This is a genomic window from Mucilaginibacter limnophilus, assembly GCF_004005815.1.
GTDB lineage: Bacteria > Bacteroidota > Bacteroidia > Sphingobacteriales > Sphingobacteriaceae > Mucilaginibacter > Mucilaginibacter limnophilus.
Genome location: NZ_SACK01000005.1, coordinates 230,687 through 288,357, shown reverse-complemented (window position 1 = coordinate 288,357; position 57,671 = coordinate 230,687). Strand labels below are relative to the sequence as shown.

General features: G+C 42.7%; 41 protein-coding genes, 1 tRNA gene and 1 riboswitch (2 of these 43 running past the window's edge). Of the genes, 29 read left to right on the top strand and 13 right to left on the bottom strand.

Annotation, left to right across the window (positions count from 1 at the left end; all coding sequences use genetic code 11):
- Positions 1-803: the 3' end of a tetratricopeptide repeat-containing sensor histidine kinase gene (locus EOD41_RS13400; protein WP_127705725.1), read on the top strand. The gene continues 1,162 nt to the left of window position 1, outside the view; the window shows 803 of its 1,965 coding nt (coding positions 1,163-1,965); its start codon lies off the left edge, out of view; it ends in the stop codon at positions 801-803.
- Here the strand turns inward: EOD41_RS13400 and EOD41_RS13395 are convergent.
- Positions 760-1,218 (bottom strand): 3-oxoacyl-ACP synthase, encoded by a 459-nt coding sequence (locus EOD41_RS13395; RefSeq protein WP_127705723.1) that lies wholly within the window; start codon positions 1,216-1,218, stop codon positions 760-762. The genes EOD41_RS13400 and EOD41_RS13395 overlap by 44 nt on opposite strands.
- Before the next feature lie 294 nt (positions 1,219-1,512).
- Positions 1,513-2,535, bottom strand: coding sequence for an aldo/keto reductase (locus tag EOD41_RS13390; RefSeq protein ID WP_127705721.1), 1,023 nt, complete (start codon positions 2,533-2,535; stop codon positions 1,513-1,515).
- Between the two features lie 77 nt (positions 2,536-2,612).
- Between EOD41_RS13390 and EOD41_RS13385 the strand changes: the two genes are divergently transcribed.
- Positions 2,613-2,927: a hypothetical protein gene (locus tag EOD41_RS13385; protein ID WP_127705719.1), complete on the top strand. Its 315-nt coding sequence runs from the start codon at positions 2,613-2,615 to the stop codon at positions 2,925-2,927.
- A gap of 6 nt (positions 2,928-2,933) precedes the next feature.
- Here EOD41_RS13385 and EOD41_RS13380 read toward each other — a convergent pair whose 3' ends face one another.
- Positions 2,934-3,914, bottom strand: a complete 981-nt coding sequence (locus EOD41_RS13380; protein ID WP_127705717.1) for an acyl-ACP desaturase — start codon at positions 3,912-3,914, stop codon at positions 2,934-2,936.
- A 528-nt stretch (positions 3,915-4,442) separates the two neighbouring features.
- On the opposite strand from EOD41_RS13380, the gene EOD41_RS13375 reads away from it, so the two are divergent.
- From EOD41_RS13375 to EOD41_RS13360, 4 genes are all read left to right on the top strand, one after another.
- Positions 4,443-5,789, top strand: a complete 1,347-nt coding sequence (locus EOD41_RS13375) for a sensor histidine kinase (protein ID WP_127705715.1) — start codon at positions 4,443-4,445, stop codon at positions 5,787-5,789.
- A gap of 15 nt (positions 5,790-5,804) precedes the next feature.
- Complete coding sequence (locus EOD41_RS13370; protein WP_127705713.1) at positions 5,805-7,889, top strand: cellulose biosynthesis cyclic di-GMP-binding regulatory protein BcsB; 2,085 nt, start codon at positions 5,805-5,807, stop codon at positions 7,887-7,889.
- A gap of 65 nt (positions 7,890-7,954) precedes the next feature.
- Positions 7,955-9,799 (top strand): glycosyltransferase, encoded by a 1,845-nt coding sequence (locus EOD41_RS13365; RefSeq protein ID WP_127705711.1) that lies wholly within the window; start codon positions 7,955-7,957, stop codon positions 9,797-9,799.
- Positions 9,796-11,349, top strand: coding sequence for a hypothetical protein (locus EOD41_RS13360; protein WP_127705709.1), 1,554 nt, complete (start codon positions 9,796-9,798; stop codon positions 11,347-11,349). The genes EOD41_RS13365 and EOD41_RS13360 overlap by 4 nt, the downstream gene beginning before the upstream one ends.
- Positions 11,350-11,361: 12 nt before the next feature.
- Here EOD41_RS13360 and EOD41_RS13355 read toward each other — a convergent pair whose 3' ends face one another.
- Positions 11,362-12,246 (bottom strand): AraC family transcriptional regulator, encoded by an 885-nt coding sequence (locus EOD41_RS13355; protein ID WP_127705707.1) that lies wholly within the window; start codon positions 12,244-12,246, stop codon positions 11,362-11,364.
- 242 nt (positions 12,247-12,488) lie between these two features.
- Between EOD41_RS13355 and EOD41_RS13350 the strand changes: the two genes are divergently transcribed.
- The 3 genes from EOD41_RS13350 to EOD41_RS13340 are packed head-to-tail and all read left to right on the top strand — an operon-like array spanning position 12,489 to position 15,778.
- Positions 12,489-14,147: a UxaA family hydrolase gene (locus tag EOD41_RS13350; RefSeq protein WP_127705705.1), complete on the top strand. Its 1,659-nt coding sequence runs from the start codon at positions 12,489-12,491 to the stop codon at positions 14,145-14,147.
- Between the two features lie 9 nt (positions 14,148-14,156).
- A complete protein-coding gene (locus EOD41_RS13345) occupies positions 14,157-14,993 on the top strand; it encodes an amidohydrolase family protein (RefSeq protein ID WP_127705703.1) in 837 nt (278 codons plus the stop codon).
- 2 nt (positions 14,994-14,995) lie between these two features.
- Positions 14,996-15,778 (top strand): L-fucose dehydrogenase, encoded by a 783-nt coding sequence (locus EOD41_RS13340; RefSeq protein WP_127705701.1) that lies wholly within the window; start codon positions 14,996-14,998, stop codon positions 15,776-15,778.
- 11 nt (positions 15,779-15,789) lie between these two features.
- On the opposite strand, the gene EOD41_RS13335 is transcribed toward EOD41_RS13340, so the two are convergent.
- Positions 15,790-16,122 carry an L-rhamnose mutarotase gene (locus EOD41_RS13335; RefSeq protein ID WP_127705699.1) on the bottom strand — a complete coding sequence of 111 codons (333 nt, stop codon included), beginning with the start codon at positions 16,120-16,122 and terminating at the stop codon, positions 15,790-15,792.
- A gap of 198 nt (positions 16,123-16,320) precedes the next feature.
- On the opposite strand from EOD41_RS13335, the gene EOD41_RS13330 reads away from it, so the two are divergent.
- Genes EOD41_RS13330 through EOD41_RS13320 form a run of 3 tightly spaced genes read left to right on the top strand, consistent with a single transcriptional unit; the run spans position 16,321 to position 27,202 of the window.
- Entirely contained in the window at positions 16,321-24,225 is a 7,905-nt protein-coding gene (locus EOD41_RS13330; protein ID WP_127705697.1) for a gliding motility-associated C-terminal domain-containing protein, read from the top strand.
- Positions 24,222-25,220 carry a PorP/SprF family type IX secretion system membrane protein gene (locus EOD41_RS13325; RefSeq protein ID WP_127705695.1) on the top strand — a complete coding sequence of 333 codons (999 nt, stop codon included), beginning with the start codon at positions 24,222-24,224 and terminating at the stop codon, positions 25,218-25,220. The genes EOD41_RS13330 and EOD41_RS13325 overlap by 4 nt, the downstream gene beginning before the upstream one ends.
- An 11-nt stretch (positions 25,221-25,231) precedes the next feature.
- On the top strand, positions 25,232-27,202 hold the full coding sequence (locus EOD41_RS13320) for an OmpA family protein (RefSeq protein WP_127705693.1): 1,971 nt from the start codon (positions 25,232-25,234) through the stop codon (positions 27,200-27,202).
- A 90-nt stretch (positions 27,203-27,292) separates the two neighbouring features.
- On the opposite strand, the gene arsB is transcribed toward EOD41_RS13320, so the two are convergent.
- Genes arsB through EOD41_RS13300 form a run of 4 tightly spaced genes read right to left on the bottom strand, consistent with a single transcriptional unit; the run spans position 27,293 to position 29,675 of the window.
- Complete coding sequence (gene arsB / locus EOD41_RS13315; protein ID WP_127705691.1) at positions 27,293-28,360, bottom strand: ACR3 family arsenite efflux transporter; 1,068 nt, start codon at positions 28,358-28,360, stop codon at positions 27,293-27,295.
- Positions 28,360-28,773, bottom strand: coding sequence for an arsenate reductase ArsC (locus EOD41_RS13310; protein ID WP_127705689.1), 414 nt, complete (start codon positions 28,771-28,773; stop codon positions 28,360-28,362). The genes arsB and EOD41_RS13310 overlap by 1 nt, the downstream gene beginning before the upstream one ends.
- A 1-nt stretch (position 28,774) precedes the next feature.
- Positions 28,775-29,299 carry a DUF6428 family protein gene (locus EOD41_RS13305; protein WP_127705687.1) on the bottom strand — a complete coding sequence of 175 codons (525 nt, stop codon included), beginning with the start codon at positions 29,297-29,299 and terminating at the stop codon, positions 28,775-28,777.
- Positions 29,300-29,342: 43 nt separating this feature from the next.
- Positions 29,343-29,675 carry an ArsR/SmtB family transcription factor gene (locus EOD41_RS13300; RefSeq protein ID WP_127705685.1) on the bottom strand — a complete coding sequence of 111 codons (333 nt, stop codon included), beginning with the start codon at positions 29,673-29,675 and terminating at the stop codon, positions 29,343-29,345.
- Between the two features lie 115 nt (positions 29,676-29,790).
- A riboswitch (SAM riboswitch) is annotated at positions 29,791-29,901 on the top strand.
- Between the two features lie 127 nt (positions 29,902-30,028).
- Here EOD41_RS13300 and metH point away from each other — a divergent pair.
- From metH to EOD41_RS13285, 3 genes are all read left to right on the top strand, one after another.
- Positions 30,029-33,703, top strand: coding sequence for a methionine synthase (metH, locus tag EOD41_RS13295; protein ID WP_127705683.1), 3,675 nt, complete (start codon positions 30,029-30,031; stop codon positions 33,701-33,703).
- A gap of 87 nt (positions 33,704-33,790) precedes the next feature.
- Complete coding sequence (gene metF, locus EOD41_RS13290; RefSeq protein ID WP_127705681.1) at positions 33,791-34,747, top strand: methylenetetrahydrofolate reductase [NAD(P)H]; 957 nt, start codon at positions 33,791-33,793, stop codon at positions 34,745-34,747.
- Positions 34,748-34,770: 23 nt separating this feature from the next.
- Positions 34,771-36,045, top strand: a complete 1,275-nt coding sequence (locus EOD41_RS13285; protein WP_127705679.1) for a hypothetical protein — start codon at positions 34,771-34,773, stop codon at positions 36,043-36,045.
- Between the two features lie 235 nt (positions 36,046-36,280).
- Here the strand turns inward: EOD41_RS13285 and EOD41_RS13280 are convergent, their stop codons facing one another.
- The 3 genes from EOD41_RS13280 to era form a co-directional block, all read right to left on the bottom strand.
- On the bottom strand, positions 36,281-36,889 hold the full coding sequence (locus EOD41_RS13280) for an HAD family hydrolase (RefSeq protein ID WP_127705677.1): 609 nt from the start codon (positions 36,887-36,889) through the stop codon (positions 36,281-36,283).
- A gap of 94 nt (positions 36,890-36,983) precedes the next feature.
- Positions 36,984-38,285, bottom strand: a complete 1,302-nt coding sequence (gene der / locus EOD41_RS13275; protein ID WP_127705675.1) for a ribosome biogenesis GTPase Der — start codon at positions 38,283-38,285, stop codon at positions 36,984-36,986.
- A 130-nt stretch (positions 38,286-38,415) separates the two neighbouring features.
- Positions 38,416-39,291 (bottom strand): GTPase Era, encoded by an 876-nt coding sequence (gene era / locus EOD41_RS13270; protein WP_127705673.1) that lies wholly within the window; start codon positions 39,289-39,291, stop codon positions 38,416-38,418.
- Positions 39,292-39,437: 146 nt separating this feature from the next.
- On the opposite strand from era, the gene EOD41_RS13265 reads away from it, so the two are divergent.
- The 14 genes from EOD41_RS13265 to EOD41_RS13200 all read left to right on the top strand — a co-directional run bounded on the left by EOD41_RS13265 (position 39,438) and on the right by EOD41_RS13200 (position 56,705).
- Positions 39,438-39,510: transfer RNA gene (locus tag EOD41_RS13265), tRNA-Met, on the top strand.
- A gap of 391 nt (positions 39,511-39,901) precedes the next feature.
- The gene (porV, locus tag EOD41_RS13260; protein ID WP_127705671.1) at positions 39,902-41,044 is read left to right on the top strand and encodes a type IX secretion system outer membrane channel protein PorV; all 1,143 of its coding nucleotides are present in this window, start codon (positions 39,902-39,904) and stop codon (positions 41,042-41,044) included.
- A 90-nt stretch (positions 41,045-41,134) separates the two neighbouring features.
- Complete coding sequence (locus EOD41_RS13255) at positions 41,135-45,382, top strand: Ig-like domain-containing protein (RefSeq protein ID WP_164849937.1); 4,248 nt, start codon at positions 41,135-41,137, stop codon at positions 45,380-45,382.
- 262 nt (positions 45,383-45,644) lie between these two features.
- Positions 45,645-47,216: a vitamin K epoxide reductase family protein gene (locus EOD41_RS13250; RefSeq protein ID WP_127705667.1), complete on the top strand. Its 1,572-nt coding sequence runs from the start codon at positions 45,645-45,647 to the stop codon at positions 47,214-47,216.
- A 109-nt stretch (positions 47,217-47,325) separates the two neighbouring features.
- The gene (locus EOD41_RS13245) at positions 47,326-47,574 is read left to right on the top strand and encodes a hypothetical protein (RefSeq protein WP_127705665.1); all 249 of its coding nucleotides are present in this window, start codon (positions 47,326-47,328) and stop codon (positions 47,572-47,574) included.
- 140 nt (positions 47,575-47,714) lie between these two features.
- On the top strand, positions 47,715-49,892 hold the full coding sequence (locus EOD41_RS13240; protein WP_127705663.1) for a peptidase domain-containing ABC transporter: 2,178 nt from the start codon (positions 47,715-47,717) through the stop codon (positions 49,890-49,892).
- The gene (locus tag EOD41_RS13235) at positions 49,889-50,647 is read left to right on the top strand and encodes an HlyD family efflux transporter periplasmic adaptor subunit (RefSeq protein WP_127705661.1); all 759 of its coding nucleotides are present in this window, start codon (positions 49,889-49,891) and stop codon (positions 50,645-50,647) included. The genes EOD41_RS13240 and EOD41_RS13235 overlap by 4 nt, the downstream gene beginning before the upstream one ends.
- 3 nt (positions 50,648-50,650) lie before the next feature.
- Entirely contained in the window at positions 50,651-51,757 is a 1,107-nt protein-coding gene (locus EOD41_RS13230; protein ID WP_127705659.1) for a glycosyltransferase family 2 protein, read from the top strand.
- 4 nt (positions 51,758-51,761) lie between these two features.
- Positions 51,762-52,109 (top strand): hypothetical protein, encoded by a 348-nt coding sequence (locus tag EOD41_RS13225; protein WP_127705657.1) that lies wholly within the window; start codon positions 51,762-51,764, stop codon positions 52,107-52,109.
- Positions 52,110-52,140: 31 nt separating this feature from the next.
- The gene (locus EOD41_RS13220) at positions 52,141-52,998 is read left to right on the top strand and encodes a hypothetical protein (RefSeq protein WP_127705655.1); all 858 of its coding nucleotides are present in this window, start codon (positions 52,141-52,143) and stop codon (positions 52,996-52,998) included.
- 3 nt (positions 52,999-53,001) lie between these two features.
- The gene (locus EOD41_RS13215) at positions 53,002-53,700 is read left to right on the top strand and encodes a glycosyltransferase family 32 protein (protein WP_127705653.1); all 699 of its coding nucleotides are present in this window, start codon (positions 53,002-53,004) and stop codon (positions 53,698-53,700) included.
- Positions 53,701-53,740: 40 nt separating this feature from the next.
- On the top strand, positions 53,741-54,964 hold the full coding sequence (locus EOD41_RS13210) for a glycosyltransferase family 4 protein (protein WP_127705650.1): 1,224 nt from the start codon (positions 53,741-53,743) through the stop codon (positions 54,962-54,964).
- A 9-nt stretch (positions 54,965-54,973) separates the two neighbouring features.
- Positions 54,974-56,032 (top strand): hypothetical protein, encoded by a 1,059-nt coding sequence (locus EOD41_RS13205; protein ID WP_127705648.1) that lies wholly within the window; start codon positions 54,974-54,976, stop codon positions 56,030-56,032.
- A gap of 4 nt (positions 56,033-56,036) precedes the next feature.
- A complete protein-coding gene (locus EOD41_RS13200; protein ID WP_127705646.1) occupies positions 56,037-56,705 on the top strand; it encodes a class I SAM-dependent methyltransferase in 669 nt (222 codons plus the stop codon).
- A gap of 492 nt (positions 56,706-57,197) precedes the next feature.
- Here EOD41_RS13200 and EOD41_RS13195 read toward each other — a convergent pair whose 3' ends face one another.
- Positions 57,198-57,671, bottom strand: partial view of a LytR/AlgR family response regulator transcription factor gene (locus EOD41_RS13195; protein ID WP_127705644.1) — the 3' portion only. Its footprint extends 201 nt past the window's final position; the window shows 474 of its 675 coding nt (coding positions 202-675); the start codon falls outside the window, past its right edge; its stop codon occupies positions 57,198-57,200.

Sequence of the window (57,671 nt, the reverse complement as noted above, 5' to 3'; positions counted from 1 at the left end):
AACTTGAGCGGCGCAATAAGGCCATAGCGCTGCAAAAGGATGAAATATATCATCAAAACGAAAGGCTTGATCAGCTTAATCAAACCAAAAACCAGTTGTTTTCAGTAATCAGTCATGATTTACGAGGGCCTTTTGCTTCGATGATACAAACTATAGAGTTTATACGCTCGGGTGATGTAGAGGATGATGAAAAGGAACTTATACTCGAAAGGTTTTATCAGCAGGTCGGCCATATTGCGGGGATGGTTAACAATCTGCTGCTTTGGGCAAACAGTCAGCTAACAGGTATAAAAAGTGAGGCGACCAAGATAGATGTTAAGACTCTGGTACAGGAAACTATAGCTGTTTCTGAATTTCTTGCAACAGATAAAAATATCAATTTAATACACGATAACGACGCTGTAACGCCTGCCTTTGCAGATCCTGATCACGTGCGGATCATTGTGCAGAATATTATCGGAAACGCCATTAAGTTCACCCCCAAAGGAGGAACCATAACTATAGATTATCCTTCAAATGAAAAATACTGCGTAATCCGCATTAAGGATACCGGTGTTGGTATAACACCTGAGAAAATGCATAAACTGTTTAAAATTGTAGGTAAGGGCATAAGCGGATACGGCACTAATAACGAGGTTGGCGCGGGCATAGGCTTGCTTCTTATTAAACAATTTGTTGACGTAAATAAGGGTGAGATTAAAATACACAGTGAACCGGGTGCAGGCACCGAAGTGCTTGTTTGCCTGCCTAAGTTTGAAGTCAATAAACAGCCTGAATCAAATAATTTCGCCCATTCAGCATAAAGCTGTCTCCCGCTTTTTTCCCTTTTAATTGTAAACCTACCGGAGATGCCAATGAAACTGCAAAATATGCTTCATTATTAATGCTAAGTGTTCCGGCGCTTATGGAGATGTAAAACTTTCCGTTGCTGGTAATTACTACACTTCCTGCGTCGGCTGCCTCTTTTGTTTGTGAAAGTGGGATATTGTTTAAAGCTACCTTTAACTTATTAGCCTCGTTTAGTTGGGCTTTGTTCCGATCGCTTTCTAATTGTGCCATGGCGCGGCCGGTTTCATATTTATCGCCGGCGCTGCTTTTGGTTTCTTCATTAGCGGCCTGCTGTGCGGCGTCAATAGCCTCCTGCGCGGCGGTTAGGCGGCTTTGTACATACTGCTGGCAGGCATTATAAAGCTGCTGCTTTAATTCATCAATATTCATGTTGGCAATAGTACAAAAAAATAAGAGCCCCCTTGCACTCGCTGCCCGGGGACTCTCAACCTAAACCTTATCACATATGTAAGAATTAAACTTACATAGCATTATAACGCACGTAGATGCGAAATAATATGCTAACGTAATCAAAACATTTTAATGCACTGCATTACAGCAAATTATTTTTAAAAATTCTACTGTGCTGAAAGTTTTTTAACGTTTTTTTTACTCAGTTTACCCTTATGTTAACAGCTTGTGTAAACAACTTTTTAGCTTACAACTGCTGTGTTTAAACTTGTATTAATTACGCTTTTCAACCCGATCATAAAACCCGCCAAATGAGTTAATGCGTACTGCCTCTTCTTTAAAAAAGTCGCCGGGAAAACCAAGCGGAATAACGCTTGTTTCATCAAGCCTGCGAAGATGTTCTTCATTTAATACCAAATCAACTGACTGCAGATTGTCTTCCAGCTGACTAAGTTTTGTAGCGCCTACAATTGGTATGGATGAAAAGCCCTGCTGACGCGTCCACTGGAGGGCAACGTGTCCTGGTGAAACGCCAAGTTCATCAGCAATGGCTACCACTTCTTTAGTGATGCGCATACTGTTATCGTTAAGGCGGTTGCTTTCCGGTTTTATGCGCCCTTTATCGCCGCGAAGGTACTTGCCGGTAAGCGCTCCGCCCGCCAGAGGCGCCCACGGCGTAACCGTCATACCAAAATGCTTAGCCATCGGTATGAGCTCACGCTCGGGTGTGCGCTGTAAAAGGCTGTATTCAACTTGTAAAGCAATAAACTGGCTCCAGCCCATCAGTTCGGCAAGGGTGTTGCCTTTGGCTACTACCCATGCAGGTGTGTCGCTTATTGCGGCATAGTTTACTTTACCCTGGCGTATCAAATCGTCGAGCCCGCGCAGTACTTCGTCAATAGGGGTGATATCATCCCAAATGTGCAGATACAGCACGTCAATAAAATCAGTTTGCAGGCGCTTAAGGCTTTCTTCAACACTGCGCATCATATTTTTGCGGTTATTACCCGATGCGTTAGGGTTTGTACGGTTGTCAAGCAGTGTGTATTTTGTAGCCAGTACGAAAAAGTCACGGTCGTCATTACTGATGTATTCGCCAATAATCTTCTCGCTGGTACCAAGCTTATAAATGTTGGCTGTGTCAATAAAATTGCCACCAGCATTAGCAAAGGCATCCATTATTTCAAAGCTTGTCCGTTTGTCGGCCCCCCAGTTGGCTTCGGTGCCAAAGCCCATGGTTCCCAAGCACAGTTCAGATACTTTCAGGCCCGACCGCCCTAATAGTTTATATTTCATAGTGTAGCATTTGTTAAGGTAAAACATATAAACGGCGATGCCGTTTTACCAATGTACTCAAAGTTATAAATGCCGTTATGAAAATTGTACCTGTAATAAAAAATATCACCTTTGATGACCTTTATAATGTGCTGCGAAGCGAGCTGAACCCCATATTTCAACAGCGCAGGCTGCAGGATATCATCTTAGATGTTATAAAAGAAGGGGATACTATAAAAATACTACAGCCGAAACTATATGAAGATTACTTATATAAGCTGATATGGAAAGGCAATACCCTTGAAGTACACGAAAGTGAGCATTATGTCGACGACATCAACGCGCTTACCATTGGCGGTATTTTAGATGAATTGTTTATAGAGCACCTGGGCGCTACCGCGCCGCAGATATAAGAGAATTTAACCGTTTATCCAGCTGAATTTATACTCCAGCATCGGGTTTTTCATCCTATCGGCTACACGAAGTAAGCGCTCAGGAAGTTTCATAATATAATCACGGGCTTTTTCAGCTTCCTCGTTAAGGCCTGATACGCTTTCAATATGCCAATCTTCTATAAGTTCTTTCAGAATGTCGACGTAGTCAACAGCGGTATAAATGCCTAACCTTTGCGCTGCATCAGTAAAGTGACCAAAGGTTTGACCAATTTTAAGGCCTACTTCGCGCAGAAAATGAGCCGGCATCACGATCTTCTTACGCATCATATCTTCAAAGGCAAGCATGGCTTCGCTGGCGTCAACTTCAAAAATCTTTTCAATAAAGTATTTGTAAGCTTTAGCATGACGAGCCTCGTCAGACGCAATTACACCGCACATTTTTGATAACAGGGTATCGCCGTATTTTTTTGCCTGTGATGCTACCCTGCGGTGCGATACGTTGGTTGCCAGTTCCTGGAAGGATGTGTAAATAAAGTTACGGTATGGATCAGTTCCGGTGCCAATATCAAAACCATCAGCAATTAAATACTGCGTTGATATTTCCATCATACGCATATTCACCCGGCCTGACAGATACAAGTATTTGTTAAGCAGGTCGCCATGGCGGTTTTCTTCGGCAGTCCAATAGCGGGTCCATTTCATCCAGCCACCTTCTTCGTCTTTTGAAACGCCTTCAACCATGGTTAGCCATGATTCGTAAGTAGGCAGGGCTTCCTCAGTAATGGTATCCCCAATCAGTACAGCAATCAAATCGTATGATAAACCTTCAGCGCTTTCCTGTAATTCTTTTATCTCATTAAAGAAAGTATCTCTTGAAGAGTCCGGCAAAAAATCAGCCGGCTGCCAGATGGTGTCAATCGGCTTCAAAAAATCATGCATCTTTTCAAGCATGTATTTTTCAATATGCGTCATAACTTCCCGTCTTTTTTCTTCAAAGAATTTCATAGTATTTTTTAAAATGCAAAGGTAATCATTTGTGCTTTACTTATAATATCAAATTAAGGGTTTATGACCAATGTCACCTTTAGGCTTTTTCAATTTAACCCCTATATATAATAATTGTTCACATAAAAATTCCACATTATAGTTTATGCGCAGGAAAAATATTCCGCACAATATGGAAATGGCACCCCACTTAAATTTAGAAGGGTTTGGTTCATAAAAAATATTTACAAACAGTTTTTAAGTGTTTTGCTTGTGTAATTATTCGTAATGCCAGCCGAAAGCTTATTTATAAAAGCTTATTTAATCACTAAAAACATTGTAAGCATTAAACTTCATGGAAGTTATGATCATGCTTTTAGCATAACTTAACATTTGGTTTACTTTTTGCAAATGAGGATGTGAAATCAGCAGTGTTAATAAAATTAGCTTACCCTTTGTTTTAAAAAAATTAATTTTATTGCACCACTCTGTCGTTTGTACTATATAATTTAAACTAAACCGATTACTTCATAACCCAACATACGAAGAATGTTTATTCAAATTAGTAAGGAAGAATTTCTTAAAGAAACTTTAAAAAAAGGGTGGTACCAAACCAATAACATCATATGGACAACCATTTTCCTTTATCCTTTGTTTAGTATTATTGATTTTATTTATGCAAACGAGATATGGGTGAATTTCCTTATCGTGCGTATTACTTCGGCCTTTGTTATTTATATATTATATACCTACTTCCAAAAGCATAAACAAAACTACCGCCTGCTGCTGCATGCCAGCATGTTAATTTTATCGGTAACTATGGCTGTTTTGTGCAATCTGGTACCGGTTGAGGCATTGAACATATATTTCGTGCTTTATGGTATGGTGATCCTGTTTTTTAACCTGCAGGTATTTTGGGAAGCTATCAACTCTATTCTACAATCGTTACTGGCTATTTTGCTGCTGGCAATATTTTTCAATGCTTTAAGCGAAAATAGCCTTGATATTGTAATTGCCAATGGTGGTACGCTTTTTTTCATCATTCTGTTTATTTCGTGCCTTATACCGCATGCTCGTTATAAGGTAATGACACGTGAAGTACGTTCACAGATACTGATCGAGAAATCAAACGAGCAGCTTAAAGATCAGTACCGCGACATCAATGAAAAAAACAACATCATTGATATGCAGTATGAGCAGTTACGCAAGCTTGACGAGCAGAAGAACAGCTTCATTAATATTGCCGGCCACGATTTGAAAAACCTTATCGGCTCAATTATCATGAGCAATAACATGGTGAAGGATGAAGATTACCGCTTGAGTAACGATCAGAAAGAATTTGTGGGCTACATAACTGAATCGGCCGAGAAAATGCAGTATCTGCTTAACAAGCTGATGGATGTTAAGGAGATCTCATCGCCCGAGATCAAATTTAACATGGAAATATTTGACGCCAATGCCGAAGTTCAGTATGTGTTTAAAGGCTTGGTTGAAGTAGCTCAAATGAAGAATATTCATTTAATTGACAATATTTTAAAGCTTCCGTTGAATGTTAAGCTCGATAAAGTATTCACTGGTCAGGTGTTCCAGAACCTGTTATCAAATGCTATTAAATTTTCACAAACCAATAACAATATAAAAGTAGTTACCAGCCTTCAGCGCCAGCGTTTTGTGCTGGAGATTATTGATGAAGGTATTGCCATTGGCCAGGAAGAGCTGGATATGATGTTCAATAAGCTGAAAACGCTTAATGATGTATCAGACGCTAAAGAAAGCCGCCTTGGTTTGGGCTTGTCTATCGCCAAACTGATGACCCAGGAAATGGGCGGCGAGCTTACCTACCGCAGCGACGAGAACGGTAATTACTTCAGAGTAGAATTTCACGTTATAAACTAATATTTACGAAACCCAATGAACAGACTGTTTACCTTATTAGTGCTTGTACTATTAACGAAGGCGTCATTTGCACAAACCAGCAGCATTGTGTCCTTCAGGTCAATGGGGCACAGCGATAATGCTATTATGGGCATGAGCGGCGCTACCTCATATTATTTGAGGATAAGCCCTTTAGTTCAGCTTAATGGCAGTAAGCTTGTACTTTATTTTGAACCTTCACAGGCCCTGATAAAAGAAAGCTCATTTATCAATATCCTGATAAATAATCAGGCTACTTATAGTGCGCGCCTAACCCGGGATTCACTGCAAAAGATCACTATTAATCTTTCGAATGCCGATTTGTCGCCTGATAAGTTTTTGAAGGTGCAGATAAAAACCTTGCTTACCATAAGCAATGATAAGTGCCGTGATTTGGATAACCCGGCTATGTGGGTTAAAATAAAAGGTAATTCATATCTGTCGTTAATAAAAACGAATAAGAATTTTTTTAATAACGTAAATATCAGCAACTCATTTGAGTCGAAACGTGCAATTGTATATCCTAAGAATCCAAGCCTGCAGGATCTTAAAGCTGTGGCCTGGGCATATGCCAGATTAAAACGTACATCGAGCCGTGAAATTTACGTGTATGAAGCAGGCACCTTGCCCGATAGTATAAAAAACTACATTGTAGTTGGTGCTATGGGGTCGTTAAGCAGTGATGAACGTAACCTTATTAAGGTTAACCCGCAAGGTAATCAGGGTTTATTATATCTGCATAAATCGATATCAACTACAGTTGATACGGTTACCAACCTGGTTGATGTGAAGGGTAAGCTTGTTCCGGTACGCTCGGTAGTAACCAATATTGATCCGAAAGAGGTGCTGTTTGTTTCAGGTGGAGATAACACGGGTTTTGATAAAGCCATCACGTCATTGGGTAATATGAATATCCTCAATTCAACGTATGGTGATTACCTGGTTATCGACAAGGCTGAAAACCACTTTTTTGCTAATCTTGACGAAAGTCGTTCAAAACTTACGCTAAAGCAAATAGGTGGCAGCAGCAGTTTCCTTTCAGGTATCGGATCATTAAAAACTTCGTATAACTTTAAAAACAGTGATTTTAGCTTTACGCCAAAAGAAGTCGAAATACGTTTTGTAGGTATTTACAGCGCGCTTAACCCTGGCGATAGAGGCTTCTTTAATATCTATTTGAATGGTTTGCTCATCAGCAGCGAAAGGCTGGGCGCATCAGGTAAGTTAAATACTGCTGTAACTATTAACCGTTATCAGCACCATAAATACAATACTTTGGAAGCCGAATTCAGGTTTTATCCAAGCAGCGGAAATTGCGCTAACAGTTTTACCAATTTCTTTTGTGAAATAGATGTTGATAAATCATACCTGGCATCAAAAAATCCGTTTATCACCAGCGACTTGAGCTTCTATCAATATCCTGAGGCATTTAACAGCGGTACTACTAAGCTTATTGTAAGTCGTGATTATGCCAAACACGCTGCAGCCGCATTAGGTGAGATTATTTATGAGCTTAACAACAACATTAACGCAAATAACTTCCCTGAAATAGTTTATTCAGACCAGATTCAGGGCGGAGATTTGAAACAGAATAACATCATTGCATTGCTGTCATACAATGATCCGTTAATGAATGAGTTTCCTGACGCACCTATAAAGTTTAATCAAAAGTTCAGGCTATACAACGCCGATAATAACAAGGTGGTTTACTCACTTTCGGATAGCGTATCAAATGGTTTGGCGCAGATATTTTACGGACGAAGCAATAATGCCACGCTGGTATTAACTGCTACCGGCGCTCATCCGGCGAAAGCGTTCCTGTCAGTATCACGCTCTATTACCGAACAGCTTTCAACATTATCAAGCAACGTTTGTATATCTGATATTAACAACAATAAATATCTGTTTAATATCAATAAATCAAGCGAGAACCTTGAGTATGTAGATACCAAGAGCGGCTTAGCCAAATTCTGGGATAACTACAATCTGTATATCTTGCTTGGTATTCTGGTGCTGATACTGGTATCGTTCCTGTATGTGCGTTCACGTGTACAAAGCTCGCAAGACCTGTTTAACGACTAATTACATTAAACTATCACCGTGTGCCGCAAGCGCATGGTGGTAGTCAATAAAATATACCGGGATAAATGAGCGTTTCCATTCCTGAACTTTTAATAAGCGACGGCTTTATTACACACGGCGACAGGCAGCGCATTGATGAGATATGCGTTAACTTAGGGCAGTCGTTTATAAAAGTGGCGCTTAACTTTGGTTTTATTTCGCGTAAAAATTACGAGCGTTCACTAACAAACGCCGGTTATGTTTTTGAGGAGATAAGGGAACAAGAGTACGATGGTGATATACTGTCACAAATAGAGCTAAAGTTTTCTAATGATCATCTTGCTTTGCCCTTAAGGGCCGAAAACGGTAAGATGGTTACGCTTATGGCCGACCCAAGCAACGAGCTGTTCAAGGATTTTATCAAGTTCACGTATGATATGGAACCCGAGATCATCCTCGCGTCCGATCTTGACATTACCTGGATGAGCCATCGCCTGCTTGGTGAGCGTTACGTTAAGTCGGCGGTATTTGAGCTGCTTAACCGCGATGCAAAAGCATCGGCACTGGTAACCTTTACTATGCCTCAACTGATCTTCATTTTTGTAATGATCGGGTTGATCACATCAGGCTTGGTGCTCGATTTTAAGAACACCTCCATCATCCTGAATGTAATTGTAAGCACCTTCTTCCTGGTGGCTATTACTTTTAAGCTGTTTTTGGCTTTGGTGGGTTCAAGGTTTGAACTGCACCAGGCGGTAACCAATCAGGATGTGCGCGAGGTTGTGGACGACGATTTGCCTGCCTATACCATTCACTTGCCGGTGTACAAGGAAGACAAGCTGATTAAAAAATTGGTTTGGAACCTGCAAAGCCTTGACTATCCACGTGAAAAACTGGATATCAAGTTACTGATAGAAGAGGACGACGACAAAACGCTGAACGCAGTGCGCAACCTTGACTTCCCTGCGGTGTTTGAGGTAATTGTGGTGCCGTTCCACATGCCTAAAACCAAGCCTAAAGCATGTAACTATGGTTTGCACTTTTCACGAGGAAAGTACCTTACCATTTATGATGCGGAAGATATTCCGGATACCGATCAGCTAAAAAAAGTAGCGGCTTTGTTTGATAAGCTGCCATCAAACTATATATGCGTACAAAGCGCGCTGAACTACTTCAACCGTAATGAGAATTTTCTTACACGTATGTTTACGCTTGAGTACTCGTACTGGTTTGATTATATGCTGCCGGGCCTTGATACCTTGGATATTCCGATCCCGCTTGGTGGTACAAGCAACCACTTTAAAACCGAGAACCTGATAGGTCTCGGCGCGTGGGATCCGTTCAATGTAACTGAAGATGCCGACCTTGGTGTTCGCGCTTATGAAAAAGGCTATAAAGTGGCCATTATCAACTCAACCACTTACGAAGAAGCCAATAACGAACCTTTTAACTGGATACGCCAGCGCTCACGATGGATAAAAGGTTATATGCAAACTTACCTTGTGCACATGCGTAACCCTGTCGATTTGTATCGCCGTATTGGTTTAAAGGGTGTGCTGGGATTCAGCTTCTTTATAGGTGCAACACCATTTACGTTTTTGGTTTACCCGTTTTTGCTGCTGGTGTTTATCTGCTACATGGTGTTTGATCTGTCAACCATACGTACGCTGTTTCCTGACTGGGTATTGTTCATGTCGATATTCAATCTGATAGTTGGTAATATCCTGATGATCTATGTAAACATGATGGCGGTATTCAAGCGCCGCTTTTATGATTTGATTTTATTCTCAATTGCCAACCCTGTGTACTGGCTAATGCATTCTATTGCATCATACAAAGCGCTGTACCAGCTGGTAGTAAAACCATTTTATTGGGAAAAAACCAATCACGGCCTTAGTAAAACGCATAACCCGGTTAATGTTGTATCATGAGGAAAAGATCAACATACATAATTCTGATAACTATTGTACTGGCTATATATTACCTGGTGTCGGGCATTTATCTGAACAGGCTTGGCTATTTCAATTCTGAAACACTTTTCTATATCGAAAAAGCGCGGATAATATTTGATGGCGTAGGCAATCGCCTTAAAGTAATGGGTCTTACCGCGCCTATTTTGCCCTTTTATGCCACGTTTATATTCACCTCTATTGATTATGTGCTGGCGCCGGTAATAGCATCGGCAATTGGTACCGCGCTATTGTTTAACCTAATGGTAAATACTTTGCTGCGCGATTCAAAAGATGATTTTTACCTGGCTATCCTGCTGGCAATCTTCCTGTTTCATCCGGGGATGTTATATACAGCCATATCAGGAAAAGGTATTTATTTGATTTTGATATTCTTTTACCTGTTCTTTTTAAACCTGTTTAAGTTTTACCGGTCGAGCACAACGTTCCATATTTCGGTTGCCAGTATATGTTTAGTAATACTTACTTTTTGCGAGTATAAGTTCATCTGGCTTACGTTATTCTTTATCCCGCTTGTGTTATCGATCACTATAAACAGTTTAAACCTGAGTGAGCGGGAATCAATATTCAGGCTGTTCCTCAGCTTTAATAGTCCTTCGCTGCGCCGTAAACTGGTTAACAAAACATTCGCATTGTACATGCTTATTTTCATATTGCCTGTTATTTCGGTAGTGTGTTACAAGCTGCTTAACCTGATACATGCCAACGATCTTAACTACTTTATTGAAAGCCCTTACGCCAGTTGGAGTGTGTTTGTTGATAATTTGAACTACAACATCTCAACTTCTACTTTCAGCCAGAAAGTGCCTGATATGTCTGTCCTGTTATCAGCAAAAATACTGTTGTATTGCCCCTTGATATTACTGGCGTTATACCTGTTCAAAGAGCATACTTATCAGATATTAACCATTTTAACGCCGTTCGCGCTGCTTGAGTTTTTAAGGGTAAAATATGAACGATCATACCTGTCTCATGAGTTTTATTTGATATTTGTGATATTGGCGTTATTATGTATCATCTTAAAGGCGCAAAATTTTTCCAATCAAAAGCTTTTCAAAATCATGTTATCTTCAGGAGTAGTTATCCAATTATTTACTGGTTACTATGCCCTTAAACATTCGCAGGTTGAGGATGAGCGCGACTTTATGAGCATATTACTAAAGCCTGAAGTTAGCACACAGCAGGATGACAACCGCGATCTGGCCAACTACATAAACAGTCTGCCTGATGATTCGCGGGTAATGATTGATGATGCCATAGCTTACCCGATAGTGGCATTTATACATAATACCAAAAAGCTTATTATGCCTTATCAGGAGAAGTATTTAACAGCCGTTGAAGCGCCACGCGATGCTGTTGATTATATGCTGGTAGCAACTACAAAAAATCCTGTTTCGGGATATACGCAGTTAAACCCACTTTACCTTGAAACTGTAAAAGCGAACGACGCGAGCGTAAGCCTTAAGCGGATATACGAGGATGATCACTGGATGCTTTACCGTATCGACTGATTAATGCATTTATTAATTCCCATGATTATTTTCCATCAAAAATTCTTTCTGGTAGCTTAACGGGCTTTTCCCGGTGATGGATTTGAAAAACTTATGAAAACTGGCGAAGTTGTTAAAGCCGCTTTCGTAGCATATCTGCTTTACGTTTATGCGATTTTCAATGAGTAGCTTACAGGCATTACCAACCCGTATTTCGTTAATGAATTGCGTGTAGGTTTTACGCGTTTTAGATTTAAAGTATCTGCAAAACGAATTCGGGCTAACGTTTGCCACTTCGGCTATTTCGTTAAGCTTGATCTGGCTTTTGTAGTTAGCTAACGAATATTCATAAATAGCGTTGATCTTATCTTTATCAGTATCTTCAAAATTGTGATGAAATACCATTGACGATAAATGATTGTACTTGCTGTGTTGTCCAATAGCTGCAAGCGCTTCCATCAAAAGAATAATCCTATTTAGTCCTTCTGCATGTAACAACGAGTTTAGTATGCCGGCAATATGGCTTTTTACTTTGCCTTTTACTTGGATGCCGCGTTTGGCATTTTCAAGCGTGCTTTTTAGCAGGGTAGTTTCAGGCAGGTTAAGAAACATATCACCCCAAAAATCAGCATTAAAATGCACCACTATCACATCAGCGGTAGCTGTTACATTGTCCTTAAAATACACATCGTCAAAACGCCAGTAATGCGGCAGGTATGAACCAACCAACACCACATCGCCTGATTGGAAGTGCTGTACACTGTCGCCTATGAACTGCGTGCCGGCTCCCTCTTTAAAATAAATCAGTTCAACTTCAGGATGATAATGCCAGTGATTATTAACATACGGAACCGTATCACGACGTACGCTGAACGACTGAGAGACATTAGGAATAACTTTTAGTAATTGGGGTTTCATCAAAAAAGTATAACCGTATTATCAAATGTAAATTAATTCAGGCTTATTTACAAGATATTTACTTTAATGGTATCAGTTGTGTCAATAGCGTTGAATTGAAGCTGTTATAGGCTAATTGCGCTGAACGATTAGTATATTCAATAAAATATAAGCCGGTGAAAATTTCTTTTTTTTGATAGTTGCTTTATCTGCCTTAGTCAACCAAATGCAGGTATAATAAGCAGTTCGTTATAAGCCACATAATGTCAAACACAAAGCATACTTTTTTACAAATACACCAGCGGGATAATGTGCTGGTAGCGCTTGATGATCTTGCAAAAGGTACAACCATTGACTTCAATGGTGCTCAGTTCAATTTGCAAACCGACGTGCCGTCAAAACACAAATTCACCATCAGTGCTTTGCGCACCGGCGAAGAAATATTTATGTATGGCGTGCTGGTAGGCGTGGCTGCGCAGGATATTGAACAGGGCAGTATGATAACCGTGGATAATGTACACCATGCGGCTGATGATTTTAAACTGGGTGAGCGCAAAACCGAATGGCACAAGCCGGATGTAACCAATTTTGCAAACAGGTCGTTTTTAGGGTACCACAGGGCGGATGGCTCAGTAGGTACAGCTAACTATTGGATAGTTGTACCGCTTGTTTTTTGCGAAAACCGAAATGTAGATGTACTAAAGGAAGCGCTGATAGGTAAGCTTGGCTTTAAAAAAGCGAAAACCTATGAAAATGAAGTTGACGAATTGATCAGCCTGTATAAAAACGGTAAATCGGTTGAAGAGATATTAAATGTGGAACTGCAGCAGTCATCGGTGGTAGCCTCAAACAAAGTATTCGAAAATGTTGATGGCATTAAATTCCTGAACCATGACATGGGCTGCGGTGGTACACGTATGGATTCGGACGCTTTATGCGGACTGATTGCGGGGTATATAACACACCCTAACGTAGGCGGTGCAACCATCCTTAGTTTAGGTTGCCAGCATGCGCAGGTTAGTATATTGGAGAACGAGATAAAAAAACGTGATCCAAATTTCAATAAGCCGCTTGTAGTACTTGAACAGCAGAAAATAGGCACCGAGAGCCGGTTGCTGCAAATGGCGCTAAAACAAACTTTCGCCGGACTAATTGATATAAACCGGAATGAACGCCGACCTGCACCGATATCAAAACTGTGTATAGGCTTGGAATGCGGTGGATCTGATGGTTTTTCGGGCATATCGGCCAACCCGGCGTTGGGCTATCTGTCGGATGTACTGGTAGCGCTTGGCGGCAGCGTAATTTTAGCTGAATTTCCGGAGCTGTGTGGCGTTGAACAGGAAATGAGCGACCGTTGTGTTGATGAGAATACAGCTTTGCGGTTTATGCAGTTGATGCGTGATTACAACGCACGCGCCGAGGCCGACGGGTCGGGCTTTTACGCAAACCCTTCGCCGGGAAACATAAGGGATGGACTAATCACCGACGCCATTAAATCAGCCGGAGCAGCTAAAAAAGGCGGCACTTCCCCGGTTACTGATGTGCTCGATTATCCCGAAAAAGTAACCAAGACCGGACTTAACCTGCTTTGTACCCCCGGCAGTGATGTAGAAAGCACTACTGCCGAGGTAGCGTCGGGTGCTAATATTGTGTTGTTTACAACAGGGCTGGGCACACCAACCGGAAATCCGGTTACTCCGGTAATAAAACTTTCAACCAATACAAGTCTTTATAACCGTATGCCTGATATCATCGATATTAACTGCGGTACCATTATAGAAGGACAGGAAACCATACAGCAAGCAGGTGAACGAATACTGAACTATGTTATCGATGTGGCAAGCGGTGTGGTGCAGCCTAAATCGGTACTGCTTGGTCAGGATGATTTTATACCGTGGAAGCGAGGCGTTTCTTTATAGATATTAACTATGTATAAAATAGATTCGCATCAGCACTTTTGGCAATACAATCCGGTAAAAGACAGTTGGATAACCGATGAGATGGCTGTCCTGAAAAATAATTTTTTACCTGCTGATCTTAAGCCTGAGCTCGAAAGTCATGGTTTTGAAGGGTGCGTTACTGTACAGGCTGGGCAAACCGAAGACGAAAGTTTATTTTTAGTTGAACTTACCGAGCAAAACTCCTTTATAAAAGGTGTAGTAGGATGGGTTGACCTGGTTGCGGAAAACGTTGAAGAGCGGCTGAATTATTTTTCACAGTATGAAAAATTAAAAGGTTTCAGGCATATATTACAAGGCGAAACAAACAGGGCGTATATGCTGCAGCCTGAGTTTAAACACGGAATTGCTAAACTCAAACAGTTTGATTTTACATATGATATTTTAATTAATAATGACCAATTAATTTATATAAGTGAATTTGTCGACTTGTTTCCTGATCAGCTTTTTGTGATTGACCACCTGGCTAAACCAAACATTAAAGCAAAGGAAATAGAAGAGTGGAAAAAGTATATCATCGAAATAGCCAAACGGCCGAATGTTTACTGTAAGGTATCGGGCATGGTAACTGAAGCCGATTGGGCTAACTGGCAGCCTGCCGACCTGCACCCTTACCTGGATGTGGTTTTTGAGGCGTTTAGTGCGAAGCGTGTAATGTACGGGTCCGACTGGCCGGTATGCCTGCTTGCGGCGACATACAGTCAGTGGTATGAAACAATAGATGACTATTGCTCACGATTGTCGGAAAGTGAACAGGAATTGTTTTGGTCGGGTAACGCTATATCATTTTATAACCTGAAAAATTAAAGATGGATCTGCATTTAAAAGATAAAGTAATAATAGTAACAGGTGGAGCCAAGGGCATTGGTGCTGCTATAGTTAAATTGCTGGCAAGCGAAGGCGCTATACCGGTTATAGTAGGCCGCAACGAAGCGGATAACATCAAGCACATGGAAACGGTTATTGCCGAAGGCGGACAATGCTTTCAGGTGGTTGCTGAGCTAAGCGACCCGGGTAGCAGTGAACAGGCGGTAAATAAGGTGATTGGTCAATACGGAAAGATAGACGGATTAGTAAACAATGCAGGGGTAAACGATGGCATTGGTTTGGAAAAAGGCAGCTACACAGGTTTTATGGAAAGCCTGCATAAAAACGTAGTGCATTATTACCTGATGGCTCAATGCGCTTTGCCTCATCTCAAAATATCAGGTGGCAGTATAGTTAACATATCATCAAAAACAGCGGTGACAGGGCAGGGAGGCACATCAGGTTATGCCGCTGCTAATGGCGCCCGCAATGCGCTCACCCGCGAATGGGCAGTGGAACTTTTACCTTATAATATACGTGTGAATGCAATAATAGTAGCAGAGTGCTGGACGCCACTGTACGAAAGTTGGATAAAAACATTGCCAAACCCTGAAGCCAAACTTGCTGATATAACTTCTAAGATTCCATTAGGCCAACGCATGACGGAAGCTGATGAGATAGCAAATACAGTAGCGTTTTTATTGTCTGATCGTTCTGCGCATACAACGGGTCAGTTACTTTATGTGGATGGCGGTTATGTGCACCTTGACAGGGCGATCTCGTAAGCCGCTTTTTTTTACTGCATATCAAATATCTTGTTCATCAATACCCACTTCACACCATCGGGCGCTGTTGGTAGCGGCTGCTGAAGTTTCAGCATTAATGTTTCCCATTCCTGCACTTTTAGATTGGCAGCATCCATAGCGGCTTTTTTATCAAAGCTGAAAGAATCATCAGTGTCCATAATCATAAACAGCCGGGTTTCCCAACGGTATATCTCCATAGAGGTTATGCCTGAACCTTTTATACTGTCAATTATTTCAGGCCATACTTTTTGATGCCAGGCTTCATATTCAGCAATTAATGCAGGATCATTCTTCAGGTCGAGGGTTAGGCAATACCGAGTCATTTGTAAATTGACGTTTTTAAAAATGAAGCCGTAAAATACAAATACTGCGGTAAAAATGTTTGAGTTGTTTAAGGTGATTTCAATACAAATATTCAACCTGAACAATGTGAATAAATGAGGAAAAGCTGCACAAAGTGAATGCAAACTATGCTATATAATGCTGCGTAGATAGGTCATAATACCTAAATACACATACTTATGAGCATTTCTACCCTTATCAAAAGGCACATCCCAATCCTGCTGTGTCTGCTCTTGTTTACATCAATCAAAAGTTATGCCCAACGTATTTATGCTAATGAACAGGACAATGGCCGTTCGGGCTTAGTATGCGTTAACTGTGTTGTAAACGACGCTTCGAATGCCGCTGACGGCAATCCGCAAACGCGTTCTCAAATAAACGTTGTTGTAGGCGTTGGTGCGCAAACGTGGCAGGAAGTAATTTTTAGTGGCCCGGTAAAACCGGCAGCTAATACACCTGTCCGTCTTAAACTTGGTACTGGCGATAACCTTGCCGACCTTACAGTTCTCGGGTCGGTTTCCATCAGGGCCTACAACGGCGATAGCCCTGTTGGCCCGTCGTACAGCTTAGGTACGTTAGTTACCGCTGCCAGCAACAACAACCAGGTTGATGTAGGCATAACGCCGGCTCAAACTTACGACCGTGTGCGGATAACCCTTAACGGCGGGCTTGTTGGCGCATTAAGCAGCCTGTATGTTTATGAAGCATATTTTAATGGCCCCGGTCCGGTGGCGTGTAATACAGCTATTGATGAGTTGCATGGTATATCGCCGGCACTGCTCAATTTAGGTGTTGACATTGGCGGCGTTCAAAACCCGCTTAATGCTATCGACGGTAACATTAATACAGCCTCAAGGCTAAATGCCGGCGTGGCAGCTGTTGGTGCATATGCGCAGCAAACAGTGATTTTCCGGTCACCATCAGTAGTTGGCGACTCAGTAAGGCTGACATTCGCTATTCCGCAGGCTTTGCTGGATGCAAATGTTACATCACGTATAGAAGTATCTACAGCCCGGGGAAATTTCAGTAATAACGACACCCGGTCTTTAACCTCATCATTATTAACGGTACGCCTGCTCGATCTTGAAGGAACAAGAAGGCGCGTTACAGTAGCATTTGCGCCTGCAAGCGTTTTCGACAGGGTGCAGGTGCGCCTTGGCGGTGGTATCGCCAATGTGCTTACATCACTTGATTTGTATGAAGTGCAGCGGCTGATAGCCCGTCCGGTGATCAGCTATAATAACGCCGCAATTACAACCGGTAATGTACAGGCCTGCGCCGGAAGCTCGGTTACGTTAACAGCTTCATCAACAGTGCCCAATACCACCTTTACCTGGTATGATGCGGCAACGGGTGGCAATGTGGTATCAACCGCGGCAACGTATACCACCCCGGTTTTAAACGCCAGTACAACATTATACGTTGCAGCGAGCCGTCCGGGTTGCACTGATCAATCAGAACGTACACCAATCACCATAACTATAAATAATGTTCCGGCGGCGCCTGCGGTAAGCAACCCGACAGTTTCGGTTTGTCCGGGGCAGCAGGCCACATTTACAGTTCAAAATACTCCTGGTATAACCATTCGCTGGTACACTGCCGCAACAGGCGGTACACCGGTATTTACAGGAAATACTTTTACAACCGGCGCCCTGACAGCAAATACAAATTATTATGCCGAAGCAGTGGCCGGTGGTACTTGCGTAAGCACTACACGCACAGAGGTGACAGCTCAGGTTAGTCCACTTCCGGCAACGCCATCATTAACCGACGCTTCGGTAACCATTTGCGAAGGTGAAGTAGCTTCACTTTCGGTAGCATCACCTGTTGCTGGTGTTGTGTACAGATGGTACACTGCCCCTACAGGCGGTACACCGGTGTTTACGGGCAGCACTTTTACAACTCCCATATTAACGGCTAACAGAACCTATTATGTTGAAGCTGAAAACACTACCGGCTGTACCAGTGCTGCGCGTGCTACTGCTACGGTAACGGTAAATCCGCTGCCGGACGATCCTGAACTTGCAGCTAACAGCTTAACTGTTGATGCAGGCCAAACCGCTACCATTAACGTAAGCAATGCACAAACAGGTATCACTTACAACTGGTACACCTCGGCTAATGCCGGTACTGCGGTACACACAGGCAACAGTTATACCACACCTGCTTTATATACCAACACAACTTATTATGTTGAGGCAGTGAACGCTGCAGGTTGCGCGTCAGAAAACCGTACGGCGGTTAATATCAGCGTAACCATTAACTATAATTCGCCGTGTACTTTTGCCAACGAGCAATCAAGCAATATTAACGGCTTATGTATAGGTTGCGGCGTAACCAACCGTAACCTGGCCATTGACGCCGACACCACAACCTCATCACGCATAACAGTTGTGGCAGGATTACTTGGCGGCTTTGCTGAGCAGGAACTTCGCTTCCAGCAGCCGGGCTTGGCAGGTGATACTGTAAGGTTTGTGATACAAACGCCTGTTGGTTTGGCAGATGCCAATATTGCCGGAAGAATTGAGATCGCCTTATATAATGGTGCTACCGAAGTAGTACGTTATTCAGCTGATGACGCTTTGGTAAAAGTGCGTCTGCTTGGCGGAAATAACCGCTATGCCATAATGGTACCTGCAACTGGTAACTACGACAGGGCTACCATCAGGTTAAACTCCGGCGTGGCAAGCCTGCTATCCTCAGTAAACGTATATTATGCTGTACAGCAATTCCCTGCACCGGTGTTCAACAATGCCTCGCCTGAAATTTGCGAAGGCAGCACCGCGCAGATCAACATTACATCACCTTCAACAGGAAGTACATTTACCTGGTACGATGCACCAACCGGCGGTAATGTAGTTTATACCGGTACAAACTTTACCACTCCTGCGCTTACCGAAACTACTACTTATTATGTAGAAAACAGCCGTAACGGTTGTTCGGGAAGTCAGCGTTTCCCTATTCAGGTATTGGTAAATGATCCGCCTGCCGCGCCTGTAGTTACACCGGCAAGCGCTGCTATTTTCAGCGGGCAGACAGCCACCTTTACCGCATCGGCAGGAAACAAAACAACCATACGCTGGTATGACGCCGCTACAGGCGGTACGTTAGTACATACAGGCAACAGCTTTACTACTCCGGCGCTTTCGGCCAATAAAACTTATTATGCCGAATCGTCAATAGGCGATTGCATTAACCCAACCCGTACACCTGCTCCTGTAACTGTTACCGCGGTAACCATACCTGATGTGGCCGTAACTCCGGCAACTCAAGATGTAAATCCGGGCGAATCAGCTACGCTAACCGCTTCGTCAACTACTCCGGGTACTGTATTTAACTGGTACACCACTGCTACCGGCGGTACCAGCATTTTCACCGGCCCGGTATTTAATACTCCGGCTATGTTTGACGACGAAACATATTATGCCGAAGCAGTTGTAACCGCTACAGGCGCACGTTCAGCTACAAGGGCATCAGGCGCAGTAACAGTTAATGAACTTGCAGAAAACCCAGTGCCATGCGACGCTGCCATGAGCCAGACAACCGATATTAACGGATTGGTTTGCCTGGGCTGTAGTATAGCCAATGCTGGTGGCGCCATTGACGGCGACCGCAATACATTCTCAAGAATCAATGTTCCGGTAGGGCTTGCAAATGCCTATGCGCAACAAACATTACGTTTCCCGAACACTGGTCGTGCAGGCGATAGCGTAATTGTCGACCTTGGTATATCGGGCGCATTGGCTAACGTAAATGTGTTATCACAAATCGCGATAGCAACCTATAATGGCAATACTTATAATAACGACCGCTTTACCATTAACGGATCATTAATAAGCATCCGCCTGCTTGATGGTACCAGCCGTTTCAGGGTGGCTTTTGCTCCGCAAGCGAATTTCGACCGTGTGGAGATCAGGCTGAACTCGACACTTGCCGGAGTATTCAACGCATTGAATATTTATGCGGCATCACAATCAGTCGCTGCTCCTCAGGTAGCTTCTTCAACTGTAACTACTTGCCAGGGCTCGCAGGCAACACTAACTGCTAATGTTCCTGATAATGTAACCGTTCGCTGGTACACCAGCCCAACAGGCGGTACCCCGGTATTAACCGGCAGCACGTTTAACACACCTGTGCTAAATACCAATACCACTTATTATGCCGAAGCAAGCCGCACATCAAGCAATTGTGCTCAAACAGTGCGCACTCCGGTAAATGTTACGGTAACGCCTGCACCTGCCGCGCCGGTGGTTACTACGCCAACTGTAACCGTATGCTTGGGCGAACCTGCAACCTTTACAGCACAGGCAGTACCCGGCGTAACTTTCAGATGGTACGAAACAGCTACAGGCGGTACTCCGATATTTACAGGTGCAAGCTTTACCACACCCGATTTGACAGAAACCACCTCATATTATGTTGAAGCAACCGCAGGTACTTGCGGAAGCTCGGCACGTACACAAGTAACCGCTAATGTTGCTACTACCCCGTTGGTTCCGCAAGTATCGCAAACACCTGTGGCAACCTGTTCGGGTTCATCAGCGGTGTTATCTGCAACATCAACCCAGCAGGGTGTAACCTTCAGGTGGTACACCACACCAACCGGCGGTACACCTGTGTTTACCGGCGCGCAGTTCACTACTCCTGAACTTACTGCCGATGCAACTTACTATGTTGAGGCGATGCTGGGCAACTGTACAAGCGCAACCCGCGCTGTTGCAGAAGTAGATGTAAATCCTACTCCGGCTAACCCAACTGTAACGGTTAATCCAGCCGGTGGTCAGGTAGCGGCAGGACAAACTGCTACAATTACAGCAACATCAACCACAGCAGGCGCAACCTTCAGGTGGTACACCACTCCAACAGGCGGTACCGCAATACATACCGGTGCAACGTTTACTACACCTGCACTGTCATCAACCACAACATATTATGTTGAGGCGAGGCTGGCATCAACCGGTTGTACCAGCGCGAGCAGAACACCGGTTACAATTACTGTCAATCCTGTATTTTCTACCGATTGTGATTTTGCTAATACGCAAACTACAGACGTTAATGGCGGCCTTGCTTGTATAGGCTGCAGCGTTACCGGTGATGATAACTCGGTTAACAGCGATACAACCGATTTTGCACGATTGAACTTACCGGTAGCGGTATTGGGTTCATACGTATCTCAAACATTAAGGTTTCCTAACGGAGGCATTGTTGGCGATACAGTAACTTTGAAGATACGCATACCGGTTGCTTTGATATCAGCCAGCGTGCTCGATCGTATCCAGATTGCCTCATATAATGGCGCTACCTACAACGGCGACCGTACTAACCTTAGCAGCAACCTTATCCGCCTGCAACTGCTTGGCGGGGGCGAAACTGCTTATGTACAGTTTGCTCCGGTTGCAGCCTTTGACAGGATTGAAATCCGCCTGAACAGCGTTGTCCTTGGCACATTCAACACACTGGATATCTTCTATGCAAGCAACCAGGTTGAACAACCGCAGGTTGATGCTACTACAGTAAATATTTGCTCAGGCAGCAACGCTACATTCACCGTAAGCAATCCGCGTGCGGGTGTTGTGTACAGGTGGTTTGATACCCCTACAGGAGGTACGCCACTGTTTACCGGCACCAGCTTCATTACAGATGAGCTTACCGCGACTACTACTTTCTACGTAGAAAGCATGCGCGATGCCAACGATTGCCCTAACCCGAACCGTGTCGCGGTAACTGCAAATGTTACCGAAACACCAAATGTGCCAACGCTGTCGCAAAACAGTGCTACCGTTTGCTCGGGCGAGAGTGTAACCTTCACTGTCAGCAACGCGAATGGTGGTACTGTACGCTGGTACACCAGTGCAAATGGCGGTACTCCGGTATTTATAGGGGCGAGCTATACTGTATCGCCGGTTAGCAATGCTACTTACTATGCCGAAATATCAAATGGTACATGTACAAGTCCAAGCCGTGCAACTGCTACGGTAACGGTTAACCCGCGTCCGGCAAGGCCAAACGTACAGGCAGCTAATGTTCAGATATGTTCGGGCAGCACAGCCGTATTACGTGTGCAAACACCACAAACAGGTGTTACTTACACCTGGTACACCGCTGCAACAGGTGGCACAGTAGCCGGCACCGGTGCTGAATTTACTACCGACCCGCTTACCGCAAGCACCAGCTACTTTGTTGAAGCATCAAATACAACTACAAGTTGTATAAATAACAGCGGTCGCCGCAGGGTGGATGTAACAGTAACTGCTACTCCGGCCGCGCCAACGCTAAGCGCTACCTCAACCACCGTATGTAACGGCGGTGATGTAACTATCAGCGTGACCAGTCCGGCTGCAGGTATTACCTACAGGTGGTATACTGATGCAACAGCCGGCACACCGGTATTTACCGGATCAACCTTTACTGTTGATAATGTAACCGCTGATGCTACTTATTATGTTGAAGCCGTAACCGGCGGAGATTGCGCAAGCAGTACCCGTACGCAAACTACCATTACTGTACAGCCGGTACCTGATGCACCTGATGTTGAACTGGCAGGCGGCGGTACCAGCGTTTGCGAAGGTTCATCAGCTACGCTTAATATTATTAATCCTCAATCGGGGTTAACTTACCGCTGGTATAGCGCGGCAACCAATGGCACGCTGCTATTCACCGGTACAAGTTATACTACCGGCCAGATAACCTCATCAACAACCTTCTATGTAGAAGCAATGGGTAACACAGGCGGTTGTACAAGCAGCACACGTGCGTCGATAACCGTAAATGCCACTGAGTCGCCGGCTACACCGGTAATTACAGCTGCTGATGTGGAAGTATGTACCGGAAGCACTGCTACGCTATCTGTCGCTTCTCCTGTTGCAGGCGTAACCTATAACTGGTATGCTGATGCAGGCCGCACGAACTTATTGGGCAGCGGCAATACCTTTGAAACTCCGGTTATCAATACCAGTACAACCTTTTATGTAGAAGCGATGGCCGGTGAGTGTGTGAGCAACACTACAGCAATCGTTGATGTAAGCGTATCAACACCGCCATCAGCACCTGTGGTGGCCGACGCTAACCCAACAATATGCAGTGATGAGCCGCTGACATTAACCGTAACCAATCCTGATCCTGAACTTACCTACCGCTGGTACTCAAATGCCACTGGTGGTACAGCATTATCTACCGGAATAACCTATACAGTTACCATTAATGCTGATGCAACCTACTATGTAGAAGCAGTTAACGCAACTGGCTGTACTTCAACAACCCGCACAGCGGTTACTGTAACGGTTAACCCAACGCCACAAGCGCCTGAGCTTAGCACTCAGGGTATGACTATCTGCCCGGGCAGCACCGCTACTTTATCGGTAACCGCGCAGACAGGCGTAACTGTTAACTGGTACGACGCCGCTACAGGTGGTAGCCTGGTTGCAACAGGCAACAGCTTTACTACGCCGGTACTCAATACAGGCGCTACGTATTACGCCGAAGCGGTATCTGACGACGGAGGCTGTGCCTCGACCGTACGCACAGCGGCAGTAGTATCCATACTGCAGCCGCTTGAAGCACCTTCGGTAACCGTAGGCGGTACTACAACCACCTCGGTAACCTTTACCTGGAACAATGTTACAGGCGCGGTTAGCTACCAGATAAGTACCGATAATGGACAAACCTTTACCGATGCAGGCAGCGGCACCAGCTACACTGTATCAAACATGCAGCCTAACACCGAAGTATCCTTAATTGTGCGTGCCGTTGGTAATGCCGATTGCCAGATGAGTGCAAACTCTAATACAGCTACAGGCTCGTCAACAGCAAACGGTGTAATATTCGTTCCGAACGCCTTTACACCAAACGGCGACGGCAATAATGACGTGCTGTATGTGTACTCTTCAAGCATCCAGTCGCTCAATTTCTATGTGTACGACCAGTGGGGCGAACTGGTGTTCCGCTCAAATAACCAGGCTAACGGATGGGACGGTACATACAAAGGAAACCGTATGCCGGTAGGCGTATATGTGTACTACATGGAGGCCACAACAACCGATGGCCAAAAAGTTAACAAAAAAGGATCTATCACTCTACTACGATGAAAAAACTAACTCTAATAATGGCTGTGCTGCTCCAGATGGGAGCGGCCGGCCGCTTACAGGCGCAAATAGACCCGCATTTTTCGCAATACTATGCTTATCCGCTATGGCTTAATCCCGCTTTAACAGGCGTTATTAACGGCGATACCCGTGTAAACGGCAACTTTAAAAATCAATGGGGAAATATTGATAATGGTTATAAAACAGGTGCTTTGTCTGTCGACCATCGCCCTACCGATAGAGCCTCAATCGGCCTGAATATCCTTAATCAGGCAGCAGGCAGCGCGGGCTACAATTACTTTTCAGCTTATGGATCGTTCGCTTATTCAATCACCGTATCATCAGACGGAAATAAAAAGCTGAATTTCGGATTACAGGCAGGGGTGATCAATCGCAGCTTTGACGCAAGCCGCCTTCAGTTAGGTAGCCAGTATGATCCGCTGCTGGGCTATAATCCTAACATGCCAAGTATGGAAACTTATGCCAGCAGTAACGCAACCATATTTGATTCGGGTGCAGGTGTGTTCTACTATGATGGCGATCCTTCAAATAACGCTAACTTTTTTGGTGGTGTTAGTGTAATGCACCTTGTGCGTGGCCGCGACCCGTTTGCATTTGAAGGTATCAATTCAACATTACCCATGCGCTACAATGTGCATGCGGGTGTGCGTATAAAAGCAGGTGAATCGTTCGACCTGATACCTCACGCTATCTATGTAAGGCAGAATAAAAGCGAAATCAAAGCCTTTGGCGCATATTCCGAGATAAAAATGATGAATGATAACGGTTTGATTTTAGGTGCTATGTACCGCGTTAATGATGCTGCTATAGCCAATATCGGTTACCACGTTAACAGCTTTATCATCGGCGCCAGCTACGATTTCAATACCTCGGCGCTTAATCAGGCAACCAATAGCAGGGGAGGTATCGAATTGTCGTTAAGCTATGTATTTCGTAAACGCATACAAGGCCCTGAGCCAATTTGTCCGCGACTTTAAACTTTACAGGTATGAAAAAATTAATATTTACGCTATACTTATTAGCCCTGCTTATACCTGCTTTTGCGCAGTTTAGCGGAGATGATACAAAAACACTTGGCGACAGGGCTTTTAAAAATAAGGATTACTATGAGGCGGCTTATTATTATAAAAAAGCGGCTACCGGGATGAATCTTACCGACGATAAAGCCATACCTTTTCAATCGTCGCCAAAAGCAGAGAAATCACGTAAGGATGATGATAAGGCGTATATCAGTTATCAATTGGCCGATTCCTATCGTCTTTACGAAAATTATATCGAAGCCGAACCATGGTATGCCCGGGTGTTAAATGAAGGTTATGAATCAAAGTATCCCCTTGCAAGGCTATGGCATGGCGTGTGTCTGCGTGCTACCCAGCACTTTGACGATGCTATAAAAGAATTACAGCAGTTCACGTCAAGCTACAAAGGCGAAAGCAGATACCTGGAAATAGCTAACAAAGAAATAGCTAACTGTAATTTTGCCAAGCAGCAATACCAATACCCTGTTCTGGTTGACGCCGCTAAAAAACAGAGCAACTGGAATTCTGACGGATCAGATTATTCGGTAATAAAGAAAGATGGCAACTACTGGTTTACCTCATCACGCTTTGCAAAGGATGACAAGAAGCATATCAACCGGATTTATTCAGCAGGTAACGGCACAACCAAACCGCAGATCATCATTTTTAATAATGATAAAGATAGTAACATTTCTGAGCTGGAGTATGGTACTCCCTCGTTAAATCCGGGAGGTAACCGCATGTATTTTACCCGCTGGTATAAAGAGGGCAGTAAAATAACGCATGCCATTTACGTCGCAGATTGGGTAAACAACGCCTGGAGTACTCCTAAAAAACTTAATGCCAACGTTAATGCCGAAGGTTTTAATACTATACAGCCTTTTGTTACGGCTGATGGCAAACAGCTGTATTATGTATCAAACAAACCCGGCGGACAAGGTGGCGATGATGTCTGGGTGAGTGATTTAAGCAGTGATGGAAATCCTATAAATTCACGTAACCTGGGTGCTGCTATAAACACAGAGTTTAATGAGCAGGGGCCTTACTTCGACATAAAAAATCAGCGGCTTGTTTACAGTTCAAAAGGTTTTTTAGGATTAGGGGGATATGATTTGTTTGAAAGCTGGAATAAAAACGGCAAATGGACCACACCAAAAAACATGGGTTATCCGGTTAATTCAGCAAAAGACGATCTGTATTATATGCCTGATGATGAAAAAGGGGAGAAGTTCTTTATCAGTTCAGACAGGGAATCAGATTGTTGTTTAAACATCCTTGAGGCTTATAACAAGCAATATATTTTTTCAGGAATTGTAACAGATTGTGACAACCAAAAACCTTTGGCCAACGTAAAAGTAACTTTCATAGATTCACTATCTAAAGAGGTGCTGAAAGAGATAACAACAGATGCGAGTGCAAGGTATGCGTTCAACGTAACTACCCGGCGTCCGTATAACTTAAAATTGGAAAAGAAAGGATACTTTACCAAAGTTGTACCGGTGCCGTCATCAGGTAATATGCGCGGTGATACGCTGTTTAATCCTGACATCTGTTTACAGGCCTTTGAGGTGGATAAGCCGATAGTGATACAAAATGTATTGTACGATTTTGATAAGGCTACGCTTAGGCCCGAATCAAAAACGCTGCTTAACGGGCTTGTAGCCATCATGAATGATAACCCGAAAATACGGGTGGAACTTGCTGCCCATACAGATTCAAAGGGTAGCGATGCCTATAACATGAAGCTGTCGCAAGAAAGGGCAAAAGCATGCGTTGATTATATAATATCAAAAGGAATAAGCAACAGCCGTATTTATGCTAAAGGCTACGGTGAAACAAGGCCGATAGCGCCGAACACGTTGAAGAACGGTAAGGATAACCCGGCCGGTCGTCAGCTTAACAGGCGTACAGAATTTAAAGTAGTTAAGATAGAAGAATAAGATCTTTTAAGACCTTTCTATATTGTTTGAAATATAGGGTTTAGTGTGGCTGCCATAATAGTTATGGCAGCTTTTTTTATTTATTTGTCATTACGCCGTTTTGAAGTACATTTTTCGTAATCCCAACGCAACTTTTACCAACAGTATCAAGGCGGGCACTTCAACAAGCGGGCCAATTACTCCGGCGAATGCTTGCCCCGAATTAATGCCAAAAACTCCTATTGCGACGGCAATGGCCAGTTCGAAATTATTGCCTGCAGCAGTAAAAGCAATTGCGGTATTTTGTGAATAATCTGCACCAAGCCATTTTCCTGCAAAAAAGCTTACTAAGAACATAATTGCGAAGTAAAGGAGTAGTGGGACCGCTATGCGGAAAACATCAAGTGGTAATTGTACAATTAATTCGCCTTTAACACTAAACATTATCAAAATAGTAAACAATAGTGCTGTCAACGTTATTGGAGATATGGCAGGTACAAATTTGGTTTGAAACCATTTTTGGCCTTTTAGTTTGATAAGAGTATATCGGCTAATAATCCCCAGCGCGAAAGGTACACCAAGATACAAGCCTGCACTCTTGGCAATTTCATTAATAGAAATACTTACATTGATTCCTTTTAATCCAAATATTGGTGGAAGTACAGTAATAAAAATATATGCATATATGCTGTACAGCAATACCTGGAATATACTGTTGAGGGCTATAAGGCCTGCAGCATATTCACGGTTACCTTCTGCAAGTTCATTCCACACAACTACCATGGCTATACATCGGGCAAGGCCAATTAATATTAGCCCTGTCATGTATTCAGGATAGTCGTGTAAAAAAGTAATAGCAAGTAAAAACATCAATAACGGTCCAATTACCCAATTTAGGATTAAGGAAACGCTTAACACTTTTATGTTGGAGAATATTTTGCCCAGCGTTTCGTACCTTACTTTAGCCAGTGGCGGGTACATCATCAGTATTAACCCAATGGCAAGCGGAGCATTGGTTGTGCCATTGGAAAACGAATTTATAAAGCCTACCGACGACGGCATAAAATATCCCATGGCAATCCCGGCAGCCATGGATAAAAATATCCAAAGCGTAAGGTAGCGGTCAAGAAAACTGAGCTTTTTCTTTTTGGCAGCAGGCACACAATTATTTACAGTCATTATAAGTGTTTGCTAATAAATTCCGCAGAAAATATTTTTATCATCTCCCTAACCTTTCTGAACTCATCCATTATCTCTTCCTCGCAGCCGGTGGCCTTGGCCGGATCAGGAAAATTGTAGTGTGTCCGTTCTGCACTGGATGGAAAATAAGGACAACGTTCTTTAGCATTGTCGCATACGGTGATGATATAGTCAAAAGGTATGTTGACATATTCATCAATATTATTTGACGTATGTGCCGATATATCTACCTCATCCTCAGCCATTACTTTAATAGCCCGTGGATTTACTCCATGCGTCTCTACACCGGCACTGTAAATATTAGCCTGCCCATCGGCATACAATCTTAAATAACCTTCAGCCATTTGGCTGCGGCAACTGTTGCCGGTACATAACACCAGTATGTTTTTCATATTAGCAGCAGCCTCCGCCTGGGGTACAAGTATTACCAGAAAGACTGACTAATTCAATTTTTTGTTTTTCGGCGGGTATGCCACAATTGCCATCCCTGTCAATAGCCTTACATTGTACAGTATCCGGACGAAGATCAATTATCAGATCATCGCCAATTTGCGTGATGCTATTCGGATGCATTTGCCTTGCTTCATAGGCGGAATTGCCAAACTCAACCTTAACAACAGCCAGTGGGTTAAGCGATAGTTTGCTTTCTACCAGATTGAAAATTGATAGTGCTTTCTTAACCTTCATGGGCTTTAATTGCTGCCTGTTTTCGGGCTCATAAAGCTGCACAATCACTTCTGTCCAGGCGTTCATAACGCCGCCGCAATCAACCGACGTTATCGGAGCCTGCTTTACTTCGGTAATGTGGTATGAAGCATCAACAAACTTGCCATCGTCATACTGAAATTGCAGATCAAGGTCAGGCTGTGCTTCCAATGCGGCCTTAAAATCTGTCCAATTAGTTTTAAGTTTTTCCATTATTTATATATTGCAATATTGCGATTAATTATTCTAAATTTTTTTAGCAGCAATTACTGTTAATACCGCTGTATGTTTTAAAGAAGCCGGTGAGTTGCTTTTCCAGCTTTGCCCAAGCTTTTGGCTCAATGCAATAGCAAATGCTGACACCTTCAATAGTGCCCTGTATCAGTCCTGCACTTTTCAATTCTTTTAAATGTTGTGAAATCGTGGCTTGCGCTAAACCAAGCTCTTCCACTAAGTCTCCGCATATGCAGGCATTCGCGCTGATGATATGCTGCAAAATAGCGATACGTGCAGGATGAGCCAACGCTTTTAACATCACAGCAAGATGATTTTGCTCATCAGTAAATATTTCTGTTTTGGTAATGCCCATGTCAATCGCAATATTACGATTAATTGTATAATAATCAAATTTTTCTAAACTTTTTCTAAACTTAAAGATAACCCAAAGCCCTTGCACATTATAAACTTATTGTGCACTTTTGCACTGCTTATAGAGAAAGACGGAGGGATTAGACCCTGCGAAGTCTTAGCAACCTGTGCTTACAAGGTGCTACATTCTACTTAACAGCTAACTGAGCGGTTAAGACAGATAAGCGAAAGTCAAATAAACACCCGACTTTTCGACATAAGCTTTATCAGTGTGCAGTTTTTAGTTGGCAGCTTGCAGTTATTTGCATGTTTACAATTTAAGCTAACCGCGCACTGGCAACCGCTAACTGAACAATGGATATCAGAAAAGAACTTGAGAAACGCATATTAGTGATTGACGGCGCAATGGGTACCATGATACAGCGATACCAGTTGAGCGAGGCCGATTTTCGCGGTGAGCGTTTCCGTGACCATTTGCATGACCTCAAGGGTAATAACGACCTGCTGAATATCACGCGCCCCGACGTGATCAAGGCCATACATGCCGAGTACCTGGATGCCGGGGCAGATATTATCGAGACGAATACTTTCAGCACGCAGCGCATTTCATTGGCCGACTACCACATGGAAGATCTGGCCTACGAACTAAGCTACGAGGGCGCGCGTCTTGCCCGCGAGGTGGCCGGCGAATACAACAAAAAAACACCTGAAAAGCCACGCTTTGTGGCCGGTGCGGTTGGTCCGACAAACCGTACGGCGTCAATATCCCCTGATGTAAACGATCCGGGTTATCGAGCCGTGAACTTTGACGATTTGGCCGAAGCCTACTACGAGCAGGTACGCGGACTGGTTGACGGCGGCTCGGACCTGCTGCTGGTTGAAACCATATTCGATACACTAAACGCCAAAGCGGCGTTGTTTGCCATACAGCGCTACGCCGAAGAAAGCGGCAAGCACCTGCCAATAATGATATCAGGCACTATAACAGATGCTTCGGGGCGTACGCTTTCAGGGCAAACAGTTGAGGCGTTCTGGAACTCGATACGCCATGCCAACTTGCTTTCGGTTGGTTTGAATTGTGCTTTGGGGGCTAAGGAGATGCGTCCGTACCTGGAAGAACTTTCTGAAAAAGCAGATGTATTCATCTCAGCCTACCCTAACGCGGGTTTGCCGAATGAATTTGGCGCATATGATGAAACACCACACGAAACAGCCCACCAGGTTGATGATTTTATTCGTGCCGGGCTGGTGAACATTGTCGGCGGCTGCTGCGGCACCACCCCCGACCATATAAAATGTATTGCCGAAAAAGCGGCCCGTTTCGAGCCGCGTAAAATACCACAAATTGAACCTTACCTGCGCCTTAGCGGCCTGGAAGCGGTTACGCTTACCCCCGAAACCAACTTTGTGAACGTGGGCGAGCGCACCAATATCACCGGGTCGCCGAAGTTTTCTAAACTGATACTGGCTGAAGATTATGAGGCCGCGCTTACCGTTGCCCGTCAGCAGGTGGAAGGCGGCGCGCAGGTGATCGACATCAACATGGACGAGGGCATGATTGACTCAGAAGCCGTGATGGTGAAATTCCTGAACCTGGTTGCTTCTGAACCTGATATTGCCAAGTTGCCCATCATGATCGACTCGTCGAAATGGACGGTGATTGAGGCAGGATTAAAGTGCCTGCAAGGCAAGGGTATTGTTAACTCGATATCCCTTAAAGAAGGCGAAGAAAAATTTAAAGAATACGCACGTAAGGTGTTAAGCTACGGCGCGGCCGTTGTGGTAATGGCTTTTGACGAAACCGGTCAGGCCGACTCATTGGAACGCCGTATTGAGATATGTAAACGATCGTACGATATATTGGTGAATGAAGTGGGTTTTCCGCCGCAGGATATCATTTTCGACCCTAATATATTAACCGTAGCCACCGGGTTGGAAGAACACAACAATTATGCTGTCGACTTTATTGAGGCTACGCGATGGATAAAGCAAAATCTGCCGCATGCCAAAGTGAGTGGTGGGGTAAGTAATATTTCGTTCTCATTCCGCGGTAATAATGTGGTGCGCGAGGCTATGCACTCGGCGTTTTTATACCATGCTATTAAAGCCGGGTTGGATATGGGCATTGTAAACGCCGGTATGCTTGAGGTGTACGAGGAGATACCTAAAGATCTGCTGGTACTGGTTGAGGATGTACTGCTAAACCGCCGTCCCGACGCTACTGAGCGCCTGGTGGAGTTTGCCGATACCATAAAAAGCAAGGGCAAAGAGATTATTAAAGATGAAGAATGGCGTAAAGACCCGGTAGAAAAGCGCCTGTCGCATGCGCTGGTAAAGGGTATTATTGAATACCTTGATGCTGATGTTGAAGAAGCAAGGCAGCAATATGCCCGTCCGTTGGAGGTGATTGAAGGGCCGCTGATGGATGGCATGAACATCGTAGGCGACCTATTTGGCGCCGGCAAAATGTTTTTGCCGCAGGTGGTAAAATCGGCTCGCGTAATGAAAAAGGCCGTAGCTTACCTGTTGCCTTTTATAGAAGCGGAGAAAGCGCAAAATGCCGATGGTGCATCGCGCTCAAACGCAGGTAAGGTGCTTATGGCAACTGTAAAGGGCGATGTACACGACATTGGCAAAAATATAGTAGGCGTAGTGCTGGCTTGTAATAACTTCGAGATTATCGACCTTGGGGTAATGGTGCCCGCGCAACGCATTATTGAGGAAGCCAAGAAACAGCAGGTAGATATTATCGGCCTGAGCGGATTGATAACGCCTTCGCTTGACGAGATGGTGCATTTTGCTAAAGAGATGGAGCGCGAAGGTTTTACTATTCCACTGATATTGGGTGGGGCAACAACCTCACGCATACATGCCGCGGTTAAGGTGGCGCCAAACTATTCAGGGCCAACCATACACGTGCTTGATGCTTCACGAAGCGTAACCGTTTGCAGCAACTTAATGAATCGTGAACAGCGCGATGAGTACACAGCCGGTATTCGTGCCGAATATGATAAAGCCCGCGAAGCGCACCTGAACAAACGTAACGACAAGCGCTTTGTAAGCATTGTTGACGCGCGGGGGCTAAAATGCCAGATAAACCTGAACGGGTCGATACCAAACAAGCCGACATTTACCGGCACAAAAGTTTTTGAATCCTTCCCGCTGGAAGAACTGGTTCCGTATATCGACTGGACACCATTTTTTCATACCTGGGAACTCCGAGGCAGCTACCCTAAAATATTTGATGATAAGTTTGTTGGCGACGAAGCCAAAAAACTATTCGACGACGCTCAGGTGTTGCTGAAAAAGATAATTGACGAAAAGCTATTGCATGCTAACGGTGTTATCGGTTTTTGGCCGGCAAACAGTGTAGGAGATGATATTGAATTGTATACCGACGAAACGCGGCAAACCATTATTACTCGAATCCATACTTTACGCCAGCAGGCCGAAAAGGCGCAGGGCGAGCCGTATTATGCACTTGCCGACTTTATTGCGCCAAAAGAAAGCGGCGTAGCCGACTACTGGGGTGGCTTTGCCGTAACCGCCGGATTGGGCTGCGACGAATTAGTGGCCGAGTTTGAAAAAGACCACGATGATTACAACAGCATTATGGCCAAAGCCATTGCCGACCGTCTTGCTGAAGCATTCGCCGAAAAAATGCACGAACTGGTACGTAAACAATACTGGGGCTATGCCAAGGACGAAGACTTGAACAATAACGAACTGATAAAGGAGGAATATCAGGGTATCCGCCCGGCACCGGGTTATCCTGCCTGCCCTGACCATACCGAAAAAACTACGTTGTTTGAACTGCTGAAAGCCGAAGACAACGCCCATATGCACCTTACCGAAAGCCTTGCCATGACACCCGCAGCATCAGTAAGCGGGTTTTACTTTGCACATCCGCAGGCAAGATATTTCGGGCTGGGTAAAATTAGTAAAGACCAGGTAGAAGACTACGCCCGCCGCAAAGGTATGACCGTAGAAGAAACCGAAAAATGGCTGGGCCCTAATTTGAACTATTGAGCCCCCCAGCCCCCTGAAGGGGGAGTAAGGATTAACTGAAAATTTAAACCATATAAAGAAAATTCCCCCTTTAGGGGGTTAGGGGAAATGAAAATCACCGATCATATAAAAAACGCCAACGGCAAAACACTTTTTTCGTTTGAATTGATACCGCCTTTAAAAGGACAAAGCATACAGGGTATTTATAACGCTATCGACCCGTTGATGGAATTTAAACCGCCGTTTATTGATGTTACTTCGCTGCGCGAAGATTATATCTATAAACAACATGATAATGGCCTTCTGGAGAAGCTTAGTTACCGTAAACGCCCGGGCACCATTGCTATTTGCGCCGCTATTATGAATAAGTATGGTGTTGATACAGTACCACATTTATTATGCGGTGGCTTTACCAAGGATGAAACCGAGAACGCGCTTATCGACCTGAATTTTCTTGGTATTGAGAACGTGCTGGTACTGCGAGGCGATGCGCGCCGTGGCGACGCCACCTTTGTGCCAACCACAGGCGGCCATTGTTATGCCACTGATTTGCTGCAACAAGTGGTGAATATGAACAATGGCAAATACCTGCATGAGGACTACGACGGAATAGAAAAAACTAATTTCTGCATTGGGGTTGCCGGTTATCCGGAAAAACATTTTGAGGCACCTAATTTGAAAAGCGATTTCAACTATCTTAAACAAAAGGTAGATATGGGTGCCGAGTTCATCGTAACCCAGATGTTTTTTGATAACCAGAAATATTTCGACTTTGTACGTAAATGCAGGGAGAACGATATCAATGTACCTATCATTCCGGGTTTGAAGCCTATTACTGCGTCAAAACAATTGGTAAGCCTGTCAAAAACATTCTTTATTGACATGCCTGAAGATCTTTGCGACGCGGTGAATGCCTGCAAAACTGAAAAAGACGTTAAAGAAATTGGTATTGAATGGATGATAAATCAATGCAAAGAATTAGTTAACTTCGGCGTGCCGGTTTTGCACTTTTATACTATGAGTAACCCTGGCCCGACAAGAAGAATCGCAGAAGCTATATTTTAATTTCATTATCAACCTAAACCTAAATGAAACGCTTTTATTTGATACTGGCGGTAGTATTTCTGCCTTTTATTACAAATGCCCAGTCAAACTATCAGGAGGGCTACATTATAAAAAACAACGGAGATAGTATACAAGGGCAGATTAACGTGCGCGACTGGCTTTACAACCCACAAAGTATTGAATTTAAACAAGCCGGCGAGGTAACAAATACAGTTAGCCTTTCAGCTAATGATATAAAAAAATTTTCAGCAGGGACAGATATAACTTATATAAGTTATACAGGTAAAATTTCAAAAAATAAAAATGTATACCCCGGGTTAGACACTGGCCTTGACAGTGTTTCAATTATAAATACTTATTTTCTTAAACAGCTCGTTTCGGCGCCGCTTGTAAGTTTGTACTTACTTAACGTTGAAGATAAAACTACTTTTTTTTATAAAGAAGCTAATAGTCAGCTTATAGAACTTAAATACTATCAATATTATACCGCGTCAAACAAAAGCGCCATAGAAAAAACCACTCCATATATCTATCAGCTAATTTACCTGGCTAAAAAGTATGGGGGTAATAAAGCGTCCGGAAATACTTCAATACAAAGAATTGCTTACAGCCAAAAAGAATTAACAAAATATTTCGAAAAACTAAACGGTGTTATAGCTGCAAAAACAAAGCAATCCAAATCACAGTTTTTTGCAGGTGTTGGATTAAATTTTAACCAGGTTACCCCAACACCTTTTAATTCTTCCACACTTACTACAGGATTAAGGTTCAATGATAACAAAATCAATAGTATCTCACCTAAATTAAGTTTAGGTTACAATACGGCAATTATACCAAACACCGGCCGCTATATTTTTCGAAGCGAATTATCATTTACTTATTTGAAAGCTGAAGTAAAAGGGCAGCATTTCACTCCTCAGGGTAAAGAGATTAAACATGTTTATCAACTTAATCAATATACAGCAACATTGTCTCCACAATTTATTATAAATCTTTACAACACTAAAAAATTCAAATATTTTATAAGTGGCGGTCTTAATGGTAATTTTTCTATCTATCCAAAAAAACAATTGGTATTTGATGATGGGTCGGTGCTTGAAAATGCCGAATATCCGGTGAGCGCCAAAGCGATATGGTTAAGTTTTCCTTTCCAAACAGGTGCGGTATTCAATAAACGAATAGAAGTTTCGGCCGGCTATACAGTATCAAGCACATTTGCAAGTTCCTACAATGTATCACTCAGAAACCCTGCAATTTTCGCAGGAGTAAAATACTTTTTCGGAAGAAATAATTTATAGATGAAGGTGGCGGTATGTCTCTTAATATCCCATTCTATCCTACAATAAAGTAAAAAGGCGAACGCTGAGGCTTCCGTATGCAACAAAGTTGCTTAACAAGTTAAGTACATTATGGATTAACATACCACTTACGAAAAGCATGGTTATCAATAATACTTAGAAGTATTTGCGGGCTCCGATAACTGATCAGTACAGCGGTAACTATTAAGCTTTCTTTAAATGATGTTTTTAACTATCAGATGCTGACATTGAGAATAGCCAGTTGATGTTTTAATTCGCTTGCCGATGTAAAATGCACGGCATTCATACCTAATGCTTCGGCTGCCACAATATTACGATGGTTATCATCTATAAATAAGGCTTCTTCGGATTTTATGTTATACCTGTCAAGCAATATCTGATAAAACTCAGGAAACGGTTTGCGGGTGCGTTCAACGCCTGATATCACTATGCCATCAAACCAATCCAAGAAATCATACTTTGCTTTGGCAATCTCAAAAGTTTCGGCGCTCCAATTGGTGAGTGCGTAAATTTTGTACTTGCCGCTGTCTTTCAGTTGTTTAAAAATTTCAACAGTATCATCAATAGCGCCACCCAGCATTTCTTCCCAACGGCCATAAAAGGCACGGATATTTTCGGCATGGTCCGGAAATTTGGTCACCAGAAAATCGGCGCCTTCCTGCAGGCTGCGACCTGCATCCTGCTCCTCGTTCCATTCGGGCGTGCATATGGTTGACAGGAAGGTTTGCATTTCCTGCTCATCGGCAAATATTTTACGGTAAAGATATTGCGGGTTCCAGTCAATTAAAACAGCTCCAAGATCGAATATTATGGTATTTATCATAGGGTGAGGGCGCGGCGTGTGGTACAAGGCGTTATCTGTATAACATATTTTGTTATTTGCACATCTGCATATCCACTCATCCGCATATCAAAATCTATTTCTGCCTGAACCACACTTGTATTGGTGCGCCTGAGAACTCAAAGTTTTCGCGGAGCTTGTTTTCGATAAAGCGATAGTAAGGCTCTTTAACATATTGCGGCAGGTTGCAAAAAAAGGCAAACATTGGCGATGTCCCGTTTATCTGCGTAGCATATTTTATCTTAACATATTTACCTTTTATTGATGGCGGCGGAAAGCTTTCAATAATCGGCAGCATGGCATCATTAAGCTTTGAGGTAGATATTTTACGCGACCGGTTTTCGTAAACCTTATTTGCCGTTTCGATAACTTTAAGAACCCGTTGCTTTTCGGTAACAGATGTAAATACGATAGGCACATCAGTAAACGGCGCTATTTTTTGCTTTATCTGGTCTTCAAAAACTTTAACAGTTTTGCTGTTTTTTTCAATCAAATCCCATTTGTTCACCACTATCACAATACCTTTTTTATTCTTTTCGGCAAGGTGAAATATATTAATATCCTGCGATTCGAGGCCTTCTACAGCATCAATCATCAGTATCACCACATCAGCCTCTTCAAGCGCTTTAATGGTACGCATAACCGAATAAAACTCTATGTTTTCCTTTACCTTGGTTTTTTTACGCAGACCGGCGGTATCAATCAGCATAAAATCGTGCCCGTACTGGTTGTAACGTATATGTATCGAATCGCGCGTGGTGCCGGCTATAGGGGTAACAATATTACGCTGCTGACCTATCAGAGCGTTTATAATTGACGATTTACCCACGTTGGGCCTACCAACAATGGCATATTTAGGCAATGTATTTTCTTCAAGCTCGGTATCTTCAAAATGTTTTACCACCTCATCAAGTAACTCACCGGTACCAGAGCCCGACATAGATGAAATATTATAAATTTCACCAAGCCCAAGGCTGTAAAATATGGTAGCATCGCTTTGCAGCATAGTGTTGTCTACCTTGTTTACCACCACAAGTACAGGTTTGTTGCCCCGGCGTAACAGGGCGGCTATTTCATCATCCAAATCGGTTATACCGGTAGTAACATCAACCATAAATAATATTACTGATGCTTCTTCAATGGCAATTACCACTTGTTCACGTATGGCGGCTTCAAAAACATCCTCGCTGTTGGCAACATAGCCACCGGTATCAATAACGGTGAAGGGTTTATTAATCCACTCGGCCATGCCATAATGCCTGTCGCGGGTTACGCCGCTAAAATCGTCAACTATGGCTTTGCGGGTTTCGGTTAGCCGGTTATACAGGGTTGATTTACCCACGTTGGGCCTGCCTACTATTGCTACTATGTTACTCATTGCTTTTATTTTAGAGTCAGGAATCAAGATGCAGGAATTAAGATAAGCTCATTCTGCACAAAGTTCCGTCACTTTTTTATTTTGAAAGAAGCTGTCTTAATTCCTGCTTCTTAATTCTTGATTCTATTTTTTACTCATAACCAAACTTTTTAAGGTAGTTTTTTTTGCTACGCCAGTCGGGTATTACTTTAACAAACATCTCCAAAAATATTTTACGCTGAAAAAATTCTTCCATATCCAACCGGGCATATTTGCCAACAATTTTCAGCATCTCACCGTTTTTGCCTATCAGGATATTTTTTTGCGAATCACGCTCAACAATTATTTCTGCGCTTATGCGGTGCAGCGTGTCTCCTTCCTGAAAAGCGGTAACAATAACCTCGGTACTGTACGGAATTTCTTTTTTATACTGTTTGAATATCTGCGCGCGTATCATCTCTGAGGCGAAAAAACGGTCGTTACGATCGGTAAGCGCTTCCTTATCGTAATAAGGCGGATGTTCAGGCAGGTTTTCTACTATGAAATCGATAAAACCTTTTACATCATGCATATGCAAAGCTGATATGGCAAACACGGCTTTCGGATTTAGCTTTTGTTTCCAGTACTCCACCTTTTGCAGTACGGTTGCTTCGTCGCTTTGGTCAATCTTGTTTATCAATACAACAAGCGGCGCTAACGAACCTTCCAGTTTTTCAAGCACCTCGTTCTCGTCATGCTTTTCGTTTATATCTGTTATCAGTAAAATTAGGTCGGCATCTACAATTGAGCCTTCAACCTGATGCATCATGCTTTCGTGCAGGGCATAATGAGGCTTTATGATACCTGGCGTGTCTGAAAAAACGATCTGGTAATCCTCATCATTCACTATACCAAGTATACGATGACGTGTAGTTTGTGCCTTGGGGGTAATGATAGACATTTTTTCGCCTACAAGCTGGTTCATCAGGGTCGACTTACCTGCGTTGGGTTTTCCAATGATACTAACAAAACCTGCCCTGTGACTCATAAAAAAAATATTTAAAATATTATTTGGACTGCAAAGAAACGAATTATATCTTTGCAGTCCAATTTAAAGGCAACACAAAATGCTTTTTTGCTAATTGGAACGCCTTTCCGGGGTTATGACGGAAAGAGACAACATATAAAATATAGTGCGGGATGGAGCAGTTGGTAGCTCGTCGGGCTCATAACCCGAAGGTCGTAGGTTCGAGTCCTGCTCCCGCTACCTGAAAAAAGGAAAGCCTCAAATTGATAAGATTTGGGGCTTTTCTGTTTTGGAAGCGTACCGAAGTAAGTTTGAAATTTGGTATCATTCAAAAAAACCAGTCGGTATCCTAAAATCCTTCGCAATTGTCTGTATCAATAAGTAACACCGAGCTCTGATAGTTGAATTTTAATTTAAGGAATATGTTAAAGCGCTAATATTTGGATCCGCTTAGCGTGAAAATAATGAATGAGGTATGATAATCTTGCAGAAAGGCTCTTTGTTAAGATTTCATTAATCTTTTATTATACCCGAAAAATATCCTTGCATGACTTTGCAATCGATTGCGAACGCCATACGCCCGTTTTCTTGGCTGCAATATAACAATTATCAACCTAATTGAAACCTATTAATGAAAAGTAAGCACAAGTTCCTTGTCGCAATCACAATGGCCGGTATACATACAAGCCATGCGAATGCGCAAAATTTATCATCCGACAATAATCGCGGTATTATCCAAACTTCATTCCCATCGTTACTTGTGGTACCTGAAGCACGGGCCGGTGCTATGGGCGAAGCAGGAGTTGCTACCATACCCGACGCTAATTCCGGAATTTATAATGCCGCGAAATTTGCATTTGTTGATAAACCAACGTCTTTTTCCCTATCATATTCCCCATGGTTAAAAAACCTGTCTTCTGGAATGAGTATATCATGCTTGTCGGCTTATCATCATATAAATGATCAATATACCATAGCAGCTTCTTTGCGCTATCTCTCAATTGGAAACATTGATCTTACAGATGATAATGGTGCCGTTACAGGAAATTACCGACCTAATGAATTCGCGTTTGATGCGACTATCGCTAAAAAGTATGGTGACAACTTTTCGTTAGCTGCAACAGCCCGATATATAAGGGCAAGCGCTTTAAGCAGTGTCGGTCAAAACGATACACGGTCACCAAATGCTTTCGCTATTGATGCGTCGGCTTATCTGAAAAACAAGGGCGCCTTATTCGGTGCCGCCGGGGAAACCACTTATGGGTTAAGTATCGCCAACATTGGTACAAAGGTACGATACAGCGATAATGGCGGGCGATATTTCTTGCCTGCAAACCTGCGGTTAGGTGCTGCTTCGGCATTTTCTATTAATGAAAAAAATAAATTTACTGTCGCGCTTGATCTAAACAAGCTTTTGGTACCCAGCCCTTCATCATCACCAAACGGTAACGACTTACTTATCCCGTCAGACAAGTCAGTACCTTCCGCTATTTTTAGTTCATTCAGCGACGCACCTGGTGGGTTTTCTGAGGAGCTTAAAGAAGTTGCTTTCAATTTTGGTACAGAATATCTTTTTAATAATCAGTTAGCGCTGCGTGCCGGGTATGTTTACGAAAATCCTGCGAAAGGTATTCGCCGCTATCTTACCTTGGGCGCCGGCTATGCCTACCAGGATTTTACTTTTGATTTCGCCTACCTGGCAGCCAATCAGCAAACCAGCCCGCTGGCCAATACCCTGCGTTTTACGCTTACCTATAACCTGTCAAAAAACTAATTACCTGAACCTCTGCACAACCAAATCATGAGAGAAAGAAATTTACAACATCAAGGTCTACATTTTATTGCTTTTTTATTATTGCTGCTGTTGGGATTTACACATACAACTTTTTCGCAGGACTGGAAACTTATTCAGCCATTATATCCAACCACCGGTACTTTTGTGTCACGCTTTTCGGTAGCCGACTATGGTGCAACAGGTGACGGTGTTACGGATGTAACCACTATTTTTCAGGAGAGGTTAAACGCGCTTGGCGCACTTGGTGGTGGTACCCTGTTTGTACCATCAGGCAAGTATGTTATTAAAGGCACACTTTTAATCCCTAAAGGGATTACCTTACGTGGAGAATGGCAAAAACCAACAAAAGGTCAAGCCATAAACGGAACGATCTTAATGGCTTATACAGGCAGGGGGGATGAAAACGCAACTCCGTTTATTACAATGGAAACCTCGGCTGCTGTTATGGACCTCTCGATATGGTACCCCGAACAGACGGCGGATAACATCACCCCGTATTCGCCTGCTATAGTTTTTGGCCGCCCGAACTATTTTGGTAACGAATACTGTAATGCTAAGAATATTACATTGGTTAACGCCTACAGCGGTGTGGTGTTTTCCAGGCTTAATGGCGGCACTTGCCCGGTTATTAACGGTGTGTATGGCACGCCGCTGTCAAGAGGTATTGAAATAGATAATATTGTAGATGTCGGGCGTATCGACTGGGTAGACTTTTCACCGGCTTACTGGGCAGGTTCCGGACTTCCGGGTTCTCCGGCATCTGGCAGTGCTTACGCAAACTGGATCTATCAGAACGGCACCGGCATAGTTATGCGCCGTAATGATTGGTCATACGCAAACTATGTAACCGTTGACGGTTACAATAAAGGCTTCCATGCAGCGCCCTCTATACCAAGCCCCGGTGCCACGCCTAACGGACATAACGCCTACATGACATTCAAAAACTGTAAAACGGGTATTTACATGGAAGTAGATAACAGCGTGGGCATAATGTTTACCAAAGTAAAAATGGAGAACTGTGAAACGGGTATTTGGGCCGGACCTAAAACATCAGGTGCCATACAGTTTCACTCGGCAGCTATTGATGCTAACGACTATGCCATAAAAATTGAAGCAGGCTCAACCACTCGCTTTATGATGCAGCAGAGTACGGTAACACGCGGTAAAGTAGCCGCGCTTGGCTCAACTTTCAATGTATCCAATAATGATTTCAATAACAGCGCCCCGCAAATTACTGTCGGCACCGATGCAAGGTCAATTATTACAGGCAATCGTTTTAAAAACACGGCTAAGATAGAAAATAAGTCAACATTTCAATCTGTTATTGATCATGCACCCATAGGTAGTGTTAAATTATTACCCGAGTTTCCGGAGATGGTGCAGGAAACTCACAAACCAGCACGGCAGGTACTTTACTTAGTTACCGATGCCCCTTACAATGCTAAGGCTGATGGCACAACTGATAATACCACGGCGATACAAACGGCAATTAATGCTGCAGGCGGGGCAGGCGGCGGTATTGTGTTTCTTCCACCCGGCAAATATAAGGTGCTGGGTAATTTAAGCGTGCCTGCAGGTGTTGAATTGAAAGGCTCGTCAGACGTAAGTACTACGCCCACAGGTCCCGGAAGTATCATTGAGGTATATGCCGGAAAAGGCAATGCTTCAGGCACCCCATTCCTTAAACTAGCCGCTAACAGCGGCATCCGGGGCATCACATTTAACTACCCGGAACAAATGGCCAATCTGGTTCCTGATTTTCCGGCCTATCCGTACCTGATTCAGGTTACGGGGGCTAATGTGTACATTATTAACGTTGGCATCCGTGCCACATATAATGGCATCGATATGTTTACGTACAAGTGCGATAATCATTATATCGATTACCTTGCTGGGCATGCTTTTAACAACGCCATAAAAGTTGGCGGTGGTACAGCAAACGGTAAAATACTTAACCTTCAGTTCAATACCATCGCTTACGGCGCAGGTTCTGAATCGAAATTCGGCAGCTGGCCTAATTCACCGGTCGGTGACAATTCTGCTATTTATAATTACCAGTTTGACAAACTGAACTTCCTCGAGTTAGGCGATACGAAGAACGAGATACTGTATAATGACTTTATCTATGGCGCTTACAAAGGCTTAACATTGGCCGATGATAACGGGAAAGGTCCATCAGGTTTAAGTATGGGCCTCGGGCTTGACGGTGTTCGTAAATCATTCAACATAAACAATATCAGCGACGAAGGCTATGATCTTATTAATACGCAGGTGGTGTCTATTGGAGATTCCACTACCAGGTATATTTCTACAGGATCGAATTTCAAATCACAGGTAACAATGTACAGTTCTGATTACTGGGGAAATCCCGGTCGTGGTATAAATATGGAAAGTGGTACATTAAATTTTCAAATGGCCAATTTTCAGCAACCAGGACAAAAAGATTTCGCTCAGATTAAAAATGGGGCAAAGCTGAATATTGAAAATTCAGCTATATGGCCTGTTAAACTGGGCGCGACTGGATCGGAAAAAAGAATAGCCGCACGCGGTTCAGTCATTGATCCTACCGGCATCCAGGAAGCGGCCGCAGCATTATGGGAAAATAACCTTACCAACTCATGGGTATTGTTGCCGGGCGGCGACCTGGACAGACGTGACTGGACGGCTACTGCGTCGGTAAATGACCAGAGCGCACGTAATATGCTAGATAGCGCAAGCAACCGCTGGCAAACCGGCGGCTCGCAAACCAATGGCCAGTATGTTATCGTAGATATGAAAACAGTAAATACCGTAACTAAGATAATACTGGATGCATCAGGTAGCCCCGGTGATGCGCCGGAAGGTTTCGAAGTATATGTATCTATTGATGGAACTAACTGGGGGCAGGCGGTGGCTTCAGGCTCGGGCGGCGGCGGCGATTTAACGCTGATTCCCATCGACTCAAAAAAAGCGCGCTATATCAAAGTCGTTCAAACAAAATCAAGAAGCAACTGGTGGACTATAAATGAGTTCAGGGTATTCGGTAAGGTTGATGTATCTACAATAGCAATTACCCCTGCAACCGTAACGCTGGAGTTGAACGCAACAAAGCAACTAACCGCCACGCTTACGCCAGCTAAGGCAACTAATAAGAAAGTAACCTGGAGTTCAAACAATACGTCTATTGCCACCGTTAGCGAAACCGGCGTGGTTACTGCCAAAGCAGGCGGTAAGGCCACAATAACGGCACGGTCTGAAGATGAGGATAAGACAGCTACCATGCAGGTTACCGTTAATGGTCCGGTAAGTGTTACGGGTGTAACCCTTAATTATGCCACCGCAACACTATCGGTTGGCATGACACAGCAGTTAGCAGCTACCATAGCACCGGCCAACGCAACCGATAAAAAGGTTACCTGGCGTTCAGACAATGAAGCTGTTGCTACCGTTAATGCCAACGGTTTAGTCACAGCTATAAGTACAGGTTCAGCAACGATAATGGTTACTACTGCCAACGGCGCTAAAACCGCCACAAGCTTAATTACTGTTACCCCGGCGGTAAATGTCGCGGATGTCGTGATTTCACCCCGTGATTTTGAACTCATTCGTGGCAATACGCAACAGATGACTATTGCTATAACGCCCAATAATGCGACGAATAAAGCGGTGAGCTACACGACCGGCAATGCTGCCGTTGCTACTGTTAGTGCAAGCGGACTGGTTACGGCAGTTGGCAATGGTACAACCACTATCACTGTTACTACAGCCGATGGAGCGAAAACTGCTACCACTACGATAACCGTTAATCCTGTTAATGTAACCAGTATAGCCATTAGCCCGGGCCAGGTTCGAATTGAAATAGGTAGTACGCAACAATTAACAACTACAATATTGCCTGCTGATGCCGATAACAAGGGTGTCACCTGGAGTTCCAGCAACGATCGGGTAGCCACCGTAAGTGCAAATGGTTTGCTTACGGGTGTCTCAGCAGGCGCTGCAATTGTTACAGCTACAACTAATGATGGAAATATAAATGCAGTAAGCTTCATATCAGTTATACCATCTCTGCCCGACCATGACACACCGCAAGATGTTGTAACTTATCCCAACCCGGTTACTGATGGACAAGTAAAACTAAAGTTCTCAGAAGCTGTAAACGGTGATTATATTATCCGCTTAACAAATATGGCAGGCCAGGTACTTAACAGGTCCACCATCCAGGTAACAAATGGCGCAGGTGTTTATCTTTTAACACACCGCGTTGTACCGGGCATCTATAATTTAGAGTTAACTGGTTCAAATACCAAAAAGTTTGTGAAACAGATTATTGTAAGATAGGTAATCGAAGAATTTATTAAAAATCAGTGGGCATGTTTTTAATTTCTTTGAAAGAACGTGTAAAACGCATTGCTCATTAATGTTTTATTAATTCAAAATTAGTCATACAGGTATAGTTTCGTAATCAATAAACCAATATAAATCATCCATTTTAGGCAAACGCAACTCATTGTATTGCTTCCTAACTTATCGCATCAACTATGAAGACCGAGAATATTTGCGGACGTGTTCGTTTTTGTATTAATAATACCAGTTTATAATTATGGAGAAAGATAAGGTCGCCTCTGTAGTAGCTAAGCTCGTTAAAGAATTAAAAGTTCCTCTTACACGTCTTTCTATCGAAAATGAATTGCTTATACATCCAGACTATCCCAGCTTATTTGCCATAAGCGAGGTATTAAGTAATTGGAAAATTGCGAATGCCGCCTATAAAATACCTTTTGAGCAGTTAGGTGAAGTGCCCTGTCCTTATATAGCATGCTATCACGATGGCAGCTTTGTAGTAGTAACATCTTTCAACGAAAAGCAGCTAACGATTTCAGATCATAGCCGCAACGGCTATATCATACCTGCTGAAGCGTTTAAGGGATTTTATTCGGAAGCTATACTGGCAGCCGAAGCTGAGGCAGAATGCGGAGAAACAGACTATAAAGTTAATCGCCGTAAAGAGAATGCTGATGCGCTTCGTACTCCCTTTATATTATTGGGCCTGGTATTTATCATGAGTGCATTGCTGCTGAACACAGGGTATTTTTATGTTATTAATTTACCGGTAGTCTGGCTTACACTATGTAAAACGGCAGGGATAGCTGTTACAACTATACTGCTGATACAAAGTATCGATGACAACAACCCCTTTATACAAAAACTATGTACAGGTAAAAACAATGATTGTAATGCTATATTATCATCAAAGGCTGCAAAAATCACCCAAGAACTCAGTTGGTCCGAAATTGGTTTTTTTTATTTTGCCGGTACTTGGCTAGCGATACTGTTTAATAGCAGAGATACGCATATAATGTATGTTTTAGCAATACTTAACTTGCTGTGCTTGCCTTACACATTTTATTCGGTTTACTACCAAAGCAGGATAGCAAAGCAGTGGTGTGTATTTTGTCTTTCTGTGCAAGCTTTATTTTGGCTCGAGTTTATTGGCTTCTTACCTTACATTACGGGGCGTGTTGTATTTCCTTCCTTAGCCGGATGGCTCAACTTAGCTGCGTGCTTCATAGTACCTGTTGTTTTGTGGGTATTTGTCAAACCGTTTTTAAAATATTCTAAACAGGTTCTCCCGCTCAAACAACAATTACAGCGCTTTAAATACAATGTTGAATTTTTTAATAAAGAGCTTAATGATAAGCCTAAGTATGCTCTGCTTGATCATAAGCATTCTATCATACTTGGTAATCCCGAAGCTGAGCATGTTATTACCATAGTATCAAACCCACTTTGCCAGCCATGTTCAAAAGCACATAAAATATTGGATGAATGGCTTGAACATCGCGATGACATTAAATTACAGGTGGTTTTTGCAGCTTCAGTTGCGCAAACAGATAAAGCTAAGATCACCGGCCATTTTATGGCTATGAGCTACCAGCACAATTCTCTATTTATGAAAACAGCACTAAATGATTGGTACAATCGTAAAATTATTGATTATCATTCACTTGTAAGTTACTATCCTGTTACTGAAGACCCGGGTATTGATATGGTGATGGAAATACAAAAACAATGGTGTGATAACATTGAGATAAAAGGTACACCTACCATATTTATCAACGGGCGTCAGCTTCCGCATCCATATCAACCCGAAGACATCAAATATTTTATATAAAGTATCTGTGCAAAAAAATTGTTTGGCCAACAATGAAGTTGCCTGTCTTAGATAAAACAGGAAGGGAAAACTGAACCCGTTAACAGAGGTAAAAGTAATTAAAATCTAAATGAAAAAACTGAATTTGAAAATGCAAGGCATCGGTGAAATGCTTAGCAAAGAACAAATGAAGAACGTCACCGGCGGTTATGGGTGTTCTTCAAGCGATGGAAACATCTGTTACACATACTTTCCATCAGGCCCTTCGGCGACCGGAATATGTGCAGCTAACCCGTCCGGAGGTTGTTCGTGTAGAGTATGGAAAGATGGTACATATTACTATTTGCCCCCCGGCTCAGCATGCGGATATCCAATATAAGTAGCGTAACAACCAAGCTTTACTTTACTCGAAGCTATGGTGTACAAGCTAATAATATAAAGCCCCATTGGGGCTTTATATTATCGTAAAAATCTCCATCAATTTGTAACGCATTATGTCCATTTAACGCACCATAACCATTGAAGTTCCCCGGCTACAAACAACAAGACCAGAAAGATTGCGGGCCCACTTGTCTACGGATGGTGGCCAAATATTATGGCCGCAGTTATGCCATTCAAAAGCTGCGGGATCTTTGCTATATCAACACCGGCGGAGTGTCATTACTTGGCATTAGCGAGGCAGCGGAAAAACTTGGGTTTCGTACCATTGGTGTTAAGCTCACTTTACCACAATTAAGTGAAGCACAACTGCCATGCATACTACATTGGAAACAAAACCACTTTGTAGTGCTTTATAAAATAAAAAGTAATAAGTATTACGTAGCAGATCCATCCCGGGGAATAGTTGTTTATACTGATAAGGAGTTTACAAGAAGCTGGTATGGCCATAAGGAGCTACATGACGGCATATCTCTTTTAATAGCGCCTACTCCTAAATTTTACGAGGAAGAGGGCGACAAAGAGAAAAAAGTAAAATGGGGTACAGTGCTGCGATATTTATATACGTATCGCTTACTGTTTGTACAACTGTTTTTTGGTTTGTTAACAGGAACGCTACTATCACTTGTGGCGCCTTTTCTTACGCAATCAATGGTTGATACGGGCATCAATACCCGGAATATAAATTTTGTTTACTTGATATTAATTGCCCAGGTAATGCTGTTTTTGGGCAGTACTGTTGTTGATTTTATACGTTCGTGGATCTTACTGCACATTACCTCCCGTGTTAACATATCCATACTAACCGATTTTTTAATTAAGCTCATGAAACTGCCTTTGAGCTTTTTTGAAACTAAAACCACAGGCGATATCATGCAGCGTATGAATGATCAAAACACCATTCAATCGTTTTTAACGGGTAGTACGCTTAATACCTTGTTTTCAATGATGAACCTGTTGATTTTTACCGTTATACTGATGTATTACAGCCCGCTGATATTTATGATAGCTGTTATAGGCACACTATTATATTCAGGTTGGATCTTACTTTTTTTAAAGTATCGCCGTGAGCTTAATTACAAACAGTTTGATCTGTCATCCGGAAACCAAACTACAGTAGTAGAGCTGGTCACCGGTATGCAGGAGATCAAGCTTAACAATTATGAAAGGCAGAAACGCTGGCATTGGGAAACCATACAGGCAAGTCTGTTCAAGTTCAGCGTTAAAGGTTTGGCGCTTAGCCAGTATCAGCAAGCCGGCTCGATGTTCATCAGCCAGGCACAAAACATACTTATCACATTTATAAGTGTTAAGTCAGTAATTGACGGGCAGATAACACTTGGTGGCATGATGGCGATTCAATATATAGTAGGGCAGGTAACCAGTCCGATAAGTCATATGCTGGGTTTTATACAAAGCTATCAGGATGCTAAAATCAGCCTCGAACGTCTTAACGAGATTCATGAGCTGCAAGACGAGGAACCGATGGAAAAGCACTTTATTAACGAGCTTCCGGTAGATAAAGGCATCACAATAAACAACCTTACTTTCAGGTATCCAGGCGCCGGAAATGATACTGTTTTGAAAGATGTCAATCTCACCATTCCCGATGGCAAAACCACCGCAATTGTGGGCATGAGCGGCAGTGGAAAAACCACTATTATTAAGCTATTGCTTCGCTTTTTCGAGCCGGAAGCAGGGGAAATAAAAATCGGATCAACCAGGCTTAACCATATAAGCTTTAAAGCATGGCGCGCCAGTTGCGGCATAGTTATGCAGGATGGCTTCATATTTTCAGACACTATAGCGGCTAATATTACTGTAGGCGACGAATTTCCGAACCCGGTAAAGCTGCAGCATGCCATTCGTATAGCCAATCTTGATGAATTTATTAATGATTTGCCTTTAGGCCTTAAAACTATCATTGGACCAACAGGCAACGGCATGAGCCAGGGGCAAAAGCAGCGCCTTTTTATTGCACGTGCGGTTTACAAGGATCCGCAGTACCTGTTTTTTGATGAAGCGACAAATGCGCTCGACGCCAATAATGAAAGGATCATTATGGATAACCTGAAGGAGTTTTGCGTAGGACGGACAGTGGTAATTATAGCACACAGGCTAAGCACTGTAAGCAATGCAGATAATATCATTTTGCTTGACAAGGGTAAAATAATGGAACAGGGTACCCATGCCTGGCTTACAAGTTTACGTGGAGAATATTATAGTTTAGTTAAAAACCAATTGGAATTAGGTGCATGACCACTAAAAAATATATGCTGACAAAGAGCGAGGATACCGAACAAATACATACCGAAGAGATACAAGACATTATTTCGAAACCGCCGTCGTGGCTGCTACGTTGGGGCATCAGCAGTTTTTTTGCCGTCTTGCTATTAATAGTAAGCATTTCGGCATTGGTGAAGTATCCTGATCTTGTAAAAGCAAAGCTGCGTATAAGCGCGATTAACCCGCCTGCAGCGATTACTGCGACGGCGCCAGGTAAACTTATAAAATTGCTGGTACATAACGGCCAGCACGTTATGATCAACCAACCTTTGGCATCTGTTGAAAGCCCGGTCGGTAGGTATATACTTATCGCTATAAATGCCGGACAAGTGTGGTTTAACGGCATAGTTGAAGAGAACAAACTGCTGGCAAGTGGCCAGCCTGTATTCTTTTTATGTAGCAATAACGAAAAGTTTTTCGGTGAAGTTTATATACCTCCATACAGCATGGGTAAAGTAAAAGTTGGACAACAGGTGCTGGTAAAGCTGCAAAGCTACGCCTATGAAGAATATGGTATGATTACAGGCAACGTATCGTACATATCAGAAATTCCCGCAAAAGACGGATCGTTTATAGCAAAAATAGATTTCGGTTCCAATAAGTTTTCCAGGTTACATAAACCCGTGCAGTTAAAGTATGGCATGCAGGCAGATGCCGAAATTGTAACTGATGACACAAGCATACTAAAAAGAGTATTAAGCAACTTATTTAAGATATTTATTAATTAACTCATGCTTAAAATATCATTTTGTACGGTTTGCATGAATCGTTTGCAGCATTTAAAAGAAACATTGCAAGCCAATATCGAGGCAAATCAGGATTATGCAAATCTCGAATTTGTATTACTTGATTACAATTCAACCGATGGAGTTGAAGATTATATCCGTAACCACATGTCATATTATATCAAAAGTGGTAAGCTTGTTTATTACAAAACAACATCGCACCTATATTTTAATCGCAGTCATTCGCGCAATGTGGCCTTTCGTTTGGCCACCGGTGATGTGCTTTGCAATATTGATGCAGATAACTTTACAGGCATTGGTTTTGCGGCCTATGTAAATGAAGCCTTCAGCAAGGCAAATGATATTTTTCTTTCAGTATTTAATAATAATCTATTAAATAAAAGCGATGTGCTTGGTCGCATTTGTGTACGCAAGGCCGATTTTTATAAGGTGACCGGTTATGACGAAAGGATGGTGAATTATGGGTTTGAAGACTATGACCTAGTAAACAGACTTGAGCTATACGGGTTAACAAAAACACCGATAACAGGCAATCCCGGTTTTTTCAACGTGATTGAGCATGAGCGAAATACCCGACTTGAAAACGAATACCTTACTAATAAGCTTAATGATGTACTGATTAGCTACCTGTCTCCGTCAAGCTCAGAGGTACTGCTGCTGTTGACCGACAATACCTATAAACGCGGTGTAGTGATAGATAATAAAAGCCTCAGACTTGCAGGTGCAGTTATCGACGAAGCTCAGCAGGAGTATCAATATTCGATACTTGGTGATGAATGGGCCCAAGGGCTATGGAGCGGAGACAGCGAACATATTGATTTATATAGTACCAGTGATACTGTGCAAACACTGTTTTATGAGACCGCTGGCGGGTATTATACGTTAAGCGATATGCCAAAAAAATTATTTTATCAGGTAAGCAGCCACGATTTAATTGAGCAAGTGATTATGTTTTGCAGCCAGGTAACTAATCGCATATACATGTGGAAAAACAAGCTAAACAAAACGTATGCGGTAAATAGCGTATTTGGCAATGATACCGTGTATAAAAACTTGAATTTTAATAATCCGATTTATACACATCAAATCTAACAGGTTGAAAAAGCTTGAATCCGGAATGCTATTGCTGAACTATCTTACTCCAAACAGTACTGATTGTATTTTGATTTGTAACGACAGCATGTTCAGGCAAGTACTTTTAACAAGTGAAGGGTTATCTCATCCGGACACTTTATTTGTACACAGTTATAATAACGGCACTTATGAGCAATTGTCAGATGGCATTGAAATAAGTGTTAATGAAGGGTTCAAACAGCATTTGATCTATACCAGTGCAGGATATTATGTTATAAAAGATGGTAATAAGAGAATTTATTATTACGTCCAATCAAACGCTAAGCTTAAAAACCGCGTGTTATCATTGCTTGGCGAACAGGAAATATAAAACACATCATCCATAATTAATAGTAATCAAAATGATAGCCTCAATTTTTTACAACCAGGTAGCGTGGCACAATTTGCTCTGCGGTTTTATACGTCCCTACATACAGCAAAATCAAAACAACATATCGCATTGGCGAGTAAGTTTAAGCACCTACCGCGGCGAGCATATTACTGTTGAGATTAATCCCGCTAATGAGCATTTTGCTCTAAAGGAAGACTTCTGTAAAAAAGCCGAGGCTTTCCTTGAAAATTTTCCTTCACCTATGAAGGCTGTTAAATACCCGTTGGATGGTTTGTTTATGGATTACCCAAACAATACCATTGAATATGATATTGAGGAACCTCATTTAACTATAAATGATAGTTTGCACGCTGTCAAACAGCAGCTCTCTGAGATCATATTGTACGCGCTTGCAGATCAGGAAATCGATATAGAAAGCATTTTTACGCTTATTGTTTACCTGCAGTTTGGCATTATAAAGGCCGGCTTTACAAACACCAGAACCGCCCGGGTAAATACCTTGAAACTGGTGCTTCACTTAACCACACATGATAATGGCGACAGCAATGATAAACAGCGTGAGGACGAAACACAGCAATTCGTGGCGTTATTTGACTACAACAAGGAAATTTTCGTGGAGATAATTGAAGATATATGGACAAAAGAAAATTACGAAACAGGGCTTCACTGGATGGCACAATGGGAGAATGCATGTAAAACATATCTGCAAACCAACGAATTCCATGTAGCCTTCATGCTCCTTAGCCAGGCAGCTTACCAGCAGACAGGTTTAAACGGCGATAAAATTTTGCTAAATGCATCAAAACAGATACTTAAAATATTCAATCAGGTAACAAAAAAAATGGATGGCATCATCCGCATTGCTTAGGTTATGATGATACCACGTATTATACATCAAACCTGGAAAAATACAAATGTAGATGCCCATTTGGCTGTTTTGGCTGAAACCTGGCGGGAAAAACACCCGGGATGGGAATACAGACTTTGGACGGATGATATGAACAGGGCATTTATTGCAGAAAACTACCCGGAATTTTTGATCACCTATGATAACTATCCATATAACATTCAGCGGGTTGATGCTGTGCGTTACTTTATACTATATAAAATAGGCGGAGTTTTCATCGATCTTGATTTTGAATGCCTTCAAAACATCTCATCGTTGCTAATTAACAAAACGTGCGTGATGGGGCTGGAACCTAATGAACATTGTAAACGCTTTGATCAGGAGAAAATCGTTTGTAACGCCTTTATGGCTTGTACACCCGGAAACCTGTTTTTTGAAACTATATGCACAACACTTAAGGAACAAGGTTGGTTTGCAGATACGGATATGGCCAAATGGATGCAAATATTGGCAACTACAGGTCCTTTCAAATTAACCCGCATCTTTGACGGTTATCCGCATAAAAGCCATATTGAGTTAGTACCCTCTAATGCTCTATACCCACTTGGTATCAATGAAATCCGTGCGTTGTTTAATGAAACATTAGAAGTTGATGAAGCTTTACAAAAAAAAATAAGCGACGCATATGCGATACATTATTTTTTAGGCTCATGGCTTTCCTAATAACCTGAAACCCGAATATGTACTATTACCCATATTTTAAATGAGAATTGGCATTATATCACATCCAGCATACTGGACCACCGGATTCGGTATCACCTGCCGTAAAATTGCGACCAGTTTGAGCAAAAATGGACACCAGGTGTATTGTGCCGGCTTTTCATTCGGCATCGTATCATCAGAAGCGGCTGATAAGGAAAACTTCAATTTCACCATATGGAGCGGTAATAAGGAAGCAACCGAGCTGGATGCTGTTGGCAATTTTGTAAAAGAAATTGAACCCGATATCATTATTTTAAATTTCGATATCGGCGCAGTTGAGTATTTTTTGAATTTGCTTAAACTTAACGTTGTTAAGCAAAAAATCTTTGCCCACACCGTATTGGATGGTTTCCCCGCTGCTGAAAAATACATAAATGCGCTAAAAGAAATTGAAGGCGTGATAGTTCCTACACAGGCGACAAAAAAATACCTTAAATCAGCCGGGGTAAAAAACGTATTCTACGCGCCGCATGGAGTTGATACGGACGATTTTTTTCCAATTGATAAAAGCACTATTCGAGAAAAACTCGGCCTGAATTTAAAAAGCGACTTTATTATTGGTGTGTTTGCCAAAAACGATGAACGCAAGCAAATACCCAAAGTACTGCTTGCCCTGCATCACTTGGTTTATAATCTGAGGCAAAAAAATATTTATCTGTATATCCACAGCGAAACACGTCGCATAGTAGGTACTGGCTGGGATCTGGAATCTATTACTGGTTATTTAAAGCTGAACAAGCATGTTCTTTTCACAGAGAAAAGCTTTAAACCGCAGATAGGTGTAGAACTGGGAAATACTATATCATCAAAGGATATACCCAATAAGCCGTTAACCTACCTTGAAAGGATCAACATGTGCGATGTTATTGTAAATGTGCCGTTTTCGGGCGGATTTGAACTTTGTACTGTTGAATCACAAGCCTGTGGTGTACCCTTAATAACCATTAATGACGGCGGCAATATTAAAGAAGTAGCAGGTGACGGCGCTTTACTGATAGAACCGAAACTGAAAAATATTTGGATAAACGGGGCCTTTATATACTACGTTGACGAAGTTGAAATAGCCGAAAAACTAATGCTTTTGCGATATGATAAAACGCTGCGGGAAGCATTAAAAGCCAAGGGCCTTAATAATATAAAGCGCTATACATGGCAGCTCCTGGAAAAGGTTATTGAAAAGGCATGCACCGCAACAAATAAAACTGCTGTGTCAAACCCTGATTAAATTAACATTATGAATTTTCTGGTTTGCGATTTAAGCGCAGTTGCCAATCCTGAGCTTATTACTGCTAATGACCGTTTGATGTCATATGAGGATGTTAATGGCGACGCTAACTGGAATTCGTCAGTGCATGCGCCCATCAGCTGGCATAGTTACGCTGCGGCCATGAACGGTCGCATTGTCAGTGTACCCAAAGACAATTGGCGTGAACAAATAGCTTGGGCAGATACTGTACTGGCCCTCTGGAACTACGATCCCGGGATAGCTATGCAGATCATACAAGATATAAAAAAACAGGGCAAACTGGTTATAGGCGCATTTCATGAAAATGGCGACACGCTGCAAATGCACGCGAGAAACGTGAGCTGGCTTATCGATTTTAAAAATTGCGCAAATGCTTGCGATGCTATCCTTACCTATCCCCGGCATAAAATTTACCAGCATTTTTACCGTACGTTAAGTATCACAACTGAATTTCTGGAATGGCCTCAGCCATATTACACTCTGAAAAGGAAAGACTATATCATCGCATCTGAACTTCGGCAGGGAATATTTATTGGCCCCAGGAAAAAAAACCATGAAATTGAACGCCGCAACTGGATATATAATATCGCAATGGCAAAAGACTTAATTGGTAAACCATTTGGACTGTATCCTGAGATTTTCAACAAGATAACAACCATTAATGACACTGATTTTTCAAATGAAAGTTTAAAAGCCGAACTGGAAACATTATTGGACGGCTGCTATGTGGAAGTAATAAAGCCATTGAAATATGACGATTATTTAAGGACGATAGCAACGCACCAGATAACGATAAATATGGACGCCAGCGATACACAGGGACAAGTTGATGCCGACTCTATGTTTGTAGGCGTACCACTCTATCAACCCTCGGGCTTTGATTTCCGAACGGATTTCGGGGATCTTTACTACAGCTGCATTCAATCGGGCCAAACACCTGAACAGGCTACGGAAACCATTATGACCCGGATGTGCACTTTCGAGAATACACGAAAGCTAATCACCAACTGGTATGCGCGCGCAAACGCGAAACCGATAACCTTATAAGTTTATGAACAACCTAAAAGATTTTTACATCAAGCACCTGGAGCAAAGCTTTGCAAACGCCGAAGTCGGCAAATCCAAGATTACAGAAGACATACTGGAAATGTATGGAATGACAGGGCATAAAACAAGGCACTTTTATAACAACCTTCTCGACATTGATGATAGCCGTTACTTAGAGGTTGGTACCTGGGCTGGCAGTTCTGTTTGCGCAGCTATGTATGGTAATCGAAGTGATGTTGTGTGTATTGATAACTGGTCAGAGTTTGGTGGAGAAGAAGTAAAGGATATATTTCTGGAGTATTTTGATGAATATAAAGGCGAAAACAAGGCTACGTTTATAGAAGATGACTGCTTTAACGTAAATTTAGACAGCCAAAAAAAATTCAATATTTATCTTTATGATGGAGGGCATGCTTATGAAGAACATTACAAGGCTGTGTTCCAATTTCTTGATCACCTTGATGACCTGTTTATCCTCATCATTGACGATTGGAACTGGGCTAAGGTAAGAAACGGTACAAGGGATGCAATAAAAGATTCAGGCCTTCAAGTTTTATGGGAAAGGGAAATCATCCTTACAAAAAACGACGAACATACTCCGCCCGACGAGGCTAAGGTGAACTGGTGGAATGGCATTGCCGTGTTCCTGATAAGAAACATTAGCAAAACATGAAAGTGTTGCACAAGTACAGTGCCATCAGGAATTAAAAGGAAATTGGTGGAAAAAAGTTGGAGATACAGTTACTTTATATTAAAGTCTTTGAAATTTTAATGCACAACCTGTAATGGATGGAATTGTGCGATGAAACACAAGAATATTATTGAACATTGTTTAATAGTCGTTATAACTTAATTTAAAATAAGCTATAGTAATTTTGTTACAAAGGGAAACGCTGGAGTTAAAACGTCCAATATAATCAGCCTTTCGTATAACTGCTAAAACTTGGATTTTGCGTTTTTGCTCTTGGTATACCTGATCAAGTCAAAGCCTCTTAGATAAATCTGAGAGGCTTTGACTTATCTGATAACTTGCTGTTGTTAATTGAAATTACAATACATGATCCGCAAAAACTGCCATTATAATTATTGCGTAGTTCGATAACAGTTTTTTGAACTATAACGCATTAAAGGAAGTACGGTGCAAGAAATATTAATTCAGCTATAATTATAATTGGAGATTATTACTAAACGCACCAGAAAGCGGAATAACCTGCGACCCCAAATGCAACTGGTGCCGTTCGGCACGTTGTATTTTCGGGCGATTTACTATATATGAGCGGTGTACTCGTACAAATTGTTCGGGCGGCAGCAGCGCAAGTGCGTCGGTCATAGTAAGGCGGGATAATATGGCGCGGTCGTCATCCAACACAAAACGCATGTAATTGCCGGCGCTTTCCAGGTACAGAATCTCTTCAAATAACAGGCGCACTTGCTCGTAACCCGAACGGATAAAAATATGGTCGGCTGTTATTGGCTCCTGTTGATGCCTCAATTGGTCGTGCGCTTTATGACAGGCCTTTAAAAATCGCGGGAAAGCAAATGGCTTCAGCAGATAGTCAACAGCGTCAAACTCGTAGCTTTGCACAGCGTGTTCGGCATAAGCGGTGGTAAATATCACCATAGGTTTTTGCCGCAGACT

Excerpts from the sequence above, each read along its gene's own strand:
- EOD41_RS13345 (WP_127705703.1), top strand. The coding sequence starts at position 14,157 with ATGTATAAAATAGATTCGCATCAGCACTTTTGGCAATACAATCCGGTA.
- EOD41_RS13340 (WP_127705701.1), top strand. The coding sequence starts at position 14,996 with ATGGATCTGCATTTAAAAGATAAAGTAATAATAGTAACAGGTGGAGCC.
- EOD41_RS13320 (WP_127705693.1), top strand. The coding sequence starts at position 25,232 with ATGAAAAAATTAATATTTACGCTATACTTATTAGCCCTGCTTATACCT.
- metH (WP_127705683.1), top strand. The coding sequence starts at position 30,029 with ATGGATATCAGAAAAGAACTTGAGAAACGCATATTAGTGATTGACGGC.
- EOD41_RS13355 (WP_127705707.1), bottom strand. The coding sequence starts at position 12,246 with ATGAAACCCCAATTACTAAAAGTTATTCCTAATGTCTCTCAGTCGTTC.
- EOD41_RS13360 (WP_127705709.1), top strand. The coding sequence starts at position 9,796 with ATGAGGAAAAGATCAACATACATAATTCTGATAACTATTGTACTGGCT.
- EOD41_RS13235 (WP_127705661.1), top strand. The coding sequence starts at position 49,889 with ATGACCACTAAAAAATATATGCTGACAAAGAGCGAGGATACCGAACAA.
- EOD41_RS13365 (WP_127705711.1), top strand. The coding sequence starts at position 7,955 with ATGAGCGTTTCCATTCCTGAACTTTTAATAAGCGACGGCTTTATTACA.
- EOD41_RS13335 (WP_127705699.1), bottom strand. The coding sequence starts at position 16,122 with ATGACTCGGTATTGCCTAACCCTCGACCTGAAGAATGATCCTGCATTA.
- EOD41_RS13220 (WP_127705655.1), top strand. The coding sequence starts at position 52,141 with ATGATAGCCTCAATTTTTTACAACCAGGTAGCGTGGCACAATTTGCTC.
- EOD41_RS13250 (WP_127705667.1), top strand. The coding sequence starts at position 45,645 with ATGGAGAAAGATAAGGTCGCCTCTGTAGTAGCTAAGCTCGTTAAAGAA.
- EOD41_RS13370 (WP_127705713.1), top strand. The coding sequence starts at position 5,805 with ATGAACAGACTGTTTACCTTATTAGTGCTTGTACTATTAACGAAGGCG.
- EOD41_RS13325 (WP_127705695.1), top strand. The coding sequence starts at position 24,222 with ATGAAAAAACTAACTCTAATAATGGCTGTGCTGCTCCAGATGGGAGCG.
- EOD41_RS13310 (WP_127705689.1), bottom strand. The coding sequence starts at position 28,773 with ATGAAAAACATACTGGTGTTATGTACCGGCAACAGTTGCCGCAGCCAA.
- EOD41_RS13300 (WP_127705685.1), bottom strand. The coding sequence starts at position 29,675 with ATGGGCATTACCAAAACAGAAATATTTACTGATGAGCAAAATCATCTT.
- EOD41_RS13395 (WP_127705723.1), bottom strand. The coding sequence starts at position 1,218 with ATGAATATTGATGAATTAAAGCAGCAGCTTTATAATGCCTGCCAGCAG.
- EOD41_RS13385 (WP_127705719.1), top strand. The coding sequence starts at position 2,613 with ATGAAAATTGTACCTGTAATAAAAAATATCACCTTTGATGACCTTTAT.
- EOD41_RS13375 (WP_127705715.1), top strand. The coding sequence starts at position 4,443 with ATGTTTATTCAAATTAGTAAGGAAGAATTTCTTAAAGAAACTTTAAAA.
- arsB (WP_127705691.1), bottom strand. The coding sequence starts at position 28,360 with ATGACTGTAAATAATTGTGTGCCTGCTGCCAAAAAGAAAAAGCTCAGT.
- porV (WP_127705671.1), top strand. The coding sequence starts at position 39,902 with ATGAAAAGTAAGCACAAGTTCCTTGTCGCAATCACAATGGCCGGTATA.
- EOD41_RS13245 (WP_127705665.1), top strand. The coding sequence starts at position 47,326 with ATGAAAAAACTGAATTTGAAAATGCAAGGCATCGGTGAAATGCTTAGC.
- EOD41_RS13230 (WP_127705659.1), top strand. The coding sequence starts at position 50,651 with ATGCTTAAAATATCATTTTGTACGGTTTGCATGAATCGTTTGCAGCAT.
- EOD41_RS13390 (WP_127705721.1), bottom strand. The coding sequence starts at position 2,535 with ATGAAATATAAACTATTAGGGCGGTCGGGCCTGAAAGTATCTGAACTG.
- metF (WP_127705681.1), top strand. The coding sequence starts at position 33,791 with ATGAAAATCACCGATCATATAAAAAACGCCAACGGCAAAACACTTTTT.
- EOD41_RS13285 (WP_127705679.1), top strand. The coding sequence starts at position 34,771 with ATGAAACGCTTTTATTTGATACTGGCGGTAGTATTTCTGCCTTTTATT.
- era (WP_127705673.1), bottom strand. The coding sequence starts at position 39,291 with ATGAGTCACAGGGCAGGTTTTGTTAGTATCATTGGAAAACCCAACGCA.
- EOD41_RS13330 (WP_127705697.1), top strand. The coding sequence starts at position 16,321 with ATGAGCATTTCTACCCTTATCAAAAGGCACATCCCAATCCTGCTGTGT.
- EOD41_RS13210 (WP_127705650.1), top strand. The coding sequence starts at position 53,741 with ATGAGAATTGGCATTATATCACATCCAGCATACTGGACCACCGGATTC.
- EOD41_RS13350 (WP_127705705.1), top strand. The coding sequence starts at position 12,489 with ATGTCAAACACAAAGCATACTTTTTTACAAATACACCAGCGGGATAAT.
- EOD41_RS13205 (WP_127705648.1), top strand. The coding sequence starts at position 54,974 with ATGAATTTTCTGGTTTGCGATTTAAGCGCAGTTGCCAATCCTGAGCTT.
- der (WP_127705675.1), bottom strand. The coding sequence starts at position 38,285 with ATGAGTAACATAGTAGCAATAGTAGGCAGGCCCAACGTGGGTAAATCA.
- EOD41_RS13200 (WP_127705646.1), top strand. The coding sequence starts at position 56,037 with ATGAACAACCTAAAAGATTTTTACATCAAGCACCTGGAGCAAAGCTTT.
- EOD41_RS13215 (WP_127705653.1), top strand. The coding sequence starts at position 53,002 with ATGATGATACCACGTATTATACATCAAACCTGGAAAAATACAAATGTA.
- EOD41_RS13380 (WP_127705717.1), bottom strand. The coding sequence starts at position 3,914 with ATGAAATTCTTTGAAGAAAAAAGACGGGAAGTTATGACGCATATTGAA.
- EOD41_RS13305 (WP_127705687.1), bottom strand. The coding sequence starts at position 29,299 with ATGGAAAAACTTAAAACTAATTGGACAGATTTTAAGGCCGCATTGGAA.
- EOD41_RS13280 (WP_127705677.1), bottom strand. The coding sequence starts at position 36,889 with ATGATAAATACCATAATATTCGATCTTGGAGCTGTTTTAATTGACTGG.